Origin of the sequence: Streptomyces acidiscabies (assembly GCF_020010905.1) — a bacterium.
GTDB classification, from domain to species: Bacteria; Actinomycetota; Actinomycetes; order Streptomycetales; family Streptomycetaceae; genus Streptomyces; species Streptomyces acidiscabies.
The window spans coordinates 5280262-5336666 of the sequence record NZ_JAGJBY010000001.1 but is presented as its reverse complement, the minus strand read 5'-3'; the positions used below and the strand labels follow the sequence as shown (position 1 = coordinate 5336666).

Below are 56405 nucleotides of genomic sequence, written 5' to 3'. Positions count from 1 at the left end.
GTGGCCCGGCAGGGCGCCCGGTTCCTCGACGTCTTCAGCGTCGAGACCTGGACCAAGGACCCGTACTACGCCGAACGCCCGGCGCTGACCCGGCGTCTGCTGCTGGACGAGGAGGGCGTCGCCGCCCGTGTGCTGCGCGCCCGGGTGGAGCTGCTGGGCTTCGTCGACGCCGCCGACCGCGACCTCAGACGGGACCGGTTCTTCACCGCCCCGGCCTGGTCCGACGGGTCCGTACGGGAGGAACCGCAGCTCTTCGACGCCCTCACCGAACGTCTCGCCCCCCTGCTGGAGGGCGCCGGCCCGGTCTACGCGCCCCTCGGCGTCGGCGGCCACGTCGACCATGTCGCCTGCCGGGAGGCGGTCCTCGAACTGGCCCGGACCGGCCGGCTCGGCTCGGCGCGGGTCGCCTTCTACGAGGACCAGCCGTACTCCCTGTTCGCCTCCGCCGAGGAGACCGCGAAGAACCTCGGCGCGCGCCTGGCCGAGCAGGGACTCGGCGGGCTGCGCCCCGAGCTGCTGCCCGTGGACGACGAGGCGCTGATCACCAAGTGTGAGGCGCTGGGCGCCTACCGTATCCAGGTACGCAAGGGCATCATCCAGCGCATCCGCCGGCACGGCGTGCGCCTGGCGGAGGGCTCCGGGTTCCCGGCCGCCGAGCGGATCTGGCTGATGCGTCCCCCGACAAGCGACCGCGGCCCCGCCGCTCTGTGAAGGGTTTCCTCCATGTACGTACTGGCTCAGTCCCTGACACCGGCAGACCTGGAGGTGCTCGCGGAGGCATGTGCCGAAGTGGGCATCGCCCTGCATGTCACGGACCCCGCGACGGGCCACGCCCCGCCGCCCGGCGCGCTGCTGGTCTCCTTCCACCGGGTCGCCGCCGCCCGGCCTGACGACCTGTCCGTGACGGACCTCAAGCGCCGGGGCGGTTACGCCGTCGCCGTGCTGGACAGTGTCTCCGCCACCGAGGTCCTGGCGGCGGTCACCGCCGGCTACGGCTTCACGCTGGCCAGCCCCCTGCGGCGGCCCCGGATCGTGGAGACCCTCAGCTATCTCAAGACGGTCACCCCGTCCGAGAACACCCAGGTGCTGACGCTCGCGAACGGCTCGCTGAACTCCGCCGCGAAGTCGTTGCCCGTGACCGACGCCGAGGCGGGGCTGCTGCGCCTGCTGTCCGGCCGGCCGGGCCAGATCGTCTCCCGCGAGGAACTCAGCGAGGCCACCGGCGGGGAGGACGTGAACAAGGTGACCTCGGTCCTGAAGCAGAAGTTCCTCGACATCGACTCCGGTGCGAAGCTCCTGAAGATCCCGCACCTGGGCTTCCGCCTGGTCGGCACGGTCCACGAGGTGGCCGGCTGATGCGCGCCGTAGTGATCACCGGTGCCCCGGGCGTGGGCAAGACCCGGCTGGGACACCAGCTGGTGACGCGGTACGGCATGCCGGCCGCCGCGATGGACTGCGACCCGATCGTCCACCCCTGGAACGGCGGCGAGGAGGTGTACGACCTGATGGCCTCGACCGTGCGCGCGGCCCTGCCCGTCTACCGGGAGTGGGGTGCCCGCGTCGTGATCGTCACCGGGGTGGTCCTCGCGGGCCGTGCCTACGAACGTTTCCAGAAGGTGTTCGAGGAGCTCGGCGCGGAGGCGGTCTACTACGGCCTGCGGGCGGACCCGGAGGCGCTGGCCGCCCGGATCGAGAGCGACGCGGGCGGGCGGCTGTTCGTGGAGGGCCGGCTGGCGGAGCGTCACCTCGACGCGGAGGTGCCCGACGTGCCCGGCGTCCGGCTGGTCGACACCACGCGCCTGACGCTGATGGAGGTCGCCGACGCGGTCGCGGCCCTGGAACGCGCCGACCTCGGGCCGACGGTCACCGGGGGCTGACCCGTGGGCCGCCCCCGATGCCGGTCACTGGAAGCGGCCGACCGCCAGGCCCTCGCCGTCGCAGCGTACCGAGAGGACGAATCCGTAGTAGTGGGTGGCACCGATCCGCGTGACGTACTCCCGGACCTCGTCGCCGAGCGGGCCGGTGAGCTGCTGTTCCTCGTCGCGGGGCGCGAAGGCCGGCCAGCGCGGGGGCGTGGAGGGCCGCAGCAGCAGCCGTCCGAAGACGCCCAGGCGGCGCAGTTCGGCCGCCAGTTCCGGGACGAAGAACGGCCCGCGCTCGTCCCCGTAGGCGGCGGCCTGGAGCAGCGCCTCGCCTTCCTGGGTGAGGAGTCCGGGGACCAGGCGCAGGAGTTCCCAGAAGAACTCCAGGCCGTCCAGCCCCGCTTCGCCGGCCAGCCAGCCGAGCGAGCCGCGGCGCAGCGGGAGGCAGGGCGGGTTGGAGACGACCAGGTCGAACCGGGAGTCCAGCGACAGGGACATGATGTCGCCCTCGACAGCGGTCAGCCGGTCCCCCAGCCCGTTGATGTGGGCGTTGAGCGTCGCGGCGGCCGTGCACTCCGGGTTGACGTCGACCGACAGGACCTCGGCGCCGTTGCGGGCCGCCGACAGTCCGAGGATGCCGGTGCCGCATCCCAGGTCCAGGGCCGACCGGGCACCTCGGCGCGCCGCCACCAGCCGGGAGAGCGTCATCGAGTCGGTGCCGACCCAGGGCGCGTACGAGCCCGTGTCCCGTCCCGCCGCCCGCCAGGCGGCCAGCAGCGACATGCCGTCCCCTCGGACCAGGCAGTAGTCGGCCGACATCTTCCCGGACTCCTCGGAGAGCACCCGGGCGCGGAGCAGCAGGTCGAGCAGGGGTGCGGGGACCTCGGCGCGGACGTCGGACTCGGCCACCTGCTCCCCGAAGACGAAGAGGGAGGACAGGACGGACTCGGCGGCGAGGGTGGTGGAGATCGCCGCCAGGGTCTCGGGGTTGCGCCACGGCGCCAGCTCGCCGAGCCAGTCCCCGGCGAGCGTGAGCAGATCGTGCTGCGGAAGCGTGAGAAGCCTTTGCAGCCCGGCGCCCGCGAAATCGTCGTCGGACATCCCATCCACGGAAATCATCGCGTCTCCTCGCGGCCTCGGTATGTTCTGGTCTTCCGGTATTCCGCCGCCCGCAAGATCAGCGGGGTTCCCCGGCCGGCTCGAAGACCGGCGTGAACGCCGATTTCAGCTCGCGCAGCCGTTCCAGAGCGCGGGGTCCGGCGTACGGGGCACAGCGCGCGATTTCCTGTCCGGAGATGTTGCCGAACAGATAGAGGTTGACCACGTCGATCGGTCCGGTGCAGCTCTTGCAATACGGAAAGCGCGGCCGGGGCTGCATGAACATGTCGTAGTGCTGGTGTTTCCCGAACTGTTCATGGATGAGTTCGGGATTCTCCTTTATGTTGCCCATGGGTTTGAGCCAGGCATAGGGACAGCAGGAAACGTCTCCCTGTCCGAAGAGTTGCGCGGTGACGGCCGTCGCGTAACACCGCAGCGTACGGACGCCGGTGCTCAGCTGATTCCCGATGTGTTCCACGAAGGCCCGTGGGGGAAGCACCTCGGACAGTTCGTCGTAGCGTTCGAGGAGTGGCGCGAAATGGTCGCCGAGGGGCGGTGCATGGGTGGTCCTGGTCTCGCCGCGCACCGGGAAGAAGTAGAGCATCACGCCGCGCCCGTACCGTTCGAGCAGGAACTCGGCGAAATCCGCCTGGCCGGTGGCGTTGACGTCGCTGATCACCGACTGGATCTCGATGGGGATGCCCAGCTCCACCGCGTGGTCCAGGTGGCGCATGATGACGTCGAAGAGCTTGTGCTGCTTCGGCGGCAGCCGGTGGCTGTTCATCTCCAGGGTGTGGCCGTCGAGGGAGAGGCACAGCTGGACGTTGCCCAGCTCGGCGAGCGCCTCCAGCCGGTGCGGTGTCAGGAAGGCGCCGTTGGTGATGACCTGGACGACCTCGTACTTCTCGCTGCACTCCGCGACGAACTCGGTGGAGCCTTTCAGCCAGAAGAACTCGCCGCCGCTCAGGCGCATGATGGGGCTGTCCACCTGGCGGTGGTAGGCGTCGAGGATCTCGTGCCAGTCCGCCCGGCGGTCGGTGGTCAGGCGCAGGCGGGCGTCCGGAACCGCCATGAGGAGGTTGAAGTCCTCGGTGAGGCAGTAGGAGCACCGCATCTGGCACAGCTGCTCCTCGATGACCATGTCGTTCATCAGGAGTTTGAGACGGTCCTGCCCATCGCGATTCGCGAACATCGCATCACGATATTGACTCTTCAGGGCCATGCCTATCACCGCACCCAGGTCGTATTCGCGCACGACTCTTCCGTTGAGCGACGATCCTAACTTCACCTTCAAGACAGGGGCAATGAACGTTACCGAGGGCGTTGTCGTTCGGCCGGAAGTCGACTTGATCCGGCCCGAGGATGGCTCATATCCGCCTGCTGACTGACTCGTTGCGACCGGGTAACCTTACGCCCCACGTACTCGCCAAATCCGCAGACCTGCACCGGGAGTAAGGACGGCAGTATGCTCGCTCTGGGGCTCGGCGGTTCCAACCACGATTTCTCTGCCTGTCTCGTCGAGAACGGCGAGATCGCCGTCGGTATTGAAGAGGAGCGGCTGAGGCGCCGCAAATACGCGGTCAATGTGAATTCGCTGGCGAACCAGTGCTGGCGATACTGCCTGACGACACACGAGGTGCGTCTCGCCGACGTGGACGCGATCGTCGCGGACGACACCCTGCTGCCCAGCTGTTATTTCCCGTTCCGCAGCCGGACGACGCTCATCCGCCATCACCTGGCGCACGCCGCCAGCGCCTTCCTCCCCTCCCCCTTCCCCGAGGCCGCGGTCCTCGTGGTCGACGGGGCGGGCAGCCTGTTCGAGGGCCAGGGCGTCGAGACCCTGACCATGTCGGTCGGCAACGGCACGGAGATCACCGAGATCTCCAAGGTGTACGGGACCAACTGGAGCACCGACGGGCTGCGGGAGGCCCGGGTCTACCAGGCCGGGGACAGCGACCACTCGCTGGGCTTCATGTACAAGGCGGTCAGCAGGGCCATCGGCTTCACCCTCTACGAGGAGGGCCCCTGGTACCTGACCGAGGACGGCAAGACCATGGGCCTGGCGCCCTACGGGACCGACCGCTACCGGGCGGAATTCCGGCGCCACCTCGCCCTGCTGCCGGAGGGCCGCTTCGAGCTGCACCTCAAGGACGGCGGACTGCTGGACTTCGTCGAGCACGCACTGGACGGCCTTGAGGGGGACGAGCGCTTCGCGCGCGGCGCCGACCTCGCCTGGGCCGCCCAGGACCTGCTGGAGACCGCCGTCCTGCACGCCGCCGGCTGGCTGCACCGGGAGACCGGTCTCACCCGCCTGTGCCTGGCCGGCGGTGTCGTCCTCAACTCGGTCGCCAACGGCAAGATCCTGCGGCACACGCCGTTCACCGACGTCTTCGCCCAGCCCGCAGCGGGCGACAACGGCTGCGCGGTCGGCTGCGCCTACTACGGCTACCACGTCCTCGGCGAACAACCCCGGCAGCGTGGTCCGAAGGCCCCCAGCACAGCCCCCCGGCCGCAGCGCCACACCTACCTCGGCCGCCGGTACACCACCGAGGAGATCCAGCGCGCGCTCGACGCCTCGGGCCTGCCCCACCGCCGGGTGGAACGGCCCGCCCGGCTGGCCGCCGGCCTGCTGCCGCAGGGCGCGCTCATCGGCTGGTTCACCGGGGGCTCGGAGTTCGGGCCGCGCGCCCTCGGCCACCGCAGCATCCTCGCCGACCCGCGCCGCGCGGAGATGAAGGACATCCTCAACAGCAAGGTCAAGCACCGCGAGGCGTTCCGTCCGTTCGCCCCCGCAGTCCTGGCCCACCGGGCCGCCGAGTACTTCGACCTCGCCATCGAGTCGCCGTACATGCTGCTCGTCGCGCCGGTGCGGGACGACAAGCGCCAGGAGGTGCCGGCCATCACCCACGTGGACGGCACGGCGCGGGTCCAGACGCTGACGCCGGAGGCCAACGGCGCCTTCTACGAACTGGTGGAACGGTTCGGCGAACTCACCTCCGTACCCGTGGTGCTCAACACCTCCTTCAACGACCGCGGCGAGCCGATCGTGGAGACCCCCGAGCAGGCGCTCGCCTTCTTCGGGCCGAGCCAGCTCGACTACCTCTTCCTGGAGGACTTCGTGGTGGCGCACAGCGCGACGGACCTCGACACGGTGACGGAGGCGGGCGCGTGACGGACGCCCCGGGGATGCGGTACGAGACCTGGCGGGCCCTCGCCCTGTGGGGCGACGAGGAGGAGGCCGCCGCCCTGGAGGTGATCCGGTCGCGGTCGCTGTTCCGTTACTACGGGCCGGACCTGGGCCACCGGACCGACCGGTTCGAGGCCGCGTTCTCCGAGGCCGCCGGGGTCGCGCACACCGTCGCCGTGTCCTCGGGCACCGCCGCGCTCACCGCCGCGATGATCGGCCTCGGGATACCGGCCGGGGCCGAGGTGATCGTGCCCGCCGTGACCTTCGTCGGCAGCGTCGGCGCCGTCGTCGCCGCCCGCGCCGTCCCCGTCTTCGCCGAGGTCGACGACTCGCTGACCCTGGACCCCACGCTGCTGGAGGAGCGGATCACCGAGCGGACCTGGGGGGTCATGCCGGTGCACCTGGGCAACGTCGCCGCCGACATGGACCCGCTCCTGGAGGTCGCGCGGCGACGCGGACTGCGGGTGATCGAGGACGCGGCCCAGGCCGCCGGCGTCCGGTACCGGGGGCGGCCCGTCGGCAGCCTCGGCGACGCGGGCGCGTTCAGCTTCCAGCTCGACAAGAACATCACCGCCGGCGAGGGCGGCGCGGTCACCACGGCCGACGCCGACGTGTACGACCGGGTGGCCCGGTACCAGGACCAGGGCGGCCAGTTCACCACCTCCAAGGGCGCGACGCGCGGGAGCGGCGACGGCCCGCCGTTCGTCGGCGTCAACCTGCGCATGACCGAGCTGACGGCGGCCGTCCTGTCCGCGCAGCTCCCCCGGCTGGCCCCCATGTGCCGACGGCTGCGGGACGTGGCACGCCGGGTACGCGGCGAGGTCGCCGATCTGCCGGTCCGCTGGCGGCGGCTGCCGGACGAGGAGGGGTCGGGCGGCGACCTCACGCTGTTCCTCGACTCCCGGCTCCAGGCGCGCGCCTTCGTCGCCGACCTGAACGCCGCCGGTGTCCCGGCCCACACGATGTACCAGGGGCAGCCGGTCACGGCCAACCGCGCCGTACGGGAGGGGCGGACGCCCTGGGGTGTGGAGTGGGAGCGCCCTCCGCGCTTCCGGATCAGCGAGGGGCTCCTCGGCCGCTCCGTCACCATCGGGCTGGGCGCCGCCATGACCGACGAGGACGTCGACGCCGTCGTCACCGCCTTCCGCAAGAGCTACCCGGCCGGCTGAACGATCCCGGCCGTCATTGATACGAGCGGAGCGACATGTCCCTGTACAACATCCCCGTCCGCACACTCGCCGGGGAGCCCGGTGATCTGAGCCCCTACCGGGGCAAGGTCCTTCTCGTGGTGAACGTGGCCTCGCGGTGCGGGCGCACACCGCAGTACGCGGCGCTCGAAGAACTGCACCGGCGCTACGGGCCTCGCGGGTTCACTGTCCTGGGTTTCCCCTGCAACCAGTTCGGGCAGCAGGAGCCGGGCACCTCCGAGGAGATCCAGGAGTTCTGCTCGACCACGTACGACGTCACCTTCCCGCTCTTCGAGAAGGTGGACGTGAACGGTGCGCGGCGGCATCCGGTCTACGAGATCCTCACCGCCGCCCACGACGGACGCGGGGTGGGCGGGGACGTCGAGTGGAACTTCGAGAAGTTCCTCGTCTCGGCCGACGGGACGGTGGTCCAGCGCATCGGGTCACGCGTCAAGCCGGACGCCCCTGACGTCATCGCCCGGATCGAAGCGCTGCTGCCGGCCTGACGCCGGAGCCGTCGGACCGGGCTCCGGCGTCAGGGTTCGGTCAGTGCTGGCGGAGGGCCAGGCGGATCGCCCGCTCCACGTGGACGGCGGTGTTGGCGTGTCCCGCTGCGTTGGGGTGGATCATCGTGGCGTGCTTGTCGATGGGAGCGCACTCCACCCCGGTGCCGGGGAACGTGGTGGGCCAGTAGTCGGCGGCGTCGCCGCAGATCCCTTCCATCCACTTGGTGCCCTCGGGCTGACAGACGTCGTGGCCCTCGCTGGACGAGAAGACGTTGACGTAGCGGTCACCGAAGGACGCCGAGGCCCGCTGGAGCGTCTTGTTCAGCGGCTTGAGGACGCCGTCTCGGAGCCAGTCGACGTCGGCGTGGGTGGTCGTGTCGAGTTCGGTGAGGGACCCTCGGTCACAGGCGCTGCCCCGGGTCGGCATGATGGTCGGGTAGCCGATGTTGATCACCTTGGCGTTGGGCGCGGCCCGGTGCACCTCGGCCAGCATCTCGGTGTACTCGCTCTGGACCCGGGCGAGCCTCTCCCCGACGCTCTCCACCCCGGCGGGCGGGTTGGTGAAGTACGCGCGGCAGGACTGGTCGGCCGCGCCCAGTTCGAGGCATTTGGGGAAGATGTCGCCGAAGGGCAGGCTGTTGCCGCCGATGGCGATGGTGACGATGTCGGTCCCGTCGTCGAGCCCGGCCCGCTCGATCTGCGTGTCCACCGCGGGCCAGCCGCCGGGCGGGGTCTCGACCGGGCTGATCGGTGTCTGCTTGACCTTGGCGATGTTCGCGATGACGGCGCTGCTGCACGCGACGTTGGTCAGGCGGACGTGCTTGCCCGGCGGGACCTCGGTGAATCTCCGTTCGACCAGGCTGGGGTAGGAGCCGCTGGTCCTTGCGCAGCCGTCCTGCGCCGGATCACCCAGCGGGGGCTGTGGATCGCCGACGAAGACGCCGGCGGTGAAGGAGTCGCCGAGCGCGGCCCACTCGTATTCGTCGGCCGCTCCGGCGGAGCCAGCAGGTAAGAGCGTGGCCGCGGCGAGTGTGAGCCCTAGGGCCAGGGCTCGTGTGCGCGGGCGGGAGACAGCGTGTCGCATGGATACTCCAGGGTTAGTGGACGCCCGGGTGACGGAACACGACGCCCGGGGCGGAACGCACCTCGATCAAGATTGTCCGGGCCATCGCCGCGCATTGTCCGGCGAAACAGCCCGCCTTCATCCAATGGACCTATTTGGTCGAATCTTTAGCGTCGCCTGCCGACCATTTTGCTAGGATCCCGCGCGCTTGAGCTTCGTAACTCTGCCGGGTGGGCTGGCAGAAGGCTTCGTGGTCGGTGGTGTCGGGGGCGCCCGGGTCAACATGAACCTGCGACGGCGGCTGGACCTCGTCATGATTCTCGCCCCGTTCACGGCGTATCTGCTGGCCGAGTTGATCCACGCCTCGGGCGTCCTCGCGGTCGTGGTGACCCTCGTGGTGCAGGGGCTGCTGCTGCCGGGCGTGGTGCGCTGGGCCCGGCTGCCTCGGGACACGTCCGTCGACGAGGAGCAGATCCTCGCCGGGACGCTGGCGACCGTACGGGCGCGGAGCGCGGGCACGGGCGACAGTCCCGCCCTGCTCCGCAACCGCCACTACACCGACCTCCGCCTCGCCCTCATCGCTACGAAGCGCGCGACCGTCGTCCGACTGAGGGACGAGGCGCGGATCGACGACACCGTGCTCCGCCGGCTCCAAGCGACCCTGGACAACGAAGAAGTCCGGCTGGCCGGAGGCGAACAGGCGGAGTAGCGGACCCCGGCCCACGAGAAGAAAGCTCGCCGCCATGGCCTCTGGCCTCATCGACGTCCACGCCTACCCCGACGGCATGGGCGGCTGGCCGTCGTGGTCCGTGCGCGACCATCTGGAGCTAATGGACCGCAACGGCATCGAGACCGCGATGCTCTCCCTGTCCTCCCCCGGCGTGCACTTCGGTGACGACAAGGCGGCCCGTTTCCTGGCCCGGCGTGTGAACGAGTACACCGCCGACATGGCGCGCGACCACCGGGGCCGCTTCGGCACCTTCGTGTCGCTTCCGCTGCCGGACGTGGACAGCGCACTGGCGGAGATCGCCTACGCCTACGACCAACTGGCCGCCGACGGCGTGGCGTTGCTGACCCACACCCACGGCGTGTACCTGGGCAACGAACGCCTGGAGCCGGTGTTCGCGGAGCTGGACCGCCGGAAGGCCGTGGTCTTCCTGCACCCCACCTCCCCCGTGTGCTGGGAACAGTCCGCACTCGGCAGGCCCCGCCCGATGGTCGAATACATCTTCGACACGGCCCGCACCGTCACGGACCTGGTGATGGCGGGCGTCCTGACCCGGCACCCGAACCTGCGGGTGATCGTCCCGCACTGCGGAGGCGCGCTCCCGGTCCTGGCCGACCGCATCAACGAGTTCATGCACCTCTTCGTGCCGCCGCACGAGGCTCCCCCGCGTGACGCCGTACAACAACTGGGGTCCCTGTACTACGACATGGCGGGTACGGCCTTCCCACGCCAGGTTCCGGCCCTGCTGAAGCTCGTCGGCCCCGACCGCGTACTCTTCGGCAGCGACTACTGCTGGACGCCGGCGCCGCTCGCCGACGCCCACATCTCGACGATCGACACGGCCGCCCCACCGGCCGACGGCACCACGTGGCGCTCACTGACGACGGCGAACGCCCTGCGCCTGTTCCCGCAGACGTAGGGCCCTGGCCCCGGATCCACATGCTTTCCCGGGAACGGATCAGAGGTCCAGGACCAGGCGGTCCCCCTTGGCCCGGGAGACGCAGATCATCATCGTGTCGCCCGCCTCGCGTTCCTCCTCGTTCAGGACCGAGTCTCGGTGGTCGATCTCGCCGGAGAGGACCGTCGTTTCGCAGGTTCCGCAGATGCCTTCCTCGCACGAGGTCATCACCGAGACGCCGGCCCCTGCTACGGCCTCAAGGATGGACATGTCCTCGGAGACCTTCAACGTCCGGCCGCTCTGGGCGAGTTCGACCTCGAAGGTTGTGAGCGGGCCGGTGGTGGCGTCCGTTTTCGGGGCGAAGCGCTCCAGGTGCAGGGCGCCGGTCGGCCACTTCGCGCAGCCGGCCTCGACCGCCGCGAGCAGGGGTTCCGGGCCGCAGGTGTAGACGGCCGTCTTCCGTTGCGGCTTGCCGAGCAGGGCGGGCAGGTCCAGCAGCCCGTGCTCGTCCTGCGGTCGCAGGGTCACCCGGTCTCCGTACGTCTGCCGCAGGGGCTCGGCGAAGGCCATCGACGCTCGGGTTCGGCCGCCGTAGACGAGGCGCCAGTCCGCGCGGGTCGCGTCGACGGCCGCGATCATGGGGAGGATCGGGGTGACGCCGATGCCGCCCGCGATGAACAGGTAGCTCTTGGCCTTCACGAGGGGGAAGTGGTTGCGCGGGCCGCGTACGCGCACCAACTCGCCTTCGGTGAGCACGTCGTGTACGTGGCTCGACCCGCCCCGGCTCTCCGGTTCACGCAGCACCGCGACCTGGAGGCGGGACCGGTCCGCCGGGTCCCCGCACAGTGAGTACTGCCGGACGAGGTCGGCCCGCAGGACCAGGTCGATGTGTGCTCCCGGCTCCCATTCCGGCAGGGGTCGGCCTGCCGGGTCGCGCAGCGTCAGCAGTACGACGCCGTCGGCGATCCCTTCCTTGCGTTCGAGTACGAGGTCGAGTTCGGCTTCGGTGCCGAGAGTGCTCATGACCGGCCCTACTTTCTTGTCTTGGGTTCGAACTGGTCACTCGTAAGATCAGCGGGGCCCGGGGGCTCTGGGTATGGCTGTCATGGCGGCGCCGTGAGATGGCTGGAAAGGCTTGGCCGCCCGGAGCCCCGCGACGACTCGACCGCCGATTGGGAGATGCGACTCGATCGCTGTGTAGGGCAACGTCGGCGAGGTCGTCTGCTGGGCCTTGAACGCGCGACGAGCTGGCGGAGGTGACCGTGCCCCAGATATGGGCCGGAGTGGATATCGGTAAGGAACACCACCACTGCGTGGTGATCAACACGGGCGGCGAACGCCTGCTGTCCCGCCGGGTCCTGAACGACGAGACGGCTTTGCTGGAACTGATCGGGGACGTCCTGGCCCTCGATGCCGACGTGCTGTGGGCGGTCGACCTCAACCACGGCGGAGCCGCCCTGCTGATCGGGTTGCTGCTCAGCCACGACCAGCTGATGGTCTACATCACCGGCCTGACCGTGCACCGCGCTTCGGCCTCCTACCGGGGTGAAGGCAAGACGGACGCCAAGGACGCCTTTGTCATCGCGGACCAGGCCCGCATGCGCCGAGACCTGGGCCTGCTGCGGCCCGGCGACGAGATCGCCGTGGACCTGCGTACCCTGACCGGCCGTCGCACCGATCTGATGTGTGACCGCACTCGCCAGATCAACCGGTTGAGGGCCCAACTGCTGGAAATTTTCCCGGCGTTGGAGCGCGAACTGGAGTTGACGAACAAGGGGCCCGTTGTCCTGCTGACGGGCTATCAGACCCCGGCGGCGATCCGTCGCAGTGGCACGAAGCGCATCGAGACGTGGCTGCGCAACCGCAAGGTCCGCAGCGCCGCGGCCCTCGCCAGGACGGCGGTGGAGGCCGCTGAAGCACAGCACACCGCGCTGCCCGGCGAGAAGCTGGCCGCCGCGATGGTGGTCCGCCTCGCGAAGGGGGTGATGGCCCTTGATGAGGAGATCGCGGAAGTCGATACCCTGATCGAGGCCCGGTTTCGCGAACATCCGCACGCCGAGGTGATCCTCAGCCTGCCCGGCATGGGCAAGCAATTGGGTGCCGTGTTCCTGGCCGCCACCGGCGGTGACATGGACGCCTTCGGCAGCGCCGACCGGCTCGCCGGTTTCGCGGGCCTGGCGCCGACTCCGCGCGACTCCGGCCGCGTCAGCGGCAACCTGCGCCGACCACGTCGCTTCCACCGTGCGCTGCTCAACGCGATGTATCTCTCTGCACTCTCCAGCCTCAAGAGTTGCCCGGCCTCGAAGGCGTACTACCAACGCAAACGCGCTGAGGGGAAGGGCCACAAACAGGCACTGCTGGCACTTGCGCGCCGGCGGGTCAACGTCCTGTGGGCCATGATCCGCGACGGAGCGTGTTACCAAGCCGCACCGCCTGTCACAGCAGCGGCTTGACATCAGCATTGGGAAGCCTTTCGCTTTATCGGGGATGGTTTGTCGATCAGGACGGGAAGCAACGGCCGAATTCGCGCAACAGCCGAGGAGAGCCCTGCAATTTGATCTGGCGCCGGACCAGTGCCCACGCCAGCACGGTCGGTTTGGTGAGAAAGCGCAGCCAAGTGGCCGTGTCGGCGGTGACCTTGAGATCCGCGTCGCCGTGATGCCCGTCGGTGATACCGAGTTCGCGGTCGTGGATGGTCACGGTGATCTGTCGGGACTCGGCGCCGGTGAACGTGAAGTGGTACGTGGTGGACATGTCCTTGGCCTGTTCGCGCTGGAAGATCAGCGGCATGCCTTCCACGAGGCCGTCGATGCTGTTCGCGCGCAGGCTCATCGCGACGTGCTTCGTCCGCTTGTTCGGGAACTGTTTCGCCACGTGCTGCTCGGCGTCGGAGCCGGGGACGACGTAGACGGTCTCTTCCTTGTCCACCAAGGGGCGTACGACCTGGGTCAGATGGGACTTACGGTTCTCCAGCCAGGGACCGATGACGTCCTCGCCGGCCGGGCACACCGACATGCAGTAGGCCGCTTTGTAGTTGGCGCCGAAGGACAGGCTCTGCCACATGGACGCGCTCTCGCTGTCACTCACGCGCGAGCGGTAGTCGTCGGCGGTGCGACTTTCGGCGACCTGTTCCGCCCAGTCGCCGAATCCCCCCATGAATTCGCGGTAGTTGTGGGTGTAGCAGGCGGAGAAGTTGAAGTGGCCGTCGGACGCGATCGCCCCGGTCGGGCAGGCTGTCACGCACAGCTTGCATTCCAGGCAGGGGTTGTAGTCGATGGGCCGGTCGTATTCGCTGACTTCGCTGTCGACGAGGATGGTACCCAGCAGAATGAAATTGCCGAACTGGGGGTGGATGACGTTGCGGTGGATGCCCATCTTGCCGAGTCCAGCCGCGACGGCGACCGGTTTGTGCCCGACGACCCACGTCTTCCGGGGGAACTTGTCCATCTCCATCGGAAAGCCCATCGCGGGGTTGATGGCGCGTACGCCCATCGCCTCCAAATCCCCCACCACGTGCCGCCCGACCTCGTTCGTGTGGTCGCCGGTGTGGTGGAACTCCAGGTTGGCCACCGAGCGCGCCGGGGTGCGGATGTTCTCCCGGTTCATCCGGGTCACGAAGCTGATCAGCGTACGGACACCCGGCAGCGCGGCTTCCAGGTCCGCCCGCTGGTCGGCGATGTCCGGCCGGTCGATCTCGACGAAACCGACGTCATCCGCGCCCGCGTCGAGACACAACTGCCGCAGCCGGACGGCGTCCAGCGGCCCGGCGGGCCGGGTGACACCGTGATCGTTCCGCTGGCGGACTTTCACGACGGTGGGATGGTCGCCGAGCCTGTTCTTACCGGCCATCGGGCATCCTTTCCTGTTGCCTGACGTGGGGTGAGGTACGCGCGACCGCGTCACGCACGTCGGTGGGGGTGGGGTCAACAGGCCGCGTTCAGCGGCGAGTTGAGGCAGAGAGGCCATCCGGACGCCGGGCAGGGCGCACGCGATGCAGGTGGCGCAGATACTCAGATCGGGGTCGAAGCCGTGGCTGAAGACGCATCCGCCGGGTTCTCCGAGGCGGGCGGCGACGGCCGGGAAACAGCATCTGTTCGACGCGGCGGATCAGACCACGCGGGCCGATCTCCCGCGCGTCGAGGACAAGTTGACCGATGAGCCAGCCGCGCGACCTCGCCACCGCCGCGTACCGGTACCGCTCAACGGCTCAGCGCAGCCGCCGACTCCTGGATGCGCGGATGGTTCTCCCGCGCCCACCGCACAGTCTTCGACGGATGCCCGAGCAGAGTCTCCAACTGGGCGGTGGTGCCGCGTTATCCGCCGCCGATCAGCCGGGCCAGGGCCTTCATGTGCTGCGCGGTGTGCGGAAGTTCGGCGAGGCTGCCGTCGACGAAGGTCGCGTTCCAGGTCTCGACGTCCTCGGGAACGTAGGTGACCGGGTGTCCCAGCACGGCCACGAATTCCTCCGCCACGTCGTACCCGGCGACGGGTGCGAGCCGGTGTTCGCCGAAGGGCAGGCGCAGTTCACCCTTGCTCAGCGACTCCAGCGCGCGCCGGGTCAGCAGGGGGTTCTCGACAAACATGGCCCCGCGGATGTTGACGGTGGGCAGGCCCGACCGCTCCAGCACCCGTTCGGTGACCCAGTGGGCCCGCTGCTGCGGCGACCACTCCATGTAGACGCGGCGGCAGCCCTTCAGAGCGCCGGTCACGTCGGCCATGTTCAGCAGGTCGCCGACGAAGACCTCGGCTCCGGCCCGGCGCAGCGAGTCCGCGCGCTCGTCGTCCCGCCGTACGAAGGCTCGTACGGACAGACCCTGTTCGAGGAGCATGTCGACCGTCGTCCGGCTGACGCCCCCGATATGGCCGGCGGCTCCAGTGATCAGGACGGGAGGGGTTTCTAACATCAGGGCGCCTTTTGTCGGGTCGGAGTGGGTCCGGGTGTCGTCGTGCTACTGGTTCAGCTGCGCGTACAACGCTTCCAGGTCCGCGGACAGCTGCGACTTGACCCAGCGCGTGGTGTCGTCGGCGAGGACCTCGTGGGCTCCCGCCTCGATGCCGTCGAGCGCCGCTACGGCGACGTCGCGGGGGTCGGCCTTGGCCGCGTCGAGGCCCGACGTCATGTCGGTGTCCACGTAGGCGACGTGGAGTCCGGTCACCGCGATGCCGCGCGGCTTCAGCTCCAGGCGCAGGGAGTTGGTCTGCGACCACAGGGCGGCTTTCGAGGCGCTGTACGGCGTGCCGTCGGCCAGCCAGGACAGGGCGGAGTGGACGTTGAGGATGTGTCCGCCGCCGTTGCGCTCGATGATCGGCGCGAAGGCGCGGGTGACCAGCAGGGGGCCGTAGAAGTTGGTCTCCAGGTCCCGGCGTACGTCGTCCATCGGGGAGTCGAGATAGGAGGCGCGGACCGAGGCGCCGGCGTTGTTGATCAGGACGGTGACGTCCTGGGCCTGTTCGGCGGCGGCCGTCACGGATGCCGGGTCGGTCACCTCCAGCGCGAGTGCCACGGCGCGGGAGTGCGTCACCGTGCGCGGGTCGCGGGCCGTCGCGTAGACCTTGGCGACGCCGCGCTCGTAGAGATTCTCGACCAGCATCCTGCCGATGCCCCGGCCGCCTCCGGTGACGAGGACGGTGGCGCCTTTGAGTGTTGTCACGACTGCCTCCAGAAATAGGAAACCGATCGGTTTCAGCGACTGTAAACCGATCGGTTTCACGATGCAAGCCTGGCAGGCGGCGACGTCGGCCGAGGGCGGTCACGCCACCGCGTTCACCAAGCCGGCCACCACCTCGGGCCTCTCCAGCGCGATGAAGTGACCCACCCCCGGCACCTGCGTGAACTCGGCGGCGGGCAGCAGCTCCCTGTTGGCTTCCCGGTCCGAGGGCCGGGACCAGTCCTTCTCCCCGTAGACGAGGTGGATCGGGGCCTTGACCTCGGAGTAGCGCGAGCGGGCGGCGATGAGGCTGGGCATGGCCTGGAACACACCCCGGGCAACAGTCGCGTAGCCGGGACGGCGGCCCACCTGGAGGAGTTCGTCCAGATAGTCCTCCCGCAGCGCACTTTTGTCGCCGAGGCCACCCTGCAGGATCGTGCGCATGGCGGGCTTGGGCTGCACCCCCGCGATCACCGTGCCCACCCCGGGGGCGAGGGCACCGCTGACCACGAATCGGGCGAGAAGGCTGGACCGGGCGACCCCGCCACGGAAGTCGTACGCGTTCACCGCGACGACGCGCCGCACCCGCTCCGGGAGATCGGCCGCGGTGGTCAGGGCGAGCACAGCCCCCATGGACTCCCCGACCAGTGTGACGTCGTGGAGGTCGAGTTCGGTCAGGAGCCGCTTGACGCCCGCACGCATGGCCGGCTCGTCGTACGAGGCGCCGGGCACGATCTCGGAGTAGCCCATCCCCGGCAGGTCGAGGGCGTAGACCGTGTAGTGGTCCGAGACCAGCGGAATGAGGTGGCGGTAGTGCTCGGCCTGCGTGCGCACGGTGTGCAGCAGAACCAGGGGCGCACCGCTGCCCGCCTTGAGGTAGCGCAATTCCCCCTCGCGGGGGTGGCGTCCCGCGCGCGGGGCGAGCGTGTGGCTGGTGGTCCCGGGGATGCGGATCGTGGGGTGGGGCATCTCGCCGACTCCTTGCGTGTGTGCTGCGGAAACGTGACTGGCGCGGTCCGGCGGGGCGGACGACCAGCAGGGGACGGTCATGCCCGCACGAGGCGAAACCGATCGGTTCTCGCCAACAGTAAACCGATCGGTTTCCTCGCGCAACCCCAAGCCGCCACCAGCACTTGCATCATGGAAACCGATCTGTTTACCTGAGTGGAAACAGATCGGTTTCCGGCCATTGGCCGGCCCGTGCCCAGCAACCAAGGGGAAGAGTGAGTACCACCTTCGACCGCGAGGCACCCGCCTCCGGAAAAACAGACCCGGGCCGTCGCGGCTCCCACGCCGTGCGCTGGTTGGTGCTCGCCGTACTGGGCACGGCGCAGCTCATGGTCACGCTCGACGCGACCGTGGTGAACATCGCGCTGCCCGCCGCGCAGCACGACCTCGGCTTCAGCGACGGCAGCCGGCAGTGGGTCATCACGGGATACGCCCTGGCGTTCGGCAGCCTGCTCCTGCTCGGCGGCCGGCTCGGTGACCTCTTCGGCCGCCGGACCACCTTCCTGACCGGCCTGATCGGTTTCGCGGGCGCGTCCGTGCTCGGCGGCGCGGCGGGCAGCTTCGAGGTCCTCGTCGCGGCGCGTGTGGCCCAGGGGCTCTTCGCCGCGCTGCTCGCCCCTGCGGCGCTCTCGCTGCTGAGCGTGACCTTCACCGAACCGGCCGAGCGGGCGAAGGCCTTCGGCGTCTTCAGCGCGCTGGCCGGTGCCGGGGGCGCGGTCGGGCTGCTGCTCGGTGGGATGCTCACCGAGTGGGCGTCATGGCGCTGGGTGATGTACGTGAACGTCGTCTTCGCGGCCGTCGCGCTGGCCGGCGCGCTGCTGTGGCTGGCCAAGCCGGAGATCACCAAGCGGCCCCGGATCGATGTTCCCGGCACCGTCGTGGTGAGCGCCGCGCTGTTCGCCGTCGTCTACGGGTTCGCGCACGTCGAATCCACCAGCTGGACCGACCCGGTCGCCCTCGGCTCGATGATCATCGGCGTGGTCCTGCTCGCGGTCTTCGTGTGGCTGGAGTCCAGGGTGGCGCATCCGCTGCTGCCGCTGCGGCTCGTACGGGACCGGACCCGTGGTGGTTCGTTCCTGGCGGTGTTCGTCGTGGGCATGGGGATGTTCTCGATCTTCCTGTTCCTCACCTACTACCTGGAGGCCAGCCTCGGCTACTCGCCGATCAAGACCGGGCTCGCGTTCCTGCCGATGGTCGGGGGGATCGTCGCCGCGGCGACGACGGCGCCCGCGCTGCTGCTGCCCCGGGTCGGCCCGAAGATCGTGGTCAGCGCCAGTTTCCTGGTCGCCGCGACCGGTATGGCCCTGCTGAGCAGGCTTGCGCTGGACAGCACGTACGCCGCCCACATCATGCCCGGCATGATCCTGCTGGGGCTCGGCCTCGGCGGGGTGATGACCACCGCGTTCCAGGGTGCGACCGCCGGTGTGCACCACGAGGACACGGGCGTCGCGTCGGCGCTGATCAACACCGGTCAGCAGGTGGGCGGCTCGATCAGTACGGCGCTGCTGACCACCGTCGCCTCGTCGGCCGCGAGCGACTACCTGTCCTCGCACAAGGCCGGCGCGCTGACCGCCGCGCAGGCCGGGGTCGAGGGGTACACGGCCACTCTGGCGTGGGGTGCCGGGTTCTTCGTGGTCGGCGCGGTGCTCGCGGCGATCCTGATACCGAACACGGCGCTGGCGCCGTCGGAGGGCGAGCCCGTGATCGCCCACTGAGTCCGCATCCCCGCGCGGCGCCGTCCTCATACGGGCGGCGCCGCGCCTGCGACACAGCTCATAAACCGATCGGTTTCCATCTCGGCGGAATCGCGTTAACCTCGCAATATGACCACCGAAGTGAAGCCAAGCCCCAGAGAGCGGCTGCTGGAGGCGGTAGCCACGCTCACCTACCGGGACGGCGTCGGTGTCGGCGTCGACGCGCTGTGCAAGGCGGCGGGGGTGTCGAAGCGCTCCCTGTACCAACTGTTCGAGACCAAGGACGAACTGCTGGCGGCGAGCCTGGAGGAGCGCGCCTCCGCCTTCGTGGCGTCACTCCTGCCCGCCGCCGACGACGGCCGTTCTGCCCGCGAGCGGATCATGCACGTCTTCGAGCAGGTGGAACTCCAGGCGGGCGCGCCCGAGTTCCGCGGCTGCCGGTACCTGGCCGTACAGATCGAGCTGAAGGACCGGGATCACCCCGCCAGCAAGGTGGCCCACCGGATCAAGGGAAACCTGACGTCGTTCTTCCGGTCCGAGTCCGAACGAGGCAGCGCGGGTGACCCCGGTCTGCTGGCCCGCCAACTGATCCTCGTCTTCGACGGCGCCAGCGCCCGTGCGGGCATCGGCGCGGACAGCCTGACCGGGCTCATCACTCCCACGGTCGCGACGCTTCTCGACGCGGCGGGCGTGCGCTGAGGTTTCAGGAGGGGTGGTCGGCGAGCCGTGACATCCCCGCTGTGCGACTGCGACGGGAGAGCGGCGCCGCCGTCTGGGTGCACTCGCTCGACGCGCCCGCTCCGGCCGACGCCGGTGACCAGACGGTGAGCTGCTGGTCGGGGTCCCAGCCGAAGGCGAGTAGGTTCACGAGCCGTGGGTCCCGGGGATTGTCGACGGCCTGCGTGCGCAGGAGTTCGACGCCGATCGCGCGCAGCGTCGCGCCGCCTTCATCTCGCTGGACGTCGTGGCGAGCACGCGGGCCCCCATGGTGCGGGCAAGATTGCCTCCGCCCCGCAGGAACGGCTTATCGATGAAGAGCCGTTACGCGCTCAGGACGCCGGGGGTGTCATGCAGGACGACGCTCTGCTCCAGCGGGACGCGTCCCATGCGGACGCCGTTCACCGGCGCGGTCTCGTCGGCGATACCGGACAGCAGCTTGAGGTCCCCGGGGACGCCCAGGAAGGCGCGGACGGTGTCGGCGTAGAAGCCGAGCATGGCCATCCCCTGGGCGGCGAGGGAGAGCAGGAAGGCACGTACATGCCGATGTCCCCGGCCGCCCGTACGCCGTCGCCGAACGCCGGCATGAAGAGGAAGGCGGCGTGGGATGCGCCGAAGAACTTCAGGCCCTCGCGGGCCGCCGCCTTACGGGCCGCGCGATCCTCCCGCTTCAGGCCCGTGGCCCGGGTGAGGGTCGCGGCGTGGTGGTGCGCGCTGTCGAGGTAGGTGCCCTTGCCGAAGTCGGCGTAGTCGGAGGAGAAGCGGCCCTCGTCGTCGGCCTTGAGGATCTCCCCGCTCAGGGCGTCGCGCCGGAGACGATGTGCACCGTCCACGGCTGGGTGTTGCAGTTCGGCGGGACGGTCCGCGCATCCTCCAGTACCGCCCGGATGTCGGACGGGGGCAGCAGAGTGGGGAGGAAGGTGCGGACGGACCGGCGGGCTCGCACTACGTCGGTGGGAGCATCGAGGTTCCTTCCGGTGTCAGCGATGGGCGGCGCGGTTCATCTCGACGACGTCCTCGTGGGTGAAGGTGTCGCCGAGCGCGGCGAAGCGTTCGGGCAGGCTGTCGCGGACGAGTACGTCCTTGTGCCGGTCGGCGGCGGCGAGGGCGGGGCCGAGTTCGGCGAGGGTGAGTTCGGTGCAGTAGGCAGGGCTCATGGGCTGCTGGCGCCAGGAGTCGGCGAGCGCGCCGGCGTCGTACGGATCGAAACCCGTGTCGTCGACTAGGCGCATCGCCACGCGGCGGGCCTCGTCGGAGTCGGCCGCGACCGGGATCGCGATACGGCCGGGAGTCCCGGCCGGCGCCCCCTTCGCCTGGAGCGTTCCGGCGAGGACGGCGTTCCACGCCTTGGCCACGGGCCGCCCCAGCCGCTCGGCCACCCACAGGCTCTCCACCTGGCCGTCGTCCACCGCCGCGACGGCGCCGTTGAGGTGGGGGTAGTAGTTGGAGGTGTCGATGACCACGGTCTCCTCGGGGACGGCGGAGAGCAGGTCGGCCAGTGCGGGGAGGCGGGCGAAGGGGACGGACAGAATGATCACGTCCCGGTCCCGTACGGCCTCGGCGGCGGTCGCCGCGCTCGCTCCGGACTCCAGCGCGTCGGCCGGGACGGTGTGAGGGCCCCGGGAGTTCGCTACAGCGACGTCGTGCCCGGCCGCGCTGAGCTTGCGGGCGAGCGTCGCGCCGATCGCGCCTGTTCCGACAATGCCGATTCTCATGTCCACTCCGTGTGACGACTAAGTGGCGGGGTCCGCCATTTTCCGTCCGCTACGATAACCACTAAGTGGCGGGCCCCGCCACTTAGAGTGCCGGGAGGTGGTTCATGAGTGCGCAGCGGTCCGACGCCCAGCGCAACTACGCGCGGATCCTCGCCGTCGCCGAGCAGGAGGTCGCCGCGCTCGGCGCGGAGGTGTCGCTCGAACACATCGCCCGGGTGGCCGGGGTCGGGTCCGCCACCGTGCGCCGGCACTTCCCCAGCAAGCGCGCCCTGCTGGACGCGGTCTTCCAGGAAGGCGTCGAGGCCCTGTACGACCGCGCCGTCGAACTCGCCGCCGGCGAGGACGCGCGGGACGCGCTGATCGAGTGGCTCGGCGCCCTCGTGAAGTACTCCACCTCCGCGCGGGGCATGGCCGTGGCGCTGCTGCGGGACGAGACGGCGGCGGACCACGGGCACCCCTGCGACCGCCTCATCGACGGCGGTGAACCGCTGGTGAAGCGGGCGATCGAGGTTGGCGCGGCGCCCGCCGGGGTGACGGCTGCGGACCTGGTGACGCTGGTCACCGGCATCGTTCTGGCGACGGAGCATCACCGGGATTCGGCGGCGGAGGCGGAGCGGCTGTTGGCGATGGCGGTGCGGGGGATCGCGCCGCAGCTGTAGCCGGATCGGCGGTGTGATGCGAGGTGCGTCCGGCATGTGCGTACTCCGACGGGGCCGGTCCGTCAGGACGACGCGGAGCGTTTCGCCGGGGGCTGCCAGCCGCCGGTGACCTCCTTGACCGGCTTGTGGGGGAAGCGGCGTCGGGCGTATTCCTGTGCGTGGGAGCCCGGTAGGACGTACAGCGTCTCCGTCTTGTCCTGGAGGGGGCGCAGCACCGTGTCCATGAAGTTCTTGCGGTCGTCCAGGTAGGGGCCGAGGACGTCCTCGCCGCCGGGGCAGACCGCGAGGCAGTAGCCGGACTTGTAGCCGGGGGGCGAGGAGAGGCTCTGCCACATGGAGGCGCTCTCGGAGTCGGTGACCCGGGAGCGGTAGTCCGCGGCGTCCTCGCTGTCGGCGACGGTCTGCACCCAGTCGGTGAACCCGCTCATGAACTCGCGGTAGTTGTGCGTGGCGCAGGCCAGCGCGTCGAACGCGCCGCCCTTGTCGATCGCGCCGACCGGGCAGACGGCGACGCACAACTTGCAGTCGATGCACGGGTTGTAGTCCAGCTCCCGCCCGTACTCGCCCACTTCCGCGTCGACCAGGACGGTGGCCAGCAGCACGAAGTTGCCGAACTTCGGGTGGATGACGTTGCGGTGCAGCCCCATCACGCCGAGCCCGGCCGCCACCGCGACCGTCTTGTGCGCCACGACCCAGATCCGGCCGGGGAAGCGGTCCATCTCCTGGGGGAACGCGGCCGACGGGTTCAGTGCGCGATGCCCGGCGTCCTGCAATGCCCGCGTGACGGCCCGCGCGGCGTGGTTGGCCTGCTCGTCGGTCTGGTGGAACTCCTGGTTGGCCACGCTCCGCGCCGGGGAGCGGCAGTTGTCGCGGTTCATCCGGAACACCATGGCGATCAGGGTGCGTGTGCCGGGCAGCGCTCCGAGCACGTGCTCCCGCTCGCCGGCCAGGTCCGGGTGGTCCAGGCTCACCGCCGCCGCGTCGTCCGCGCCGGACGCGAGGCACAGCTCCTTCAGCCAGGCGGCGTCGATCACCTTCGGCGGGGTCGGGACGTCACCGGCCTCGCGGCGGGCGAGCAGTGCCTGTACGGAGGGGTGGGAGGCCAGTTTCGCCGGGAGTCTGGGTTCCGTCGGCTCGGTACCGGGTACGGCGGTCATCCGGCGCTCCTTGTCCGCTTCGCGGCTCGCCCGAACAGCGAGAAACCGATCGGTCCGCATCACCGTAAACTGATCGGTTTCCGCACGCAAGGGCCCGCCGCAACCTGAGGCGATGTCAGTGCCCCGCGCCATACTGGCCTCACCGACCAGCAGGGGGAGGCCGGCGTGGCATTCAGGGCCGTACACGCGCAGTGGGGAACCGTCTTCGCGCACCTGCCCGACCTCGGGTGCGGGCGCAGTTGGGAAGCGGTGTGGAAGAGCCGACCGCCCGCGCCGATCACCTGCGACGAGTGCCACCACCCCATGCACGCGAAGACCTCCCGCACCGGCCTACGGTTCTTCGCCCACGCCCCCGGCGCCCCCACCTGCGCGCTCGGCCTGGAATCCGTCGCCCACCACCTCCTCAAGCTCGAACTCGCCACCGCCGCCCGCGACGCCGGCGCCCACGCCGAACTCGAAGTCCCCGGCCCCGACGGCGCCTGGCGGGCCGACGTCCTGGCCACCGACCCCGCCGGGACCTGGAGCACGGCCCTCGAAGCCCAGCTCGCCCCGATCACCGGCACCGACATCGCCGCCCGCACGGCCAGGATGCGCACCGACGGGGTCGCCTCGATCTGGTTCAGCGACCGGCCCCGCCCGCCCTGGCTCGGCACTGTCCCGTCCGTACGCCTGGAGCGGCCCGAGGGGAGCACGGAACTGGCCGCCGCCGAAGGGCTGGTGAAGTTCACCGGCCGGGGCTGGAGAGCCGTTCCGGCCCCGCTCACCCAGTTCCTCGGCTGGGCGTTCACCCACCGGATCGTCACGCACACGCCGCGCGTCCCGCTGCCGTACCCGCACCGGCCCCTCGTCACGGTGTGGACGGCGCCGCAGTACGTCACCGCCGAGGACGTCCATCTCGCCGAGGAAGAGCGCCGCCGTCGTGAGCGCGAGCCCCAACTCGCCGCGCTGCGGGCGGCCCACGACAAGAAGCGGGACGAGATACGCGGCAAGAACGCCGCCTCCCGTGCGAAGGCCCTGAGCGCGGCGACCGCGGCCGAGCAAGCCGCCCGCGCCACCGGGGACGGCCGGCTGCGGGAGGCCGCCGTGCGCTTCCGTCCCGGCATCGACCTGGCCCTGGCGAAACTCGCCGACGAGTACGGCGTCACCGCGACCGTGGGCTTCAGCACCGGCGATCCCCGGTACGCAGGCGGCGTCCCCCTCGTCGACGAGGACGGTGTCACGGCCGCGGTCTTCGACCCGGACCCCAGCCTGGTTTTCGGCCGTTCCTTCCGGCTCCTGGCGGGCCTCCTCCTGATCTTCCCCGGCCGGACCGGCCGACAGCGCTTCCAGAAGGCCACGAGGCGGACCAAGTACACGCCGGTCGACGGCTACCGGACCGACTTCGTCGACGCCCCGCCCGCCGGCCCCGCCCGCTCCCTGCCGCCCACGTCCCCTGCCCCCGCGTGCACCTGCACCACCCCTCAGCTCGTCGCGAGAATCCAGAACGCCGAGTACCCCGCCGAGCCGAGTGCCCAGATGGGCCCCGCCACCGCCCTCTTCCGACCCTGGTGCCGGGCGTGCGGCGGCAGGTACGAGAAACCGTGGCGCCGGACCGGCAACGTCCCCGTCGACCCGGGCAGAGACGCTCGTCGAGGAGCGTAAGCAGGTCGCACGCGAGCGACCTATCGCCGCCGTATCCAAAACCCCATACGCACCGGCAACTTGACGCCGCCTTAGCTGAAGGCATGTCCTACCGCGAACCAGCACGAACGGCGGCCTGCCGCAACCGGTCGCCGGCGCCCCTCTCCTCCACCCCGCCGACGGGAATCACCGCCTACGGATGTGAGCCGGACGAGGCAGCCCTGTTCCGGGAGTTGGCGCCTCGTTTCGGTGTGGCGCCGGTCGTCACTGCGGCAGCGGTGTCCAAGGCCAACGCCGAACTCGCGTCGGGAAACCGGTGCATCAGCATCGGCCACAAGACTCAGGTCCCGAATTCCACGCTCCTGGCGCTCAGGCAGGTCGGCGTGACGTACATCTCCACGCGGAGTATCGGCTGCAACCATATCGACGTGGAGTACGCGGCCGGCCTCGGGATTTCCGTCGAGAATGTCACGTACTCCCCCGACAGCGTCGCCGATTACACCCTGATGCTGATGTTGATGACTGTTCGCCATGCGAAGTCCACCGTTCTCCGTGCGGCCACCCAGGATTTCCGGCTGAACGACATACGGGGGAAGGAGCTGCGCGACCTGACCATCGGGGTCGTCGGAACAGGACGTATCGGCACCGCGGTCATGGACAGGCTACGAGGTTTCGGATGCCGCGTACTCGCCTGCAGAAAATACCCCGAAGCCGATCACGTACCCCTCGGTGAATTACTGAGGCTGAGTGACATCGTGACGCTCCACACGCCACTCACCCCGGAAACGCACCACCTCCTCGATCACAACCGCATCGGGCAGATGAAAGAGGGCGCATTCGTCATCAACACCGGACGCGGTTCCCTCATCGACACCAACGCGCTCATCCCGGCACTGGAAAGCGGCCACGTGGGCGGCGCGGCACTGGATGTTCTCGAAGGGGAGGAAGGCGTCTTCTACACCGACCGCAGAGACAAGCCCATCGAGAACGAATCGCTGCTGCGCCTGCTGAAACTGCCGAACGCGCTGATCAGTCCACACACCGCCTACTACACCGAGCACGCCCTGAGCGACACGATCGAGAATTCCATCGCCAACTGCCTCACCTTCGAAAGCAGGAACCAGCATGGCTGAGTTGAAGGTCGGAATCGTCTTCGGGGGCCGTTCCGAAGAGCACCCCGTCTCCGTCAAGTCCGCGCAGGAGGTCGCGAAGAACCTCGACCTCGCCCGGTACGAACCGCACTACATCGGGATCACGAAAAGCGGTTCCTGGAAGCTCTGTTCCGGCCCAGCGCCGGACTGGGAGAACGGCGCGTGCCGCCCGGTCACGCTGTCGCCGGACAGCGGTGTACGCGGGCTGCTCGTCCTGGAGGACGGGCGGTACGACACGATCGGCCTGGACGTCGTCCTGCCCGTGCTGCACGGCAGACTCGGTGAGGACGGCGCGATACAGGGACTGCTGGAGCTCTCCGGCATCCCTTACGCGGGCTGCGACGTGCAGAGTTCCGCCCTGTGCATGGACAAGTCCCTCACCTACCTCGTGGCCCGCGACGCGGGAATCGCCACGCCGGACTTCCGGACCGTCACGGCGGACGAACCCGTCGACGCCGGCCGGCTCACCTATCCCGTCTTCGTGAAACCGGCCCGCTCGGGGTCGTCCTTCGGTGTCACCAAGGTGTCCCGGGAAGAGGAACTCCCGGCCGCGATCGAAACGGCACGGCAGTACGACGCGAAAGTCCTGGTCGAAGAGGCTGTCGTCGGCAGCGAGGTCGGCTGCGCGATTCTGGGGACCGGCACGGAGTTGATGACCGGTGAGGTCGACCGCATGGATCTTTCCCATGGTTTCTTCCGGATCCATCAGGAGGCGAATCCCGAGAGTGGTTCCGAGAATTCCACGCCCATCGTTCCGGCGGACATTCCGGTGGAGTCCCGCGCACTCGTCCAGGAGACGGCGAAGGCCGTCTATCGCGCCCTGGGATGCCGGGGGTTGGCGCGGGTCGACCTGTTCCTCACGGCCGATGGCACGGTCGTCCTCAACGAGGTGAACACGCTGCCCGGTCTGACCTCGTACAGCCGGTATCCGAGAATGATGGCCGCCGCAGGTCTTCAACTGTCCGATGTCATCGACAAGATGGTGTCGCTGGCGTTGAACGGGAACGGCCGGTGAGGGACGACTTCGTTTTCCTGGACGAGTTCGTCCCCGGCATACGCTGGGACGCCAAGTACGCCACCTGGGACAACTTCACCGGAAAACCGGTGGACGGATATCTGGCGAATCGCGTCGTCGGCACCAGAGCCGTGAGCGCGGCCCTCGACAGAGCGCGGAAAGAGGCCGCGTCCCATGGCTTCGGCCTGCTCCTCTGGGACTGCTACCGTCCGCAACGCGCCGTGGACTGCTTTCTGCGCTGGGCGCGGCAGCCGGAGGACGGCCGGACGAGGTCACGGCATTACCCGAACATCGACCGGGCGGCGATGTTCGACCAAGGGTATGTGGCCGCCAAATCGGGGCACAGCCGGGGCAGCACGGTCGATCTGACGCTCTTTCACCTGCCCACCGGCGATCTCGTTCCCATGGGCGGTGGCCATGACTTGATGGATTCCGTCTCCCATCACGGGGCAGAGGGAATCACGCGGCTCGAAGCGGAAAACCGTGAGCGTCTCCGGTCCGTCATGGAGCGCTGCGGATTCCGGTCCTACGACTGCGAGTGGTGGCATTACACCCTCGTCGACGAACCGTATCCGGACACCTACTTCGACTTTCCCATCACGCCCTATCGTCGGCCTATCGAAAACCGCATACGTGCCGGCAACACCGCGCGGCCTTGACTGGGGACATGACCTACAGCGAATCCCCCGGCACGATCCCGCTCGGCCTCGGCGAGATCGCCGCAGTCGTCGGCGGGACGGCCGTGGGCGACAGCACCGTGACCGCGCCCGCCGTGCTCGACAGCCGACAAGCCCAGCCGGGCAGCCTCTTCGTAGCCTTCGCCGGTGAGCACGTCGACGGTCACGAGTACGCCGTCCAGGCCGGCCGGACCGGCGCGGTCGCGGTGCTCGGCTCGAAGCCCACGCCGCTGCCCACCGTCGTCGTCGAGGACGTGCGAGCCGCGCTCCAGGCGCTCGCCGCCCATGTCGTGGCCCGGCTGCGCGACGGGCTGACCGTCATTGGGGTGACCGGCTCGCAGGGCAAGACCACCACCAAGGACCTGCTGGCGGCCGTCCTGTCGAGCACCGCGCCGACGACCGCGACGACCGGCTCCCTCAACAACGAACTCGGCGTCCCGCTCACCATGCTCCGCGCCGGCGCGGCCACCCGGTTCCTCGTCCTGGAGATGGGAGCCCGCCACCTCGGCGACATCGCCGACCTCACCCGCCTGGTCGCGCCCGACATCGCCGTCGTCCTCAACGTCGGCCAGGCCCACCTCGGCGAGTTCGGCTCGCGCCGGGCCATCGCCGAGACCAAGGGCGAACTGGTACGGGGGCTGGCGCCCGGCGGCACCGCCGTCCTCAACGCCGACGATCCCCGGGTGGCCGCGATGCGCGCCCTCACCGACGGCCCGGTGCTGACCTTCGGCCGGGCGCGGCACGCCGACGTACGCGTGCTCGACCTGACGCTGGACCGGCTCGGCCGCCCCTCCTTCACGCTGCGCACCGCCGACGCCTCGGCCCCCGTCGCGCTGCCGTTCGTGGGCGCCCACCAGGCACTCGACGCGGCGGCGGCAGTGGCGGCCGGACTCGCGGCCGGCGTCCCCCTCGACGTGGCCGCTGCGGCGCTGCCCAGCGCCTCCCTGTCGAAGTGGCGCATGGAGCTGCGTCCCCTCACCGGCGGCACGACGCTCCTCGACGACTCCTACAACGCCAACCCCGACTCGGTCCGCGCCGCCCTGGACGCGCTCGCGGCGATCGAGGGCACACGCCGTATCGCCGTCCTCGGCGAGATGCTCGAACTCGGCGAGACCAGCGAGGCCGAGCACCACGCCGTGGGAGAGTACGCCGCCACCCGCGCCGACATGGTGATCACGATCGGCGAGGCCGCCCGAGCGATCGCCGCCGGCGCGGGAGAGCGGGCCGTGGCGCTGGCCGGCAACGACACGGCCGTCGACTGGCTACGCGCCCACCTCACCGACGGCGACGTGGTCCTCGTCAAGGCCTCACGCGGGGCGCGCCTCGACGAGGTCGCCGCGGCACTCACCTAGCTCGCTGAAAGAGCAAGGCCCCGCTCAGACGCCCTCGACAAGGATGAGGCTGTTGCCGTCCGGGTCTCGCACAGCGAACATCGGCGGCACCCCGAACCCCATCCGTACAACCTCCGCGTCCACATCGACACCCCTTGCGCGCAGATCCGCGTGGTCGGCGTCCGCGTCCCGGGTCGTCAGACGGATGCCGGCCGGGATCCCTTCGGGAACGAGCGCGACCGTCGTCGCCGCTCCAGGCGGGGCCACCTCGATCCAGCGCCCGGCGCCGAAGGGGATGTCCCGGCGTACTTCGAAGCCGAGCTCGTCGACGTAGAACGCGGTCGCCTTCTGCTGGTCGGTGACGCGGATCGCGACCGTGGCCACCTGAGTGATGCTGCCCATCTCGTGCCTCCACTTTCTCGGGGTTCACCAGGTAGGACGGCGGCCGGCGGGCAAACTCATCGCCGGCCGCTAAGAACCCCTCAGCGCGCCGACTCCCCGCCCGCCCAGGTCGTCGAGCGCCACGCCCCGTCCCATGACCGCGAGCAGCAGGGACAGCGCGGGCCCGGTCACCTCCGGGCCGTCGCCGATCGACACCTCCGCGTCGGTCGCCGTGAGGCGGAGCGGGGCCACGAGTTCCTTCGCGCCGCCGAAGGAGACCGGGGTGCGGGCCTGGAGGCGGAGTGCCCTGACGACGGCGTCCTGGGGGTAGTTGCGGGTGAGGCCCAGCGGGCGGCGGATGTCCTCGCCATGGACGATCTCCTCGACGAGCCGGCTGTCGAGGGGCGCCGGAGGGATCGACGTCCGTGTGGCCACCTGCCGGAGCCGGGCCAGCGTCTCCCCCGGTGAGGCGCCGCGCTCGCGTGTCACCCCGTGCGCGTTCTGCCGGTCGAAGTCGAACCGGGCCCGGACGAGGCCGGCCACGAAGCCGAGACGCGTCGTGCGGGCCGAGTCGACCAGGTGGGCGGCGACGTCGTGGACCGTCCATCCCGCGCAGAGCGACGGCCGCTCCCACTGCTCGTCGTCGAGCCCCTCAAGGTCGTGGATCAGTGCCGCGCGTTCCGCGTGCACGATCGTCCAGACGTCTCGCCCTGGATTCCCCGCAGCCATCGGCTCTCCTCTCCTCGTGGAGACACAGACTCACGACAGCCCCGGAACTCATCGCCCGCGCCGCTTCATGTAGAGGTCGAAGGCCCGGTACACCATCGGCCGCAGCGGCAGGTCCCACTCACCGGGGTACCGCACCGCCCGCCCGCCGGTGCCGACCTTGAACTGGATCAGCCCGAGGTGCGGGTCGCCCGCGTCGAGTGTGGGGGTGATGCCGCGCAGGTCGTACACGTCGCAGCCGGCCGCCAGCGAGTCGCGGATCATCGCCCACTGGCAGGCGTTGGAGCCGCGTACCTCGCGTTTCGCGGTGGAGGAGGCGCCGTACGCGTACCAGGCGTGGGCGCCGACGCGGACCAGGACGGCGGCGGCGACCACGTCGCCCTGGTGGCGGGCCAGGTAGAGGCTGATCCGCTCGGGGTCCTCGGCGTTCAGCTCCGCGAACATGGTTTGGAAGTAGCGCAGCGGCCGGGGCGTGAAGCGGTCGCGTTCGGCGGTGTGGACGTACAGGTCGTGGAACGCCTTCAGGTCCGTGCCGACCGTGACGTCTACGCCTTCCCTGGCCGCCTTCTTGATGTTGCGGCGCCAGAGCTGGTTCATGCCCCGCAGGAGGTCGTCCTCGCTCCTGCCGGTCAGCGGGATCTCGTACTTGAACTGCGGGTGCCCGACCCCGAAGCCGTCCTCGGGGCTCTGCGGCAGCCAGCCTCCGTCCCGGAGTGCGCTGGTGACGGCCGGGTCGGACCACTCGGCGGGCAGGTCGGTGAGCCGCTCGACGGCGGGATCGCCGATGCCCTCCTTGACCTGGTCGGCGCTCCAGGTGTCCGTACGGACCGGCGGGCCGAGCCGGACGGCGAACGCGCCCTGTGCCTTGAGGTACGCCGCCAGCGGGTCGAGCCACGCGGCGATGTCGCCCGTCCAGTCGATGACCGGGCCCTCGGGCAGGTAGGCCAGCGTGTAGCGCTCCAGCCTCGGCACCGGGCGGTGCAGGGCGAGCCCGGCGCCGACCAGCCGCCGGCCGTCGTACCAGCCGAGGGACTCGCCGCGCCACTCCGTCTTGACGCGGCCCCAGGCCGGGGTCTGGAGGAAGCTGACCGAGCGCTGGGCCCGGACGAACGCCAGGTGGTCGGCGGCGCTGATCGGGCCGACGGTCAGGTTTCCCCGGAGGGGGGCGGTTCGGGCTGGTTCGCTGTAGGACATTCGTCCAGCCAAGGGCGCGTGGCGTTGTGGGTGCGTATGCGGTTTCCGATATGCCGACGATATGCGGCGGACCGTAGCGTGTGTGTGGTGGTCGTCTCTAGATAGGGAGAACCGTGGACAGGGCGCCCGGACCGAGTGTCCGGCTCAAGCTGACCCTCAGCTATGCCGGATTCCTCATGCTCGCCGGTGCCTTGCTGCTGGGCGCCGTGGGGGTGTTCCTCCTGCGGGAGGGGTGGTTGCGGACCAACGAGAGGGGGGCGTGGCAGGCGACTCCGGGTACCGCGTTCGTCAACGGTTTCGCGCCCATGGCAGCTGCCGTCATGGCGTTCCTGCTGGTGTTCGGGCTGCTGGGGGGATGGTTCCTCGCCGGCCGTATGCTCGCTCCCCTGGCCCGCATCACCGGCGCCACCCGCACGGCGGCCACGGGGTCGCTCTCGCACCGCATCCAACTGCCCGGCCGCCAGGACGAGTTCCGTGAACTCGCCGACGCCTTCGACGCGATGCTCTCGCGGCTCGAAGCGCACGTCGGTGAGCAGCGGAGGTTCGCGGCCAACGCCTCGCACGAGCTGCGCACACCGCTGGCGATCTCCAAGTCGCTGCTCGACGTGGCCCTCGCCGACCCCTCGCACGACACCGGCGAGGTTCTCGGCCGCCTCCAGGCCGTCAACACCCGGGCGATCGCCCTCACGGAGGCACTGCTCCTGCTCGGCCGTGCCGAACGGCGCTCCTTCACCCGCGAACAGGTCGATCTGTCCCTCATGGCGGAGGAGGCCACCGAGACGCTGCTCCCGCTCGCCGAGAAGAGCGGCGTGTCCGTCGAGACCCTCGGCGGTGTCACCCCGACGAGCGGGTCACCGGCGCTTCTGCTGCAACTGACCATGAACCTCGTGCACAACGCGATCGTCCACAACCTGCCCGAGCGGGGCAGCGTGCGGGTCACGACCGGCGTCCGTGCCGGGAGCGCGGTGCTCACGGTCGAGAACACCGGCGCCCAGCTCAGTACGGAACTCGTCTCGACCCTCACGGAACCGTTCCAGCGCGGCACGGAACGCGTCCATGCCGACCACGCGGGCGTCGGTCTCGGTCTGGCCATCGTCAGGACCATCGCCGAGGCACACGAGGGACGGCTCACCCTCACCCCGCGTCCTGCCGGGGGGCTCCGCATCACCGTGGAGTTCCCTCCGCCCTGTTCCTGAGGCGCCGCGCGCGTTTACCACGGGCCTGCGGGGAAAGATCGCCCTCTCCGTCGACCTCTGGAGAGACATGACCGTCGTATTCGTCCACGGTGTACCCGAGACCGGAGCGATCTGGGACCGGCTGCGCCGCCGCCTCGACCGGGAGAGCATCGCTCTGAACCTGCCGGGGTTCGGCACCGGGAGGCCCGCCGGGTTCGCCGGCGGGAAGGACCGTCACGCCGAGTGGCTCGCGGCGCGGCTGCGGGAGGTGGAGGGGCCGGTCGATCTCGTCGGGCACGACTGGGGGGCGCTGCTGACGTACCGGGTGGTCACGGCGTACGACGTACCGCTGCGGAGCTGGGCCGCGGATGTCGCGGGTGTCCTGCACCCGTCGTACGTCTGGCACGCCCTCGCGCAGATCTGGCAGACCCCCGGCGACGGCGAGGCGTGGTTCGACCGCCTGCTCGCGACGCCGCACGACGCTCCCGGCAGCATCGCCGGGGTCCTGCGGGCCCAGGGGGTCCGGGAGGCCGACGCACGGTCCCTCCAGGAGGGGATCGACGAAGTAATGGGCCGCGAGATCGTCGACCTGTACCGGTCGGCGACGCCGAACCTGTACGCCGACTGGGGGGCCGGTCTGCGCGAGACGTCGGCTCCCGGTCTGGCGCTGCATCCGGCCGGGGATCCCTACGACGACCGGGATGCGGGGGCCGAGGTGGCGCGGATGCTCGGTGCGGAGGTGCGGGTTCTCGACGGGGTCGGGCATCAGTGGATGCTCCAGGATCCGGAGCAGGGGGCCGATGCGCTGTGCGGGTTCTGGGACGCGGTGGGGTGACACGCCGTCCTTGACGCCGGTGTGGTGCGGGTCCCGGCGCCGCCGGGGAACAGCCGTCGCCGCTCGTCCTGTCCCTGGAGGACGGCGGCGACTACCGGGCCGGCGTCACCGAACTGCGGGGCGGCGGGCCGCTGGACAAGGTGATCCTCCCCCCGGCGCGTGCCCGTGCCGGACGGCGTCGATCTCGTCGCCACGTACGCCCGAGCGTGAGTACGAGGAGACCTGCGAGAAGCTGCGCAGCGTCGCCCTGCAGGCCCGTCAGCCTGACAGCCGGGCCTTCCAGATCTCGTCGCTCGGCCATTGCCGGGCCCAGTCGGCGGAGACCTCCGGGTAGTCCTGCGCGTCCTGAGGTGCCTGGATCTCGATCAGGTCCTCGACGACGAAGCCGCAGGATCGCAGCAGACGGAGCGTTTCGCCGTGCGGCAGGATGAACTGCGTGTGGTTCCCCTCCTCCAGCCGCGTCAGGCCGAACTGGGGGCGGGACAGGGTGGTGGTTGCGGTTTCCTCGGGCCGTGCGCACAGCGCGAACAGCGGTGAGTACTGCGAGAACACCAGCCGTCCGCCGGGGACGAGGAGCCGGGCCGCCTCCGGGATCCACAGGTGGGGGTCGCACCACAGCGAGGCGCCGAATTCGCTGATCGCCAGGTCGAACGTGTCGTCCTCGTAGGGCACCTGCTCGGCATTGCCCAGGACGAGGGGGAAGTCGATGCCGAACTCCGCCTGCATCGCCCGAGCAGTGGCGAGCTGCTTCTCCGAGAGGTCGATGCCGACGGGGTGAGCGCCTGCTCTGGCCAGCCATGCGGAAACGTAGGCGGTACCGCAGCCCAGTTCGATGGCGCGCATCCCGTCGATGCCGTCGGGAAGCACGCGGGCCTGCGACTCGGGGGTGCCCCACAATCCCCAGGACGGTTCCTTCTGCGCCCAGTGATCCCGCGCGAGGGGACCGTGCCACGCAGCCGCCTCGTCGTCCCAGAACCGCCGGTTCCGCTCCACATGATCTGCCGGGCCGTCATGAGTCATGGAGTCATTCGACCGAAGACGCCACTGTGCCGGCAACGGAATTTCCGCCCCTACGCCACCGCCAGCGCCCGGTTCCTCCGTACCGACGACCAGAACGAACTCCCGATCAGGACGACCCCCACGAGCCCGGTGACGATGTCGTTGATCTCGTACTGGATGGTGACCAGCAGCAGCACCGCGAGCGCGCCGATCGCGTAGTGCGCGCCGTGCTCCAGATAGACGTAGTCGTCGAGCGTGCCCTGCCGGACCAGATAGACCGTCAGCGACCGGACGTACATCGCGCCGATCCCGAGGCCGAGGGCCATCAGGACGATGTCGTTGGTGATGGCGAACGCGCCGATGACGCCGTCGAAGGAGAACGACGCGTCGAGGACTTCGAGGTACAGGAACATGAAGAACGCGGCGCGCCCGGCGAGGGCGAGCGGGGAGCCGGGGGACGGCTGGTCCTCCTCTTCCTCCAGCCGGTTCTCGAAGAAGCCGGAGAGGCCGCCGACGACCAGGTACGTGACGAGCCCGGCGATGCCCGCGACGAGGACCGTCTGTGCCTTGTCCGCGTGGGCGCCCCCGTGCTGGTGGGCGTGGGCGGCGAAGGTCATGGCGGTGATCAGCAGGGCGCCGAGGGCGATGCAGACGGACAGCGCGTCGACCTTGCCGAGTTTGGCGAGGGGGCGTTCCAGCCAGCGCAGCCACTGGATGTCCCGTTCCTCGAAGATGAAGTCGAGGAAGATCATGAGCAGGAACATCCCGCCGAACGCGGCGATCGCCGGATGCGCGTCGGTGACCAGCTGCTGGTACCGGTCCTTGTCGGTCAGGGCGAGGTCGACGGCGTCGTACGGATTCAGCTTGGCGGTCATCGCGACGATGACCACGGGGAACGCGAGCCGCATCCCGAACACCGCGATCAGCACGCCCACCGTGAGGAAGATCTTCTGCCAGAAGGCGTTCATCTTCTTCAGGACCCCGGCGTTGACCACCGCGTTGTCGAACGACAGCGACACCTCCAGCACGGCGAGGATCGCCACCACCCCGAGAGCCGACCACCCCCCGTACAACACGCCCGCGACCAGCCCGAGCACGGTACAAGCGAACGCCCACCGGAAAGTCCTCAGCACCACGGCCACTCACTCCTGTTGTCGACGCCCGTTGTCTATCACGATCACGCCCACTATCTCTGGCCGGAGAGTAGACGCGGAGTGAGGAACCCGAGGCGGGGCGGGTCGGACCTGTGATTCTTCCGAGATCGGTGCCCGTTCCAAGATTTGCGCAAATCCAGTACGCGAGCCGGTAGGGCACCAAGGCCGGGGACAGCGGTTCACCCCATGTCTGCGGAGGTTGGGCTTGGGATCTCCCAGCCCAGAACCGGGCGATCGCCCGCCGCGAGGGGCTCTGTGCGAGCAACTCGCGGACCAGCGCATCGTTTTAGTGATCGACGATTGTCCCAGGGTCTCCTGGATCACGGGCAGGTTTCGCCCTCTTTACCTCTGACGAGCTGGACCGCTTTCCGATGCGAGGTCCACGTGTGGTTCTGTGAGGTTGCCGAACTCCGAACAACAGCAGCAATGTTCACTGCCCGATCTGAGGCGGTTACCTCCGCACGACGGTGTGTACGCAGCTTGTACATCCGTTGCTCGAAGAACCAGGGAGTGGTTGACATGGTGAGGTTGAAGGACACGTCGAAGGTGAAGAACCGTACGAGGAAGGTCGGCGCAGCCGTGACCGCAGTCGCAGCGGTTGCCGGAGGGATGGTCTTCGCGGCCACACCCGCGACCGCCGCAGACTCCGCCACCTTCTCGATCGAGTATGGGGCGAGTTACTACAAAGGTACGGCCACCTGGTCCAACCGGTCGGTTGCCGTCAACGGATCGTTCAAGGCCACTGGGTGTCGGCGGATCTACGCGCGAGCGTTTGCAGGCAGCACCACACTGGACTTCCGGAGCACCAGCACCTGGTGCGACAAAGCCGGGCCTGCGAACTTCACCCTTGCCGCGGACGTCGTCGGTGGGTCCGACAACATCTGGGTCTACATGACCGACGAGAACCAGGTGTACCTCAAAGGGATGACCTGCTACCGCAGCTCCGGCTCCTGCATCGACGGCCTGCACTAGCGCCAGGGCCCGGCGGGGCTGTCCCGCCGGGCGACTTAAGCCGTAATGGGCCCTCTTGCTGGCAGAGAAATGCATGCACCGCCGATCCGTACGACTTCGGGTACTCGCTCGGCGTCTCCCAACGCCCCCGCGATGTCCCGTTGTGGTCGCGGGCTGACAAGGTGTGCCGGGGCCCCGATGGGGTCGGGTAGGACGCTACGGCTTCGCTCCGCTGATCCGCGAGTGGGGGTCCGGTCCTGGCGATGTCGACGAAGCCGGACCTCGTGGAGTACACGCTCGACGCCCGCCGCTCCGGGGAGCGTCCGGTGTTCGTCTTCGACCCGCAGAACATTGCGCCCTCGCTCCCCCGGTTCCGGTGGCAGCCGATCAACGGCGCCGACGACACGCAGACCGCGATGATGCGCGCCAAGGCGCTCGTCGCGGGTTCTCGTACGCCGGGCTCGGCACGGCAGTCGTCCGAGGGCAGCGCCTTCTACCGGGGCCAGGCCGCCAAGGTCCTCGCCGCGCTCCTGCACGCCGCAGCCCTCGACGGCGCCGGCCTGGACCACGTCCTGCGCTGGGCCCGCAAACTCACCGACCCGTCACCGCTGGGCATCCTCACCGCGCACCCCGGCGCGGGTCCCGGCTGGGCCGACATGCTCCGCACCTCCACGACCGGCGACAGCCGCACGGTCGGCAACACCGCCGTCACCCTCGAAGCCGCGCTCGAACCCCTCGTCCACGAAAGCGTCCTCGACGCCCTCCGGGGCAGGAAGGGCGAGGCGCCGACGGACTTCCGGGAGATCCTCGACGCGGGCGGCACCGTGTACCTCCTCGGCAAGGACTCCGAGGCCAACTCCATCGCACCCCTCACCACGGCGCTCACGGAAGACCTCTTGGACATCGCCGAGACCCACGCCGTCGCCTCCCCGGCGGGCCGCCTCGACCCGCCCCTCCTCGGCGCGCTCGACGAAGCCCCCAACATCGCGCCGATCCCCTCCCTGCGCCAACGCGTCGCCGACGGCCGCGGACGCGGCATCACCGTCATCTACGGCCTCCAGGGCTGGGCCAGCGCCCGCGCCCGCTTCGGCGACGACACCGCCGACGAACTCGCCAGCTTCACCAACCGCGTCATCGTCTTCGGCGGCGCGAAGGACCCCGGCTTCCTCAAGGACATGTCGGAGCTGTGCGGCCAGGTCGAACGAGTCCGCACCACCCGCACCACCACGACCGGCGACCGAGGCGGCGAATCCACCGCTACCCACACCGCGCTCGAAGCCGTCCTGCGCGGCGACGAGATCAAGGCACTCCCCGAGGGCCACGCGCTCCTCCTCGCGGACAACCTCCCGCCGGTCATCACCCGCCTCGACGGGATGTGGACCTGGGACACCTGGGACGGAGATCCAAGGTCACGTCCAGGGGCTGAGGCGGGCGAACGAGGCCGAGCGGCTGAAGCAGGCGGTGGAGAAGGGACGCCGGGCGGCGGCACACGCCAAGGCGTGGCGGTACCGGCAGGACACGGTCGCGTGAGCGCGTTCCCGCCGTTCCCTGAACTCCCCGCCACGGTCGCCGAGTACGCCGCCGCGCGGACCACCGACATCAACTCCCTGAGCACCCCAGCACCGTGGGACCTAAGGACTGTCCCGTAAATGATCTTCGAGCTGTCTCGGGCGTGGTTGGCCGTCGTGCGGGCCGCTCGTCTATCCGGCGAGGGCGAGGTTGTGTATCCGGGCGATGCCGAGCATGGCGTGGTGGACGCCATCGCCTTTGAGGCGGCAGTCGCGGAGGATCTTCCAGGTCTTCATGCGGGCGAAGACGTGCTCGACGCGGGCGCGGACCTGCTTGTGGGACTTGTTGTGTGCTTCCTTCCAGTCCGGAAGGTCTTCGCCCTTGCGCCGGCGGTGGGGCATGACGAGCCCGGTCCCGGGATAGCCGCCGTCGGCGATCGTCATGGTCTTGCCGACAGCGGCTTTGGCGCCGGATTCCTCCCACGCCTTGCAGTCGTTGCGGTTTCCGGCGAGAGGCCGGCCCACCACGACGACCAGGCGGGTGTCGGCGTCGATGACGACCTGATGGTTGGTCGAGTACCGGTAGTTCTTGGACTGCTCCGCGACCGTGTGGTCCCGGGTGGGGACCAGGGTGCCGTCCACGATGAGCACGGTGTCCTTGGCGAACCGCTTGCGGGGCTGGAGCGCGAGCATCGGCCCGAGGTGGTCGATGATGCGGTCGGCTGCCGACTTGGACACCCCGAAGAGCGGGGCGAGCTGGCGCATCGTCAAGTTCGTGCGCCAGTACGCCGCGACCAGCAGAGCCCGGTCCTCCAGCGGGAGGCTCCACGGCCGGCCCTTGCGGACCGCATCCGCACCTTCGCGCCGCAGTACGGTCACCAGCTTGCCGAACAGGCGGGGGCTCAGCCCGGTGAACGGGGCTATCCAGGACGGCTCCGACGCCGTGATCACACCAGACACATCAAGATCATCTCACCCGTGACCAGCAGTTACGGGACAGCCCTTAGGCGCACTCCCCGGCGAAGTGCTCGAACCGGTCCTGGACTGGATAGACGCGGTCTGCCGGTGGCTGAACCAGACGTACGCCTGGCAACCCCACCAGGTCCTCCCGCCCTGCTGGCAACAGCACGAGCAACTGGCCTACGAGATCGCCGCGTTCGCCTTCACTCGCATCGACACCACCACCGACCCTGGCACGGCAATCATCTGGCACGAGCAGTACGACCGCTTCGTCCACCGGCTGAACAACACCCTCGGCAAGGCCGGCGACGACTGCCGCGTAGGACGCCACGAACCACGCCCGGCACGCTTCGCACTCTCTGCCTGGCCTCCGGAAAACAGAGCCGGTGGGCCGACGTGATCCGCCAACTCCCGGGGTACGGTTCGGAAAGTACGTAGTCCCACCTTCCGCCTCAACGACGGAAAACCGACGCCTCTACCACATCTCGCCCGGTGGTCAAGGGAGTTCGGGTCAACTGTCTGTGGACAATCTGTCCTCACACAGCTCTTGCCCGGTGGAATTCTTTTTCCCTCCGAAGCCGTCCCCGAGGTGAGGATGCCGCCATGACACGTCGCGATCCCCAACATCCGACGTACGAATTCGCGATCCCGGCCACCATCGAAGCGGTCCCGACCGCGCGCCGCCGCGTCGTCGCACTGGCCGGACAGCTCGGCCTCGCCCTGTCGGACGATCTACTGAGTACTGTCGAACTCCTGGCCGGCGAGGTCATCGCCAACGCCGTTCTCTACTCGGGCGCCCCGTGCGGCATCGCCGTGACACGCACTCGCAAGAGTCTCCGTGTCGAAGTCACCGACATGATCTCCTTGTTGCCGACCGTCACTGAAGCAGGGCCGGACGACGAAGGGGGCCGTGGCCTCCTCCTCGTAGAGGCACTTGCCGACATCTGGGGAACTCAGACGAACCCGCCGGGAAAGACGACGTGGTTCGAAATCCTGCTGCCAGCTCCGCTCATCCCAACGGGAGACAGTTCCCCAACACGGCACCTACCACGTCTCCGCGCACGCATCTAGCCAAACGCTCCACCCCGCAGGGCAACACGACATCACCAGCAAATATGCGGCGATCGCCACTACCAAGAACCTCAAAAGAGCAGAAACAATCCGCCTGACACTCACCTCCGGACAACGAATATGCCGCCGGTGCCGCTTATTTCCCATCGTCAGTGGATCGATCGCTCAGAGGCCGACTGTGGCATGTGACCGCCGGACAAGTTGGCGCACAGTTCCAAATTGTTGCGATCCTCGGGCGCCCCGGAAGACGACCGCGACCAGGTCGTGCTGTGCCTCGGTAGCCTGGACCGCGCTGTTGCGATCCTCGGTCGTCCTGGAGGACAACCGCCACATCCCGGTCACCGTCGCCACGGTCCGGTTGACGGCGTTGCGATCCCCGGTCGCCCCGAAGGACGACTGCCACCAGGCGTTCGGCTCCCAAGTGGTCCGCCCACGCGGCGTTGCCGAAGAACCGTTCAACGCTCCGGTTGTTGCGATCCTCGGTCGCCCCGGGGGGGGCGAGCGCCACGGTCCGGTACACGACGGTCAGCAACTTCCTGGGGATGTTGCGATCCTCGGTCGCTCCGGGGGCAACCGCCACACCTGGGTAGCGATCCACTCCTCGTAGGTCATCTCGTTGCGATCCTCGGTCACCCCGAAGGGCAACCGCCACACCCCTGGGGCAAGAAGGTGTGAGCGATCGTGCCGGTGTTGCGATCCTCGGTCGCCCTGGAGGGCGACCGACACACGGTGAGGAGGGACTGGCCGCGCACGCTCATCCCGTTGCGATCCTCGGTCACCCCGGAGGGCGACCGCCACCGCCGGGCCGCGCTGACTGCCGTACGGCCCGGCGACGTTGCGATCCTCGGTCACCCCAGAGGGCGACCGCCACCGTCAGCGTCAACCCCGCCCGCGCGCAGGCCGCTTTGTTGCGATCCTCGGGTCACCCCGGAGGGCAACCGCCACTCGGGTCCGTACTCGACGCGGAGGCTACCGATGGCCGTGTTGCGATCCTCGGTCACCCCGGAGGGCGACCGCCACGTAGACGACCAGCGGACGGCGCTCGCTGGCGGCGTCGTTGCGATCCTCGGTCACCCCGGAGGGCGACCGCCACGTCTCTGACACCGGGGCTCCGGTGCAGGTCAGCGCAGGTTGCGATCCTCGGTCACCCCGGAGGGCGACCGCCACACCGGCGTCCGGAAGTCGGCTGCCGCCCCGACCGACATGTTGCGATCCTCGGTCACCCCGGAGGGCGACCGCCACCGCCGAGGCGTGGTTCGCCTGGCTGCGGCGCACGGTGGTTGCGATCCTCGGTCACCCCGGAGGGCGACCGCCACCACGTCGTACTGGCGGAGCGCCGGCACAGACAGATGTTGCGATCCTCGGTCACCCCGGAGGGCGACCGCCACGAGCGCGAGTGCGCCAGGTACGGGCTGCGGTCGCTGTGGTTGCGATCCTCGGTCACCCCGGAGGGCGACCGCCACCCGCCGCACCCCAGCGGCACACACCGACCTGGACCGGTTGCGATCCTCGGTCACCCCGGAGGGCGACCGCCACACGCGCGCACACCGTCTCGACCACGACCTGGTTGTAGTTGCGATCCTCGGTCACCCCGGAGGGCGACCGCCACTGCCGGGCCTCGGTCCCCACGCCACCCGCCCGGTACGGTTGCGATCCTCGGTCACCCCGGAGGGCGACCGCCACTCAGCGCGGTAGTTGGGGTGACCACCCTGTCTGCCGTTGCGATCCTCGGTCACCCCGGAGGGCGACCGCCACGTCCTTCGGGTAGAGGTCGTACGTGGGGGGGTTGGGGTTGCGATCCTCGGTCACCCCGGAGGGCGACCGCCACCCGAGTACGAGCGGCACGCGACCGACCCCAAGCGCGTTGCGATCCTCGGTCACCCCGGAGGGCGACCGCCACCATAGACCCTAGGGTCTAACGTGCTGAGCGAGGGGGTTGCGATCCTCGGTCACCCCGGAGGGCGACCGCCACCCCAGAACGGCCTGCCGTACCAGTGGGCCGGCAACGGGTTGCGATCCTCGGTCACCCCGGAGGGCGACCGCCACCGAGATCCACAAGCCGTACATCCGCAAGTACGGGCTGTTGCGATCCTCGGTCACCCCGGAGGGCGACCGCCACGAGCTGGCCCGCGTTCACGCCGACCGAGGTGCAGCCGTTGCGATCCTCGGTCACCCCGGAGGGCGACCGCCACCGTCGTACGGCAAGTGCGAGGCGTCGTACATCACCGGTTGCGATCCTCGGTCACCCCGGAGGGCGACCGCCACTCGTGGCCCGGGGGTGCAGGGCGCGCACCGGCAGACCGTTGCGATCCTCGGTCACCCCGGAGGGCGACCGCCACGCTGGCTGACCAGCACATTCATCGTATCGAGTGGAGGTGGGAACAAGTCCAGGGCGAAGCAGACACCAACAAAGTGGACATTTTCCTTAGGTGCGTTCCGCGTGTCGCGTGTGCACTAGAGGTTCCGAAGCATGGCGTTCGGTGATTCGACGGCGAGGTGAGGAGCCTAACCGGAACTGAGGGCTTCTTCGCGGGCGTTGTCAGTGAGGGTGTGTACGTTTCGGCCCACCAAGGCTCGGCGAAAGGGCCTGCGTCTTCCGGGAGGGACTGTTGTGGGTGGGTCCGGGGGTGTGCTGATCGCGCACAGCCGTAGCGACGTGTCGGGGCAGCAGCATTCGCTGGAAGCGCATCTGCGGGGTTCAGCGGCTCTGGCTCGGAAGTTCGGGGAGGTGTTCGGGGTAGGGGAGTTGGCCGAGTACCTGGCCTTGGTCCATGACGTGGGAAAAGGCTCGTGTGCGTGGCAGGACGGGCTTCGTGCGGTGGAGCGCCGTGGCGGAGGAAAGGTGGGGGTGAGGCACAAGCATGCCGGCACGGTGCTGGCGAAGCAGTACACACATACGGCGTTCTCCGCGGTGGTGTTCGGTCATCACGGTGGTCTGCCGAGCCTGGAGTCGTTGAAGACGGAGTTGACGAAGACGCAGCGGGGCGGGGAGTACGCCGGGGTCGTGGAGGAAGCGGTCCGGGCGGTGGAGCGGGTGGTCCCGGAGATCCGGCCGCAGTCGCGGCTCGCGGTGCCGGGATGGCTGCGCGGGTTGCCGAAAGCGGATGGTCTGCTGGGGATGGATCTGCTGGTGCGGATGCTGTTCAGCTGCGTGGTGGACGCGGACTTCCTGGACACGGCCGCGCACTTCGGTGACGGAGTGGTGCGACTGCGGGAGCCGGTGGACATGGGGGTTCTGCTGGAACGGTACGAGGCGCGGCGTGCAGAGTTGCTGGCGCGCAGGGCGCCGTCTCCAGTGGATGCGGTGCGGGAGTCGGTGTACGGGCAGGCATGTGCGGCGGCGTCGGGGGAGCCGGGGGTGTACGTGCTGCACGTGCCCACGGGCGGGGCGAAGACGATGGCCGCCGGTGCTTTCGCGCTGCGGCACGCGGCGGCGTACGGGAAGCGGCGGGTGGTGATGGCCGTGCCGTACATCTCCATCACAGAGCAGAACGCCGCCGTCTACCGGCAGTTGCTGGACCCCGAGCCGGGGTCGGGACAGGAGGCGGTGGTGCTGGAGCACCACAGCAGCGTGGACCTGGACCTGAACGAGAAGAGCCTGCTGGACGGGGTGAGCGACAAGGAGCGGGAGGAGTGGGAGCGGCGGGCGCACGCGGCGCGGCTGGCGGCGGAGAACTGGGACGCGCCGTTCGTGGTGACCACGACGGTGCGGCTGTTCGAGTCTCTGTTCTCGCACAAGCCGTCACAGATGCGGCGGCTGCACCATCTGGCCGGGTCGGTGATCGTGCTGGACGAGGTGCAGTCACTGCCGGATGGTCTGCTCGTGCCGATCCTGAGCGTTCTGCGGGGACTGGTCGAACACTTCGGGGTCACCGTGCTGCTGGCGTCGGCCACTCAGCCGTCATTCTGGGATCTGCCCCGCTGGCAGGGTCTTGAGCGCAAGGTGATCGTCGAGGACCCGTCAGCGCTGTTCACCGCGCTGCGCCGGGTGACCTACGAGTGGCGCACCGGGGACGATGTGACGCTGGAGTCCATCGCCACGGAGGCGGCCGGGCACCGGCAGGTCCTGACCGTGGTGGCGACCACGAAGGACGCGGCCCGCTTCCACCGCCACCTCGATGAGCGAGCGGCCGAGGGCGAGGTGCTGCACCTGTCGACGCGGATGACGGGCGCGCACCGGCGTGAAGTCATCGCCAGGATCAAGGAGTTGCTCGCTTCGGGTGAAGCGGTGCAGGTGGTGTCGACGAGTCTGATCGAGGCCGGGGTGGATCTCGACTTCCCGCGGGTGTACCGGGCTTGGGCTCCGGCGGAGTCGATGCAGCAGGCGGCCGGCCGCTGCAACCGCGACGGCCACCTCGACAGCGGCATCGTGGTCATCTTCCGTCCCACGGACGGCCATCAGCCAAAGAGCAGCGAGTACAACGCCGCCGTACAGGCCACCAACAGCTTCTTCGGACCCGACCGGGCCTTCCCCGACGATCTCAAGGCGCTGGAGAAGTACTACCCCGACCGCTACGCCATGCAGGCCGAACTGGGTGAGCAGATCGAGGACTTCCGCTGCAAACTGAACTTCCCGGAGGTCGACCGACTGTTCCAGATGGTCGAGGACGGCCACAGCGTCCCCGTCGTCGTGATCCGCAGGGAAGAGGACCGGGAGAAGATCGAGGCCGCCGTCGCCCAGCTCCAGAACCCGGTGCGTCCGTGCGGGCCGGAGGTTCTGCGGGGTCTACAACAGCACACCGCGTCCCTGCCGCGCGGCGAGGCGGAGCAAGCACTGCGGTCGGGACTTGCCGTGATGGTGACGGCCGACCTGATCCTGTGGCTCGGCGCCTACCACGAGCAGCGCGGTCTCGACCCGGACGAACCCGAGGACCGTACGGCCTTCACCCTCTGAAACCCGGTTCCTCTGAGCCGCCGGTTCGGTGCGTGCCACGATGACGTGGCAGCCTCCGCGTGGGCTGCGTGGCGGCCCGCCAGGCGGATGTCTGTCCTTGGTGAGCCGGGGATCGCAATTGCGGACGTACGTTGCTGTGTTCGACTGACTCGCGTGGGGGTCAAGGGGAGTACTCCTTGGCCCCCGTCCGCTGAGGTCCTCCGCGCTCCGTCGACGGACGTAGATTCTGCCGGTCCTCAGGGAACGCCCGGACGCCCCCTTTCCCACTCGATCACCATCAGTTTCAAGCAAGTACGTCCTCAAAAGGGGATGAGAGTGCGCCTCCTGCCATGCCCTGCGGAGCCGTGTCTTGCTAGCGCCTTTCACGGTCAATGCGCAGGTCAGATGGCGTTGTCAGTGGCTGCCTCTACGGTGTGCAGCCACTGATGTCGCTTCTGCGTAACACCGGTACGTGGAGGGCGACTTGGAGAACTCGGAAGGGAGCGGTGAGCGTGACATCTCGTGCGGCGGCTGCGTCGCGGCTAGCTGAGCGGCGGGGGAACGACGGGTGGGTGTTTCCGGATCTGGTGGTGGAGGTGTCCGGTCCGCTGGCGTGTTTCACTCGGCCGGAGCTGAAGGTGGAACGGGTGTCGTACCCGGTCATGAGCCCTTCGGCAGCTGTGGGGTTACTGGAGACCATCTTCTGGAAGCCGGAGTTCGCGTATGTGGTGCGGGCGATCGAGGTCCTCGCACCGATCGAGTGGATGTCGGTACGCCGCAACGAGGTCAAGTCGGTCATCAGTCCCGGTGAGGTGGCTGCGCTCCGCAAGGATCCGCAGAGGCGGTACGACGTGGAGACGGACCGGGACCAGCGCAACAGCATGTTGCTGCGGGACGTCCACTACCGCATCCGGACACAGGTGGTGCTGACGCAACGCGGCTCGGGTGAACGGGTGGAGAAGTACCGCGAGCAACTGCGGCGCCGGGTGGACAAGGGAGCCTGTTTCGCTCAACCGTTCCTGGGATGCCGAGAGTTCAGCGCCTCCTTCGGCCCTCAGACCGATGCCGTACCGATCGACCGGGACGAGGAGCTCGGCGTGATGCTGCACTCGATCGTCTACCCGGACTCGGGCGGGGAGAAGTACCGATGGTTCCGCGCCCAGTTGCGCCGGGGAATTCTGAAAGTTCCACTCAAGCCGCTGGGTGTGAACGAGGTGGCGATGCCTGCCAGTTCGGCCTGGCGTGCCGACGGTACTCAGGCGGGGTGAAGCAAGGATGCTGCTTCAGAGCCTGACCGAGTACGCCAACCGCGCGGAGAGCGACGGCAAGCTTCCCCCTGCCTACTACCGGGACAAGAAGATCCAGTGGGTGCTGCGGATCGCAGCCGACGGTTCGTTCGTCGCGCTCGACAACCGCCGTCCTCCCAAGGGGTCGAAGGACAAGCCGCTCTCCCTCAACACTCCTTATGCCTACCGGGCAGGCATAACGCCGCCGCCGTATCTGCTGGTCGACACCGCTCAGTACGTACTGGCGGTACCGAAGACCGACAAGGACGGCACCGTCAGCGAAGCCGCCGTGCGGGAGGCAGTGCGCCGCCAGGGTGAGTACACCGACCTGCTGTTGTCCTGGACACAGGAAGCGGCAGACGATCCGTACGCGCAGGCCGTGCACGCTTTCGTCACCGGCGGCGGCCTGACGCGGATTCACCGCCCCGACGACATGACCTCCGCGGACAATGTCGCGCTGATGGGGCCGAACGGGACATGGCTGCACGACCTGCCGTCGGCGTTTTCCTCGTGGGCGGCCACCGTGCGCTCCCGTAAGTCCAACGGCGACGCGCGAGGGTGGTGTCTGGTCTGCGGGGAAGAGGGTGAACTGCTGGCCACGATCCCCGAGAGCATCAAGAGCGGATCGATCCCCACCGGCGGTCAGGCCCGTGACTCCCAGCTGATCAGCGTGAACGCCGCCGCATACGGCCGCGACGGCATGTTGCAGCTGGTGAACACACCGGTGTGCGAGAGGTGCGGAAGCCGGGCCATGGCCGCACTGAACCTGCTGCTGGCCACCGACACCCATCGCCACCGCGGCACGGACGCGGTCACCGTGTGGTGGACCAGGGAACAGACCGACAACTTCCTCGAAGCGCTCGACAGTCCCACCGAAGAGGACGTCGCCGCGCTTCTGGCTGCCTTGAACGCCTGTCCCGACCCGGTCGCGGCTGCTCGTCTGGAACCCGGTTCGTACTACGCGCTGACCCTCGCGCTGAACAACGCCCGCGCGGTCGTGCTGGACTGGCTCGACATTCCGATCGGACGGCTGCGCAACCACCTGGGTGCCTGGTTCGAGGACCACCGGGTCTACGACGGCTGGGAGGACAAGTACCGGTACCTGCCGCTGTGGCACCTGGCGATGTCGACCGGCCGATGGGACGAGAAAGCCAACAGGTACGTCGCCCGGAGCGCTCCCAAGGGACTGGAGAACGAGCTGCTGCACGCCGCGTTCACCCGCGGTCCGCTACCCGCTCGTGTCCTGCCTCACCTGCTCCAGCGCATCCGTGCGGACCGACGGATCGACCGCCCCCGCATCGCCCTGCTCCGCCTCGCCCTGCATCCCAACCGTAAGGACTACCAGGTGACCGGCCCCGCACCCTACCTAAGCATCACCAGCCAGCAACCTGGCTACCTGTGTGGCCGCGCCTTCGCCATCCTCGAAGCTATCCAGCACAAGGCTCTGCCAGACATCAAGGCCACCATCAGGGATCAGTACTTCGGTACCGCAATGACCGCTCCGGCTGCCGTCCTGACCAACCTGCGCAACGGTGCCAACGGTCACCTCAAGCGCCTACGCCGCGACAAACCCGGCACCTATTACGCCTTGGAAGTACGCCTGTCCGACGCATTCGCCGCACTGATGCAGCTCGACGAGGGCATCCCCGTCCTGCTGGACACCCGTCAGAAAGCGTGGTTCGTCCTCGGCTACGACCAGCAGCGTGCCGCCGACAACGCCGCTCGCGCCGCTCACAGGAGGGCGCAGGAAGAAAACGGAGGCGGGGAGGACAGCGGCCCGGACGAGCCGGAGTCCGAGTAGTCCGGCAGCACGCTCGTCACCAGCACCACCGTTTCCACCGCTCGATCTGACGTACCGGCCTTCCGAATCTGGAGAGTTTTCCATGACCGCCCCGCACCTCGACCCGGCCCGCAAGACGGACTTCGTGTTCCTGATCGAAGCCCGTGACAGCAACCCCAACGGCGACCCCGACGCCGGCGGTATGCCTCGCACCGACCCGGTCTCGGGCCAGGGTCTGATCACCGACGTCGCGATCAAGCGCAAGATCCGCGACACCGTCGCGCTCCTCAACGAGGACGAGAAGAAGCCCGGCTACGACATCTACGTCGAGGCCGGTGTCGCTCTCAACTCCCAGCACGAGCGCGCCTACGCTCCCGATGCTCTCGGGGAGAAGGCGAGCCAGTTCGACGCTCAGCAGTGGATGTGTCGAACCTTCTTCGACATCCGCATGTTCGGTGCGGTGATGACCACCGGCAAGAAAGACCGCCAGGCCGGCCGTGTCCGCGGTCCCCTCCAGCTCACGTTCTCCCGCTCCGTCGACCCCATCACCCCCCTGGAGTACGGCATCACCCGCGTCACCCCCACCAAGCAGGAGGACGTGGACAGCGGGAAGGCCACCGAGATGGGTTCCAAGCACATCGTCCCCTACGGCCTCTACCGCGGTGAAGGCCACTTCAGCGCCCCCCTCGCCACGCGCGCCCACGTCACCACCGACGACCTCGCCATGTTCTGGCGGGCCTTCACCCTCATGTTCGACCACGACCGCGCCGCCGCCCGCGGCGAACTCAACCTCCGCGGCCTGTATGTCTTCACCCACGACGACAAGTACGGCGCGACCCCCGCGCGCCAGCTTCTGGACCGCGTCACCGTCAAGGGTCCCGGCGACGCCACCGCGCGCGCCTTCACCGACTACCAGGTCGACGTCGACGGAGCCGACCTGCCCGAGGGAGTCACCCTCACCACCCTCGTCGGATGACCGCACCGTCCCGGCAGTGCGGAGAGGACGACCTGCTCCAGGTTCCCCTCTCCGCGCTGGAGCACTACGCCTACTGTCCTCGCCAGAGCGGGCTGATCCTCCTCGAAGACGCCTTCGCCGACGACGCCGCGACCGTCCGCGGAACTCTGCTGCACGAGCGCGTCGACACCCCCGGCAACCGGGGCCGAGGCACGGTCCGCACCCTGCACGCTCTGCCGGTCTGGCACGACGGACACGGCCTGACCGGCATCTGCGACACCGTCGAACTCCACGCCGACGGCCGCGTCCTGCCGGTGGAACACAAATCAGGCCGCTACCACCCCGGCGGCCCGGCCGACGTACAGGTCGCCGCTCAGGCGATGTGTCTGGAAGCCATGTTCCACCGGCCCGTCCCCGAGGCCGTGATCTACTCCGCCGCCGACCGGCGACGCCACCCCGTCACTGTCGACGAACCCCTGCGCACCCGCGTCCTCGACCTCACCGACCGGGTCCGCGACCTACTCACCACCCACCACCTACCCGCTCCGGTCGCCGACGGACGCTGTCGGCGCTGCTCCATGGCCACCGGCTGCATGCCCCATCTCCTCGCCGACACCCACCGCTACCGCCAAGCACTCACCGACCTCTACCGCCTCGACGACCTCCAGGACACCGACGCGTGACCACCGAACTCCTCAACACCCTCTACATCCAGACCCAAGGCGCCGACCTGCGCCTGGAACATGACACCTTACGCATCCACCTCCCCGACACTCCCGGCCGACGTGTCCTCCCCCTTCGCCGCATCGACGGCATCGTCCTCTACGGCCACATCAACCTCTCCACCGAACTCATCACCCGCTGCGCCCAGGACAACCGGCCCATCACCTGGATGACCCGCGGCGGACGCTACATGGCCCGCCTCGACGGAGCCGTCCACGGCAACGTCCTGCTCCGCCACGCCCAACACCGCCTCCACGACGACCCCGCCGCACGTCTCGACATCGCCCGCAACATCGTCGCCGGGAAGATCCGCAACAGCCGCTGGATCCTGCTGCGCGCCGCCCGTGACGCCGCACCCGCCGCACGCGAGCGCATCCGCACCACCACCGACACCCTCGCCCAAGCCCTCGCCCAGACCGCCGAGGCCGACACCCTCGACATCCTCATGGGGATCGAAGGCAACGCCGCCCGCAACTACTTCACCGCGCTCCCCCAGGCCCAGCGGCCCTCCCCCGACATCCCCGCCTTCACTCACCGCAACCGCAGACCCCCCACCGACCCCGTCAACGCACTCCTCTCCTTCACCTACGGCCTCCTGCGCAGCCTCGTCCACGGCGCGGCCGAACAAGTCGGCCTCGACCCCTACATCGGCTTCCTCCACGGTCTGCGTCCCGGGAAACCCGCCCTCGCCCTAGACCTCATGGAGGAGTTCCGCCCCGTCCTCGCCGACCGCTTCGTCCTCACCCTCCTCAACCGCCGCCAAATACGCGCCGAACACTTCGAACACCTCACCGGCGGCGCCGTACGACTCACCGAAGACGGCCGCAAAACCCTCCTCACCGCCTGGCAGGAATGGAAGACCCAGACCTGGGAACACCCCCTCGCCGGACGCACCGTCCCCGCCGGACTCCTCCCCGCCGTCCAAGCACGCCTCCTCGCCCGCCACCTGCGCGGCGAACTCCCCGGCTACCTCCCCTGGACCGCAACCTGATGCACCTCCTCCTCACCTACGACGTCGACACCACCACCCCCGCAGGACGCCGCCGCCTCCGCCACGTCGCCAAACTCTGCGAAGGCCACGGACTACGCGTCCAGAAGTCCGTTTTCGAGATCGTCGCCGACGACCCCAGCCTCCTACGGCTCCTCCACGAACTCGACAGCATCATCAACGCCGACACCGACAGCATCCGGCTCTACCGTCTACCCCACAACGGCTTCAACGAGGTCCAGACTCTCGGTGTCGCCCAAGTACAACCACACCACGACGACCTCGTCCTATGACCGCCGCCCCGCTCCACTTCGGAACCTCAAGCACACACAACACGCACACCGCACCAAAGCAAAAGATCCGAATTCACCTAACCTGCTCCATCAATACGGCTCTACAGCAACCATCGAATAAAGTGATCTTGCTAGTCAATCGGCGTGGCGGTCACCTTTCGGGGTGACCGAGGATCTCAACGGCCCGATGTACGCCGGACCCTCATCCCTACGCGCGGGCGGCGGTCACCTTTCGGAGTGACCAAGGATTGTGCCTCTCTTCCCGATCAAGTTGTCTATTCTGGCGATCCCCTGAAGCAGACCGCACCCAGCCAAGACCCTGAGCATTGGTCTTCAAGATTTAGCGTCGCTCACCTCCCTGCTCCCCTCCTTCTCGCCACGCCCTCGTTCATCTCTCAGAGGAGAAATCTGTCTCATGTCATGGTCCAAGGTGTCGATGTGCACTGGCAACCCTGGAAAGTTCCGCACAGCTCAAGAGCACCTCGCCCCCTGGGGCATCGAAGTCGAGCAAGTACCCCTGGACCTGGACGAGATCCAGACAACGTCCGTGGCGGAGATCGCGCAGCACAAGGCCCGCCAGGCGTTCGCGCTTCTCGGGCGGCCGTTGTTCGTGGAGGACTCGGGTTTCTACATCGAGGAGTTCGGCGGCTGGCCGGGCCCGATGGTGAAGCAGGCGTTGGAGGCGTTCGGTCCCGACGGGTTCACGCATCTTGCGGACCGTACGGCGACGCGGGCGTGCAGGTTCGCCAGTGCGGCCGTGTACGTTGACGCGGAAGGCGCGCTGCACACGTTCGCCGACGACTCCCGTAAGCCCGGCACCATCGCGAAGGCGCCGGACCGGGGCAGTGGTGAGCGTTCCTGGTCCGACCTGTGGTCGATCTTCGTCCCGGAGGGCGCCACGACGACGCTCGCGGCGCTCCCGGATACCGAGCAGGAGCGGGTGTTCGCCGAGTGGCGGTCGACGTCCGTCGTCGCGGCGCTCGGGGCGTGGCTGGCCGAGAACCCGCCTCTGGCCTGACCAACCCCCGCCCACCGAGGGCTACTTGGTGGCGACCACGTACACGCTGGCCCACTCCCGCTTGGGGTTGGCGATCGTCGGGTCGAACTCCCAGGGCTCGACCGTCGTGAACCCGGCCTCGATGAAGAGCTGAACGAGCTTGTCGTGGTCGTAGGCCCAGTAGTGGGGGTGGTAGACGGGATCGTCGTCCTGGTCGCGGAACACGTAGTTGATCAGGTCGAGGTGGGTGTTGATGTGGTCGTGGCAGTCCCGTTTCCCGTACCACTTCTTGAGCATTGTGCGGGTGTCCGCGTCGCCGGAGGGGTAGCGGGAGAGGACGAAGCCGGCGTCGGGGACGCCGGTGACGACCCTCCCGCCGGGGGCGATGACGCGGTGGGCCTCGCGGGCGTAGTGCTTGGCGGAATTCGGGTAGTCGATGTGTTCCAGGAAGTGTTCGGAGAACAGATCGTGGACGGTGTTGTCGTGGAGGGGTATCCCTTCGCGGACGTCCCACAGAAGGTCGGCCGGCGGGACGGCGTCGATGTTGAAGTAGTCGTCGATGCGGTGGGCGCCCCCGCCGATCTGGACCTTGCGGGGCATGTCGTCGATCCGCCCGTCGGGCCATGCTTTCAGGGCGGCCGTGTGGGTGCGGTGAACGTCGAGTTCCTTGAGTGCGGCGCGCAGGGCGCGAGCGAGTCCGTGGGTGGTCGTCGGCTGTGCGAGCAGCTCGCTGATCTGCTGCGACACGATGTCGGGGGTCATGCCGAGGGTCTCCTTGCAGCTCAAGTCCGGGACAGGCTGCGGCTGTTGCGCATGAGGGTGTGCTTGATGTCGACGAGGCGCGGCGCGATCGTGAGGTCGAGCTGCTGCACGGGGTGGAGGTGTCCGGCGTCGTCCTGTTCCGCCCGCCAGACCCGGTAGGAGAGGTCGGGGTAGGCGGGGTTGATGCCGATCTCCCCTTTGGGAATCGTCCCGTTGAACGGCGTGAGGATGTCCATGTGGTTCCAGTAGTTCCACGCCTGGAGCGCCTTGTGCTGGTCGAAGTAGAAGTAGAAGTGGGGGTAGCGGCCGAAGGTCCGCAGTTCACGGTGGATGAGGTGGCCCAGGAGAGGGCCGAGGTGGGTGGCGAGGCTGTCGAACTCCCAGCGGGTGTGCCGCCATTCCTCGGGGGTCTGGCCGGGGGTGAAGAGGCGGGCGGCGATGAGGTGACTGATGCGTTCGGTGAGGTGACGGCGAGCGTGCCGGGGGTCAAGGGCCGGGTCGACCTGGGCAAGGAGAGTGTCGAACCGTGCGGGCGGGGGACGGAACTTGGCGAGGTCGAAGGTGCCGGCCATGGCCAGCTCGGAGGAGAAGATGAGGTCCTTGTAGAGCTGGTTGTTGAACTCCCCGAGTTCCGCGAGGCGTTGAGTCTCCGCGCTGGTGGAGTACAGCATCAGGTACTCGGCGAGCGCCTCGAAGTACACGTACCCCAGGATCGGCAGGCGCGGGATCGCCGAGTCGAGCAGTTGCAGGAACACCTCGGGGTCGACGGTGGTCTGCCCGTGGGCGATCGCGGAGGCGAGCGCAAGGAACCCGGCGGAGTTCTTCGTACGGCTGGTGATCGTCTCGCGGAGCTGGTGGCGTTCGGTCTTGGAGAGGAGGTATTCGAGGAGGCTGTAGATCCGCAGGTGGATCGCGCCGAGCCGCAGGTAGTCGATGCCGGCGAGTCCGCGGTACGCCTGGTGCGGTACGTCGATCTCGAAGACCAGCGGCGTCGGCGCCGCACCGGCCCGTCCGATGCGTCTCAGGAACGCCGGGGCCTCCCGGTTGAGGACGTACGCGGCGAGGTTGTGCATCCGCAGGCCGTTGCCGGTGGGGGTGAGCGGCGCGCAGTAGATGCTGCCGACCAGACATCCGCCCGAGGGGTAGAGGACCCCGTGTTCGCTGATCTCCTCCAGCGCGTGTGTGACGTGCAGGAGGTGCAGGGTGGTGTTGTCGGTGAGGGCGTCGAAGAGCGCGTTGCTGTGCAGCAGCGCGCCGTTGGGAGCCTCCTCGGCCAGACGCGTCTCCCACCCGACGTTCTCGACGGCGCCGGGGAGGACGGACGCGCCGTAGAACTCGTGGGCGTCCGCCCATAAGTGGTACGCATCAAGGACGTCCATCAGATCAACTCCCGCCGCGCAAACGCCTTCAGGACGGCGGACGTGCTGTCCGTCCCCGCCACGTGATCAGCCTCGGACCACAGCACGAGGTCGAAGGCGACGGCCTTCAACTCCTCGAACGCGTCCGCGCGCACGTGCCGCGCGTCGGGCCACCACTTGAGTTTCGGCAGGCGGTACCGGTCGAGCGCGTCGGCCGCCTTCACCACGTCGGTGACCACCCGAGCCGTCGCGTAGTCCGTCTCGTCGTCCGGCGTGAAGTCCGGGTACGGCACTTCGTGCAGCCGGACCGATACGGCGGCCTGCCGCACGGCGGCCGGGGTCATCTCCAGCCGGAAGCGTCCCCACACGTCCTCGGCGTTCACGGTCAACCAGCGCGCGGCCCGCGCACCGTGCCCCCGGTCGTCCTGGTCGTGAAGACGCCGACAGTCGTGGACGGCGGCGGCGACGATGACCGTGGCCATGTCCACCTCGTCGAGACCGGCAGCCTCCGCGAGCAGCGCCGCGAGCGCGGCCGTACGCATCCCGTGGCGCACACCGTGCAGGGAATCGTGGAGCCGGGGTTCCGCGAGCCACGCCGCCGGCATCGCCGTACGCACCAGGAGCCGACGCGCTACAGGACCCAACCTCGGTGCACCGTCGACGAGTTGGCCCGGCCGGTGTTCCGCGATCCAGTCCACCGTCTCGGCGTCGGTGAACTGGTGCCGGGGAAGCTCCTTGCGCGCCGCCAGCTCCACCAGGCTCGGAGTCGTACGCATCACGACTCGGAGGCGGACCGCGCCGATTCGAACTCGGCCGTGAACTCGGCGAGTTCGCTCTCACTCATCAGTACGACGTCCAGCTCGCGGGCGACCGCCGCGATGCGCTCGTGCGCCGCCACCACCTCGGCCGGGTTCGGCTCGTCGTCGAGGAGCACCTCGAACTCCGCGTGGTAGCCCCACAGGGCTCCGTCAAGTTCCGTGATTGCGTGGAGGGTTGGCGATCAGGCCGGTAGGGGCGGACAGCAGAGCAGGCACGGGGGTTCGTGATCATTGTGGTGTCGAAGCCAGATGATCACGAGGACGTCCCGTGCCTGCTGTTGCATCTTCCCCTATCCCTGCCGTGCTGGAGAAGCTGGGTCCGCTGGATGCGGACCGGATCGCTGACCTGCGTCCCTACCTCGAATCGGTTCCGGATCCGCGCTCGCGCCGGGGCCGGTGGTACTCGCTGACGGCGATCTTGCTGGTGTGTGCCTGCGCGGCCGTCTGCGGAGCGAAGAGCATCGACGAGCTCGCCGAGTTCGGCGAGCGGGCCACGAACTCGCTGCTGGCATCCCTCGGGGTACGCCGTCACCTGCTCGGCTGGCGGCGCAGCCCCAGGCCGGTCACTCTCGGACGCGTTCTTTCGGCACTTGACGGCGACGCCCTGGACCAGGCTGTGGGCGCCTACCTGGCCGACCGGCACCGCATCACCGCGTCCGCGGAAGTGCCCGAGGCCCGATCGCGGCAGGTCATCGCCGTGGACGGCAAGGCCCTCAGGGGCTCAGCCCGCCTGGCCGCGCCGCGCCGTCACCTGCTCTCGGCGGTCACCCACGACCGCGTCGCCACGATTGCCCAGGTCGAGGTCGGTGCGAAGACCAACGAAGTGCGCCACTTCAAGCCCCTGCTGGCGCCACTCGACCTCGCCGGCACCGTCGTCACCTTCGATGCCCTCCACTCGGTGAAGGCCAACATCACCTGGCTGGCCGAGACGAAGAAGGCCCACTACATCGCCGTCATCAAGACCAACCAGCCCACTGCCTACGCCCAGCTCGCCGCTCTGCCCTGGACGTCGATCAAGGTCCAGCACACCACCTCCGCCACCGCCCACGGCCGCCGCGAGTCCCGCTCGATCAAGACCTGCGCCATCGCCGACAACCTCGGCGGCATCGCTTTCCCCCACGCTCACCTCGCCATCCGGGTCCACCGCCGCCGCAAGCCCACCGGTCGGCCCGAAACCCGCGAGAACGTCTACGCGGTCACCAGCCTCGCCGCCCACCAAACCCGCCCCGCCGACCTCGCCACCGCCATTCGCGGGCACTGGGGAATCGAAAATTCCTCCCACTACATCCGAGACGTCACGTTCGCCGAGGACGCCTCGACCATTCACGCCGGCACCACGCCCCGCGCCATGGCCACCATCCGCAACCTCGCCATCGGCACCCTGAAGATCCTCGGAGCCGACAACATCGCCAAGACCACCCGCGCCATCCGCCACGAACCCGAACGAGCACTCGCCATCCTGGGCATCACCAACACCCCGGACACTCACGGAACTTGATCGAGCCCTGGTAGCCCCACGCTTCGCTCCACTTCACGGCGATCTCGACGTCGCCGAAACGGAAGTTGCGGCGCGCGTTGTACGCCTCATGCATCGTGCTCTCGAAGCCAAGCGTGTTGAAGATCCGGACGGCGGCGGGGACGTCGTCGTGCGCGATGGCGATCTCGGTCTCCGGGAAGGCCGAACCCTGGCCTATCTTC

General features: G+C 69.0%; 55 protein-coding genes, 1 pseudogene and 1 CRISPR repeat array (2 of these 57 only partly in view). Of the genes and pseudogenes, 32 read left to right on the top strand and 24 right to left on the bottom strand.

What is annotated here, in order from left to right; genetic code table 11:
- The 3 genes in view from J8M50_RS24265 to J8M50_RS24255 are tightly spaced (at most 12 nt apart) and all read left to right on the top strand, a layout consistent with a single transcriptional unit that may run on beyond the window.
- Window positions 1-711: the 3' portion of a PIG-L deacetylase family protein gene (locus J8M50_RS24265; protein WP_010360132.1), read on the top strand. It extends 318 nt beyond the left edge of the window; the window shows 711 of its 1029 coding nt (coding positions 319-1029); the start codon falls outside the window, past its left edge; its stop codon occupies window positions 709-711.
- A 12-nt stretch (window positions 712-723) separates the two neighbouring features.
- A complete protein-coding gene (locus tag J8M50_RS24260) occupies window positions 724-1356 on the top strand; it encodes a winged helix-turn-helix domain-containing protein (RefSeq protein ID WP_010360131.1) in 633 nt (210 codons plus the stop codon).
- Window positions 1356-1877, top strand: coding sequence for a P-loop nucleotide/nucleoside kinase family protein (locus J8M50_RS24255; RefSeq protein WP_010360129.1), 522 nt, complete (start codon window positions 1356-1358; stop codon window positions 1875-1877). The genes J8M50_RS24260 and J8M50_RS24255 overlap by 1 nt, the downstream gene beginning before the upstream one ends.
- Before the next feature lie 24 nt (window positions 1878-1901).
- On the opposite strand, the gene J8M50_RS24250 is transcribed toward J8M50_RS24255, so the two are convergent.
- Together J8M50_RS24250 and J8M50_RS24245 are read right to left on the bottom strand one after the other, a co-directional pair.
- Window positions 1902-2981 carry a methyltransferase gene (locus J8M50_RS24250; protein ID WP_010360127.1) on the bottom strand — a complete coding sequence of 360 codons (1080 nt, stop codon included), beginning with the start codon at window positions 2979-2981 and terminating at the stop codon, window positions 1902-1904.
- Window positions 2982-3039: 58 nt separating this feature from the next.
- Window positions 3040-4152 carry a radical SAM protein gene (locus J8M50_RS24245; protein WP_010360126.1) on the bottom strand — a complete coding sequence of 371 codons (1113 nt, stop codon included), beginning with the start codon at window positions 4150-4152 and terminating at the stop codon, window positions 3040-3042.
- 273 nt (window positions 4153-4425) lie between these two features.
- Between J8M50_RS24245 and J8M50_RS24240 the strand changes: the two genes are divergently transcribed.
- The 3 genes from J8M50_RS24240 to J8M50_RS24230 are packed head-to-tail and all read left to right on the top strand — an operon-like array spanning window position 4426 to window position 7840.
- Window positions 4426-6132 (top strand): carbamoyltransferase family protein, encoded by a 1707-nt coding sequence (locus J8M50_RS24240; RefSeq protein WP_010360125.1) that lies wholly within the window; start codon window positions 4426-4428, stop codon window positions 6130-6132.
- Window positions 6129-7316: a DegT/DnrJ/EryC1/StrS family aminotransferase gene (locus J8M50_RS24235; RefSeq protein ID WP_010360124.1), complete on the top strand. Its 1188-nt coding sequence runs from the start codon at window positions 6129-6131 to the stop codon at window positions 7314-7316. Before J8M50_RS24240 ends, J8M50_RS24235 begins: the two co-directional genes overlap by 4 nt.
- Before the next feature lie 35 nt (window positions 7317-7351).
- On the top strand, window positions 7352-7840 hold the full coding sequence (locus J8M50_RS24230; RefSeq protein ID WP_010360122.1) for a glutathione peroxidase: 489 nt from the start codon (window positions 7352-7354) through the stop codon (window positions 7838-7840).
- A gap of 40 nt (window positions 7841-7880) precedes the next feature.
- Here the strand turns inward: J8M50_RS24230 and J8M50_RS24225 are convergent, their stop codons facing one another.
- Window positions 7881-8924: an SGNH/GDSL hydrolase family protein gene (locus J8M50_RS24225; protein ID WP_010360121.1), complete on the bottom strand. Its 1044-nt coding sequence runs from the start codon at window positions 8922-8924 to the stop codon at window positions 7881-7883.
- 187 nt (window positions 8925-9111) lie between these two features.
- On the opposite strand from J8M50_RS24225, the gene J8M50_RS24220 reads away from it, so the two are divergent.
- Together J8M50_RS24220 and J8M50_RS24215 are read left to right on the top strand one after the other, a co-directional pair.
- Window positions 9112-9612 (top strand): hypothetical protein, encoded by a 501-nt coding sequence (locus J8M50_RS24220; RefSeq protein WP_178855079.1) that lies wholly within the window; start codon window positions 9112-9114, stop codon window positions 9610-9612.
- Between the two features lie 34 nt (window positions 9613-9646).
- A complete protein-coding gene (locus J8M50_RS24215; RefSeq protein WP_010360118.1) occupies window positions 9647-10549 on the top strand; it encodes an amidohydrolase family protein in 903 nt (300 codons plus the stop codon).
- Between the two features lie 39 nt (window positions 10550-10588).
- Here the strand turns inward: J8M50_RS24215 and J8M50_RS24210 are convergent, their stop codons facing one another.
- A complete protein-coding gene (locus J8M50_RS24210) occupies window positions 10589-11551 on the bottom strand; it encodes a PDR/VanB family oxidoreductase (protein ID WP_010360117.1) in 963 nt (320 codons plus the stop codon).
- Between the two features lie 239 nt (window positions 11552-11790).
- Between J8M50_RS24210 and J8M50_RS24205 the strand changes: the two genes are divergently transcribed.
- Window positions 11791-12981, top strand: coding sequence for an IS110 family RNA-guided transposase (locus tag J8M50_RS24205; protein ID WP_029184636.1), 1191 nt, complete (start codon window positions 11791-11793; stop codon window positions 12979-12981).
- A 46-nt stretch (window positions 12982-13027) separates the two neighbouring features.
- Here J8M50_RS24205 and J8M50_RS24200 read toward each other — a convergent pair whose 3' ends face one another.
- The 4 genes from J8M50_RS24200 to J8M50_RS24185 form a co-directional block, all read right to left on the bottom strand.
- Window positions 13028-14377, bottom strand: coding sequence for an SCP2 sterol-binding domain-containing protein (locus J8M50_RS24200; RefSeq protein WP_010360114.1), 1350 nt, complete (start codon window positions 14375-14377; stop codon window positions 13028-13030).
- A gap of 464 nt (window positions 14378-14841) precedes the next feature.
- Window positions 14842-15432 (bottom strand): NAD(P)H-binding protein, encoded by a 591-nt coding sequence (locus J8M50_RS24195; RefSeq protein ID WP_223786258.1) that lies wholly within the window; start codon window positions 15430-15432, stop codon window positions 14842-14844.
- Between the two features lie 45 nt (window positions 15433-15477).
- On the bottom strand, window positions 15478-16179 hold the full coding sequence (locus J8M50_RS24190; protein ID WP_010360112.1) for an SDR family oxidoreductase: 702 nt from the start codon (window positions 16177-16179) through the stop codon (window positions 15478-15480).
- A gap of 99 nt (window positions 16180-16278) precedes the next feature.
- Window positions 16279-17145, bottom strand: coding sequence for an alpha/beta fold hydrolase (locus tag J8M50_RS24185; protein WP_010360111.1), 867 nt, complete (start codon window positions 17143-17145; stop codon window positions 16279-16281).
- A gap of 254 nt (window positions 17146-17399) precedes the next feature.
- Here J8M50_RS24185 and J8M50_RS24180 point away from each other — a divergent pair, with 254 nt between their 5' ends.
- Window positions 17400-18899: an MFS transporter gene (locus tag J8M50_RS24180; protein ID WP_010360110.1), complete on the top strand. Its 1500-nt coding sequence runs from the start codon at window positions 17400-17402 to the stop codon at window positions 18897-18899.
- A gap of 108 nt (window positions 18900-19007) precedes the next feature.
- Window positions 19008-19577 (top strand): TetR/AcrR family transcriptional regulator, encoded by a 570-nt coding sequence (locus tag J8M50_RS24175; protein ID WP_010360109.1) that lies wholly within the window; start codon window positions 19008-19010, stop codon window positions 19575-19577.
- A gap of 4 nt (window positions 19578-19581) precedes the next feature.
- On the opposite strand, the gene J8M50_RS24170 is transcribed toward J8M50_RS24175, so the two are convergent.
- The 4 genes from J8M50_RS24170 to J8M50_RS24155 form a co-directional block, all read right to left on the bottom strand.
- Window positions 19582-19746 carry a hypothetical protein gene (locus J8M50_RS24170; RefSeq protein WP_158002848.1) on the bottom strand — a complete coding sequence of 55 codons (165 nt, stop codon included), beginning with the start codon at window positions 19744-19746 and terminating at the stop codon, window positions 19582-19584.
- A 173-nt stretch (window positions 19747-19919) separates the two neighbouring features.
- Window positions 19920-20093 carry a nitroreductase family protein gene (locus tag J8M50_RS24165; RefSeq protein WP_223786257.1) on the bottom strand — a complete coding sequence of 58 codons (174 nt, stop codon included), beginning with the start codon at window positions 20091-20093 and terminating at the stop codon, window positions 19920-19922.
- A gap of 298 nt (window positions 20094-20391) precedes the next feature.
- Complete coding sequence (locus J8M50_RS24160; RefSeq protein ID WP_223786256.1) at window positions 20392-20541, bottom strand: nitroreductase family protein; 150 nt, start codon at window positions 20539-20541, stop codon at window positions 20392-20394.
- A gap of 34 nt (window positions 20542-20575) precedes the next feature.
- Entirely contained in the window at window positions 20576-21310 is a 735-nt protein-coding gene (locus J8M50_RS24155; RefSeq protein ID WP_010360108.1) for an NADPH-dependent F420 reductase, read from the bottom strand.
- Window positions 21311-21414: 104 nt separating this feature from the next.
- Between J8M50_RS24155 and J8M50_RS24150 the strand changes: the two genes are divergently transcribed.
- A complete protein-coding gene (locus tag J8M50_RS24150) occupies window positions 21415-21969 on the top strand; it encodes a TetR/AcrR family transcriptional regulator (protein WP_010360107.1) in 555 nt (184 codons plus the stop codon).
- A gap of 62 nt (window positions 21970-22031) precedes the next feature.
- On the opposite strand, the gene J8M50_RS24145 is transcribed toward J8M50_RS24150, so the two are convergent.
- Complete coding sequence (locus J8M50_RS24145; RefSeq protein ID WP_010360105.1) at window positions 22032-23126, bottom strand: 4Fe-4S binding protein; 1095 nt, start codon at window positions 23124-23126, stop codon at window positions 22032-22034.
- A gap of 165 nt (window positions 23127-23291) precedes the next feature.
- Between J8M50_RS24145 and J8M50_RS24140 the strand changes: the two genes are divergently transcribed.
- From J8M50_RS24140 to J8M50_RS24120, 5 genes are all read left to right on the top strand, one after another.
- The gene (locus J8M50_RS24140; protein ID WP_010360103.1) at window positions 23292-24767 is read left to right on the top strand and encodes a competence protein CoiA family protein; all 1476 of its coding nucleotides are present in this window, start codon (window positions 23292-23294) and stop codon (window positions 24765-24767) included.
- Window positions 24768-24850: 83 nt separating this feature from the next.
- Window positions 24851-25879 (top strand): D-isomer specific 2-hydroxyacid dehydrogenase family protein, encoded by a 1029-nt coding sequence (locus J8M50_RS24135; RefSeq protein WP_075661990.1) that lies wholly within the window; start codon window positions 24851-24853, stop codon window positions 25877-25879.
- A complete protein-coding gene (gene vanA, locus J8M50_RS24130; RefSeq protein ID WP_010360101.1) occupies window positions 25872-26912 on the top strand; it encodes a D-alanine--(R)-lactate ligase in 1041 nt (346 codons plus the stop codon). Before J8M50_RS24135 ends, vanA begins: the two co-directional genes overlap by 8 nt.
- The gene (vanX, locus tag J8M50_RS24125; RefSeq protein WP_010360099.1) at window positions 26909-27571 is read left to right on the top strand and encodes a D-Ala-D-Ala dipeptidase VanX; all 663 of its coding nucleotides are present in this window, start codon (window positions 26909-26911) and stop codon (window positions 27569-27571) included. The genes vanA and vanX overlap by 4 nt, the downstream gene beginning before the upstream one ends.
- Window positions 27572-27579: 8 nt before the next feature.
- A complete protein-coding gene (locus tag J8M50_RS24120; RefSeq protein ID WP_010360098.1) occupies window positions 27580-28941 on the top strand; it encodes a UDP-N-acetylmuramoyl-tripeptide--D-alanyl-D-alanine ligase in 1362 nt (453 codons plus the stop codon).
- Between the two features lie 24 nt (window positions 28942-28965).
- Here the strand turns inward: J8M50_RS24120 and J8M50_RS24115 are convergent, their stop codons facing one another.
- The 3 genes from J8M50_RS24115 to J8M50_RS24105 form a co-directional block, all read right to left on the bottom strand.
- On the bottom strand, window positions 28966-29322 hold the full coding sequence (locus J8M50_RS24115; protein ID WP_010361052.1) for a VOC family protein: 357 nt from the start codon (window positions 29320-29322) through the stop codon (window positions 28966-28968).
- Between the two features lie 69 nt (window positions 29323-29391).
- On the bottom strand, window positions 29392-30030 hold the full coding sequence (locus J8M50_RS24110) for a maleylpyruvate isomerase family mycothiol-dependent enzyme (RefSeq protein ID WP_010361051.1): 639 nt from the start codon (window positions 30028-30030) through the stop codon (window positions 29392-29394).
- 48 nt (window positions 30031-30078) lie between these two features.
- On the bottom strand, window positions 30079-31221 hold the full coding sequence (locus J8M50_RS24105) for a lipid II:glycine glycyltransferase FemX (protein WP_010361050.1): 1143 nt from the start codon (window positions 31219-31221) through the stop codon (window positions 30079-30081).
- A 113-nt stretch (window positions 31222-31334) separates the two neighbouring features.
- Here J8M50_RS24105 and J8M50_RS24100 point away from each other — a divergent pair, with 113 nt between their 5' ends.
- Both J8M50_RS24100 and J8M50_RS24095 read left to right on the top strand, forming a co-directional pair.
- Window positions 31335-32417, top strand: a complete 1083-nt coding sequence (locus J8M50_RS24100; RefSeq protein ID WP_010361049.1) for a sensor histidine kinase — start codon at window positions 31335-31337, stop codon at window positions 32415-32417.
- A gap of 67 nt (window positions 32418-32484) precedes the next feature.
- Complete coding sequence (locus tag J8M50_RS24095) at window positions 32485-33231, top strand: alpha/beta fold hydrolase (protein ID WP_010361048.1); 747 nt, start codon at window positions 32485-32487, stop codon at window positions 33229-33231.
- Window positions 33232-33489: 258 nt separating this feature from the next.
- Here the strand turns inward: J8M50_RS24095 and J8M50_RS24090 are convergent, their stop codons facing one another.
- Window positions 33490-34251 (bottom strand): class I SAM-dependent methyltransferase, encoded by a 762-nt coding sequence (locus tag J8M50_RS24090; protein ID WP_029184752.1) that lies wholly within the window; start codon window positions 34249-34251, stop codon window positions 33490-33492.
- A 50-nt stretch (window positions 34252-34301) separates the two neighbouring features.
- Window positions 34302-35366: a DUF475 domain-containing protein gene (locus tag J8M50_RS24085; protein WP_010361046.1), complete on the bottom strand. Its 1065-nt coding sequence runs from the start codon at window positions 35364-35366 to the stop codon at window positions 34302-34304.
- A 537-nt stretch (window positions 35367-35903) separates the two neighbouring features.
- Between J8M50_RS24085 and J8M50_RS24080 the strand changes: the two genes are divergently transcribed.
- Entirely contained in the window at window positions 35904-36356 is a 453-nt protein-coding gene (locus tag J8M50_RS24080; protein WP_010361045.1) for a hypothetical protein, read from the top strand.
- Between the two features lie 242 nt (window positions 36357-36598).
- Window positions 36599-37984, top strand: coding sequence for a type IV secretory system conjugative DNA transfer family protein (locus J8M50_RS24075; RefSeq protein WP_010361044.1), 1386 nt, complete (start codon window positions 36599-36601; stop codon window positions 37982-37984).
- Between the two features lie 51 nt (window positions 37985-38035).
- Here the strand turns inward: J8M50_RS24075 and J8M50_RS24070 are convergent, their stop codons facing one another.
- Window positions 38036-38803: an IS5/IS1182 family transposase gene (locus J8M50_RS24070; protein ID WP_029183378.1), complete on the bottom strand. Its 768-nt coding sequence runs from the start codon at window positions 38801-38803 to the stop codon at window positions 38036-38038.
- A gap of 64 nt (window positions 38804-38867) precedes the next feature.
- On the opposite strand from J8M50_RS24070, the gene J8M50_RS24065 reads away from it, so the two are divergent.
- The 10 genes from J8M50_RS24065 to J8M50_RS24020 all read left to right on the top strand — a co-directional run bounded on the left by J8M50_RS24065 (window position 38868) and on the right by J8M50_RS24020 (window position 51790).
- Window positions 38868-39203, top strand: coding sequence for a hypothetical protein (locus tag J8M50_RS24065; protein WP_010360960.1), 336 nt, complete (start codon window positions 38868-38870; stop codon window positions 39201-39203).
- A 203-nt stretch (window positions 39204-39406) separates the two neighbouring features.
- Complete coding sequence (locus tag J8M50_RS24060; RefSeq protein ID WP_010360961.1) at window positions 39407-39874, top strand: ATP-binding protein; 468 nt, start codon at window positions 39407-39409, stop codon at window positions 39872-39874.
- A 982-nt stretch (window positions 39875-40856) separates the two neighbouring features.
- Window positions 40857-42213: direct repeats of the CRISPR family, unit length 37 nt; unit sequence GTTGCGATCCTCGGTCACCCCGGAGGGCGACCGCCAC.
- 203 nt (window positions 42214-42416) lie between these two features.
- The gene (locus tag J8M50_RS24055; protein WP_306045183.1) at window positions 42417-44768 is read left to right on the top strand and encodes a CRISPR-associated endonuclease Cas3''; all 2352 of its coding nucleotides are present in this window, start codon (window positions 42417-42419) and stop codon (window positions 44766-44768) included.
- A gap of 491 nt (window positions 44769-45259) precedes the next feature.
- Window positions 45260-46015 carry a type I-C CRISPR-associated protein Cas5c gene (gene cas5c, locus J8M50_RS24050; RefSeq protein WP_063748140.1) on the top strand — a complete coding sequence of 252 codons (756 nt, stop codon included), beginning with the start codon at window positions 45260-45262 and terminating at the stop codon, window positions 46013-46015.
- 7 nt (window positions 46016-46022) lie between these two features.
- On the top strand, window positions 46023-47834 hold the full coding sequence (cas8c, locus tag J8M50_RS24045; protein WP_010357663.1) for a type I-C CRISPR-associated protein Cas8c/Csd1: 1812 nt from the start codon (window positions 46023-46025) through the stop codon (window positions 47832-47834).
- 82 nt (window positions 47835-47916) lie between these two features.
- On the top strand, window positions 47917-48789 hold the full coding sequence (gene cas7c, locus J8M50_RS24040; protein WP_010357662.1) for a type I-C CRISPR-associated protein Cas7/Csd2: 873 nt from the start codon (window positions 47917-47919) through the stop codon (window positions 48787-48789).
- Entirely contained in the window at window positions 48786-49451 is a 666-nt protein-coding gene (gene cas4, locus J8M50_RS24035) for a CRISPR-associated protein Cas4 (protein WP_010357660.1), read from the top strand. The genes cas7c and cas4 overlap by 4 nt, the downstream gene beginning before the upstream one ends.
- Complete coding sequence (gene cas1c / locus J8M50_RS24030; protein WP_010357659.1) at window positions 49448-50482, top strand: type I-C CRISPR-associated endonuclease Cas1c; 1035 nt, start codon at window positions 49448-49450, stop codon at window positions 50480-50482. The genes cas4 and cas1c overlap by 4 nt, the downstream gene beginning before the upstream one ends.
- On the top strand, window positions 50482-50772 hold the full coding sequence (gene cas2 / locus J8M50_RS24025) for a CRISPR-associated endonuclease Cas2 (RefSeq protein ID WP_010357658.1): 291 nt from the start codon (window positions 50482-50484) through the stop codon (window positions 50770-50772). The genes cas1c and cas2 overlap by 1 nt, the downstream gene beginning before the upstream one ends.
- A gap of 415 nt (window positions 50773-51187) precedes the next feature.
- A complete protein-coding gene (locus J8M50_RS24020; RefSeq protein ID WP_010357657.1) occupies window positions 51188-51790 on the top strand; it encodes a non-canonical purine NTP pyrophosphatase in 603 nt (200 codons plus the stop codon).
- 21 nt (window positions 51791-51811) lie between these two features.
- On the opposite strand, the gene J8M50_RS24015 is transcribed toward J8M50_RS24020, so the two are convergent.
- The 4 genes from J8M50_RS24015 to J8M50_RS24000 are packed head-to-tail and all read right to left on the bottom strand — an operon-like array spanning window position 51812 to window position 54823.
- Window positions 51812-52531, bottom strand: coding sequence for a class I SAM-dependent methyltransferase (locus J8M50_RS24015; RefSeq protein WP_010357656.1), 720 nt, complete (start codon window positions 52529-52531; stop codon window positions 51812-51814).
- Between the two features lie 20 nt (window positions 52532-52551).
- Window positions 52552-53910: a hypothetical protein gene (locus J8M50_RS24010; protein WP_010357654.1), complete on the bottom strand. Its 1359-nt coding sequence runs from the start codon at window positions 53908-53910 to the stop codon at window positions 52552-52554.
- Window positions 53910-54665, bottom strand: a complete 756-nt coding sequence (locus J8M50_RS24005; protein WP_010357652.1) for a hypothetical protein — start codon at window positions 54663-54665, stop codon at window positions 53910-53912. The genes J8M50_RS24010 and J8M50_RS24005 overlap by 1 nt, the downstream gene beginning before the upstream one ends.
- Window positions 54665-54823 carry a hypothetical protein gene (locus tag J8M50_RS24000; protein WP_158002826.1) on the bottom strand — a complete coding sequence of 53 codons (159 nt, stop codon included), beginning with the start codon at window positions 54821-54823 and terminating at the stop codon, window positions 54665-54667. The genes J8M50_RS24005 and J8M50_RS24000 overlap by 1 nt, the downstream gene beginning before the upstream one ends.
- 185 nt (window positions 54824-55008) lie before the next feature.
- Between J8M50_RS24000 and J8M50_RS23995 the strand changes: the two genes are divergently transcribed.
- On the top strand, window positions 55009-56205 hold the full coding sequence (locus tag J8M50_RS23995; RefSeq protein WP_079187963.1) for an ISAs1 family transposase: 1197 nt from the start codon (window positions 55009-55011) through the stop codon (window positions 56203-56205).
- Here J8M50_RS23995 and J8M50_RS23990 read toward each other — a convergent pair.
- Window positions 56201-56405, bottom strand: a pseudogene (locus tag J8M50_RS23990) (hypothetical protein); its annotated part runs 194 nt beyond the window's last position; the annotation flags it as partial. The gene J8M50_RS23995 and the pseudogene J8M50_RS23990 overlap by 5 nt on opposite strands.

Coding starts and splice junctions, on each gene's coding strand:
- cas7c (WP_010357662.1), top strand. CDS start 47,917: ATGACCGCCCCGCACCTCGACCCGGCCCGCAAGACGGACTTCGTGTTC.
- J8M50_RS24210 (WP_010360117.1), bottom strand. CDS start 11,551: ATGAGCACTCTCGGCACCGAAGCCGAACTCGACCTCGTACTCGAACGC.
- J8M50_RS24260 (WP_010360131.1), top strand. CDS start 724: ATGTACGTACTGGCTCAGTCCCTGACACCGGCAGACCTGGAGGTGCTC.
- J8M50_RS24145 (WP_010360105.1), bottom strand. CDS start 23,126: ATGACCGCCGTACCCGGTACCGAGCCGACGGAACCCAGACTCCCGGCG.
- J8M50_RS24175 (WP_010360109.1), top strand. CDS start 19,008: ATGACCACCGAAGTGAAGCCAAGCCCCAGAGAGCGGCTGCTGGAGGCG.
- J8M50_RS24135 (WP_075661990.1), top strand. CDS start 24,851: ATGTCCTACCGCGAACCAGCACGAACGGCGGCCTGCCGCAACCGGTCG.
- J8M50_RS24250 (WP_010360127.1), bottom strand. CDS start 2,981: ATGATTTCCGTGGATGGGATGTCCGACGACGATTTCGCGGGCGCCGGG.
- J8M50_RS24005 (WP_010357652.1), bottom strand. CDS start 54,665: ATGCGTACGACTCCGAGCCTGGTGGAGCTGGCGGCGCGCAAGGAGCTT.
- J8M50_RS24240 (WP_010360125.1), top strand. CDS start 4,426: ATGCTCGCTCTGGGGCTCGGCGGTTCCAACCACGATTTCTCTGCCTGT.
- J8M50_RS24060 (WP_010360961.1), top strand. CDS start 39,407: ATGACACGTCGCGATCCCCAACATCCGACGTACGAATTCGCGATCCCG.
- J8M50_RS24255 (WP_010360129.1), top strand. CDS start 1,356: ATGCGCGCCGTAGTGATCACCGGTGCCCCGGGCGTGGGCAAGACCCGG.
- J8M50_RS24165 (WP_223786257.1), bottom strand. CDS start 20,093: ATGCTCGGCTTCTACGCCGACACCGTCCGCGCCTTCCTGGGCGTCCCC.
- J8M50_RS24090 (WP_029184752.1), bottom strand. CDS start 34,251: ATGACTCATGACGGCCCGGCAGATCATGTGGAGCGGAACCGGCGGTTC.
- J8M50_RS24195 (WP_223786258.1), bottom strand. CDS start 15,432: ATGTTAGAAACCCCTCCCGTCCTGATCACTGGAGCCGCCGGCCATATC.
- J8M50_RS24215 (WP_010360118.1), top strand. CDS start 9,647: ATGGCCTCTGGCCTCATCGACGTCCACGCCTACCCCGACGGCATGGGC.
- J8M50_RS24010 (WP_010357654.1), bottom strand. CDS start 53,910: ATGGACGTCCTTGATGCGTACCACTTATGGGCGGACGCCCACGAGTTC.
- cas2 (WP_010357658.1), top strand. CDS start 50,482: ATGCACCTCCTCCTCACCTACGACGTCGACACCACCACCCCCGCAGGA.
- cas8c (WP_010357663.1), top strand. CDS start 46,023: ATGCTGCTTCAGAGCCTGACCGAGTACGCCAACCGCGCGGAGAGCGAC.
- J8M50_RS24020 (WP_010357657.1), top strand. CDS start 51,188: ATGTCATGGTCCAAGGTGTCGATGTGCACTGGCAACCCTGGAAAGTTC.
- J8M50_RS24225 (WP_010360121.1), bottom strand. CDS start 8,924: ATGCGACACGCTGTCTCCCGCCCGCGCACACGAGCCCTGGCCCTAGGG.
- J8M50_RS24075 (WP_010361044.1), top strand. CDS start 36,599: ATGTCGACGAAGCCGGACCTCGTGGAGTACACGCTCGACGCCCGCCGC.
- J8M50_RS24110 (WP_010361051.1), bottom strand. CDS start 30,030: ATGGCTGCGGGGAATCCAGGGCGAGACGTCTGGACGATCGTGCACGCG.
- J8M50_RS24095 (WP_010361048.1), top strand. CDS start 32,485: ATGACCGTCGTATTCGTCCACGGTGTACCCGAGACCGGAGCGATCTGG.
- J8M50_RS24150 (WP_010360107.1), top strand. CDS start 21,415: ATGAGTGCGCAGCGGTCCGACGCCCAGCGCAACTACGCGCGGATCCTC.
- J8M50_RS24105 (WP_010361050.1), bottom strand. CDS start 31,221: ATGTCCTACAGCGAACCAGCCCGAACCGCCCCCCTCCGGGGAAACCTG.
- J8M50_RS24200 (WP_010360114.1), bottom strand. CDS start 14,377: ATGGCCGGTAAGAACAGGCTCGGCGACCATCCCACCGTCGTGAAAGTC.
- J8M50_RS24015 (WP_010357656.1), bottom strand. CDS start 52,531: ATGACCCCCGACATCGTGTCGCAGCAGATCAGCGAGCTGCTCGCACAG.
- J8M50_RS24120 (WP_010360098.1), top strand. CDS start 27,580: ATGACCTACAGCGAATCCCCCGGCACGATCCCGCTCGGCCTCGGCGAG.
- cas4 (WP_010357660.1), top strand. CDS start 48,786: ATGACCGCACCGTCCCGGCAGTGCGGAGAGGACGACCTGCTCCAGGTT.
- J8M50_RS24115 (WP_010361052.1), bottom strand. CDS start 29,322: ATGGGCAGCATCACTCAGGTGGCCACGGTCGCGATCCGCGTCACCGAC.
- vanA (WP_010360101.1), top strand. CDS start 25,872: ATGGCTGAGTTGAAGGTCGGAATCGTCTTCGGGGGCCGTTCCGAAGAG.
- J8M50_RS24245 (WP_010360126.1), bottom strand. CDS start 4,152: ATGTTCGCGAATCGCGATGGGCAGGACCGTCTCAAACTCCTGATGAAC.
- J8M50_RS24185 (WP_010360111.1), bottom strand. CDS start 17,145: ATGCCCCACCCCACGATCCGCATCCCCGGGACCACCAGCCACACGCTC.
- J8M50_RS24080 (WP_010361045.1), top strand. CDS start 35,904: ATGGTGAGGTTGAAGGACACGTCGAAGGTGAAGAACCGTACGAGGAAG.
- J8M50_RS24155 (WP_010360108.1), bottom strand. CDS start 21,310: ATGAGAATCGGCATTGTCGGAACAGGCGCGATCGGCGCGACGCTCGCC.
- J8M50_RS24230 (WP_010360122.1), top strand. CDS start 7,352: ATGTCCCTGTACAACATCCCCGTCCGCACACTCGCCGGGGAGCCCGGT.